This window comes from Bradyrhizobium sp. Bra64, from assembly GCF_024519875.1.
Classification (GTDB): domain Bacteria; phylum Pseudomonadota; class Alphaproteobacteria; order Rhizobiales; family Xanthobacteraceae; genus Bradyrhizobium; species Bradyrhizobium japonicum_G.
In genome coordinates this window covers 278997-336667 of the sequence record NZ_JALJRD010000005.1, presented here as the reverse complement: position 1 = coordinate 336667, position 57671 = coordinate 278997, and the positions used below count along the sequence as shown (strand labels likewise).

Below are 57671 nucleotides of genomic sequence, written 5' to 3'. Positions count from 1 at the left end.
TGCTGAGCTCGGTGTCCGAGCCCGGGCTCGAGAAGACTGCCGAAGCCGCCCCCGACGCGCTGCGAATCTATCAGCTCTATGTCCGCGGCGACGATGCCTTCGTCGCCGATGTCGTCAGCCGGACCGAGAAGAACGGCTATGCCGCCTTCTGCCTGACGGTCGACACCGCCCATTACAGCCGTCGCGAACGTGACATCGCCAAGCGTTACGTTCGGGAGAGCCGCCTGCGCGCCACCGGCGGCGACTACCAGAAGGGTCTGGAGTGGCGGACCGTGAAGATGATCAAGGACAAGTTCAAGATCCCGCTGATCCTGAAGGGCATCGCCACCGCCGAGGACGCGCAGATCGCGATCGATCACGGCGTCGAGTGGATCTACGTCTCCAACCATGGCGGCCGCCAGCTCGATCACGGCCGCGGCGCCATGCATTTGCTGCCCGAGATCGTCGACGCGGTGAAGGGCCGCGCCAAGATCATGGTCGATGGCGGCTTCGGCCGCGGCACCGACATCGTCAAGGCCATCGCCGCGGGCGCCGACCTCGTCGGCATCGGCCGGCTGCAATGCTGGGCGCTGGCGGCGGCCGGCGAAGCCGGCGTGGCGCGGATGCTGGAGCTGCTCGAGGACGAAGTGCTGCGCTGTCTCGGCCTGCTGGGTGCCACCTCGTTCGCCGGGGTCGACAAATCCTGCCTGCACCAGGCGGCCGCAACCAACGCGCCAAGCGTGTTCAGCGCGTTTCCGCTGTTCGATCACGAGCCATATCGATACTGAGTGAAAGGATGCAGGTGACACCGCTCTCTCCCGGCAGCGCGGATGCGCTTCTGTTCGATCTCGGCCGCGTGGTGCTCGATATCGATTTCTCCAGGGCGATCGCCTGCTGGGCGGGCCATGCCGGCTGCAAGCCCGACGCCATCGTCGCGCGCTATGTGCGGGATAGCGAAGCCTATCGGCTGCACGAGATGGGGAAGATCAGCGACGAGGATTATTTCGCCTCATTGCGCTCTTCGCTCGGGATCGGCATCTCGGATGCGCAGTTCCTGGAGGGCTGGAACGCGATCTTCGCCGGCGAGATGCCCGACATCGCCGAGCTGCTGCCGCGGGCGGCGAAGCGGATGCCGCTCTACGCCTTCTCCAACACCAACCGTCCCCATGTGGACTATTTCTCGAAGGAATATGCCGACGTGCTAGGCCATTTCCACGAGCTGTATTTGTCGTCCAGCATCGGTCTGCGCAAACCGGATGCCGAGGCCTTCGACCACGTCGTCTCCGCGATCGGCGTACCCGCCGGGCGCATCGTGTTCTTTGATGACCTCGCCGAGAATGTCGAGGGGGCGCGAGCCCGCGGCTTGACGGCGGTCCATGTGACCTCCCCCCGCGACGTTGGAAATGCCCTCACGGCGCTGGGAATCTGACCGTTTCGGGACCTATTTCGCCTGACGGCGAGGAACCAAAAGACTTTGTGCATTTTTGTACAGAGTTCCGGGAACGAATGCCCGTCTCGGGACTCATTAGTCCGTTGGGAATTCTACATCGGATTGATCGACGTGTTGGGCAAAACCTACCTCACCAAGCAGGCCTCCCTGCTGATGAAATTCGCCAGAACCACCTCGGATTCTGACCTCTCCGCAAAATTGATCAGCAAGGCCGCCGACCTGAAATCTCAGGCCGATCCGCTGCCCGACAAGGATCAAGGTCCAAAAGCTCCCGACGTCACACTGGACGGCAGTCCGGATGGACAGGCGAGGAGCTGACCGATGCTGGCCGTGGCGCTCGCCATGATCGTCCTTGCCATGGCCACGCTTCTGCCGATCTGTCTCGTTCTCTGGACCATGCCGCGACGGGCCTGATCTCGCCCTCAAGTGCAGTGTGAGCAGCGAGCTGAGTTACGCCCGCTCAGCTGTTTTGCCTCTGCGCCCGCGCTCGGCTAGAAGACTGGCGGAACATTCGCCCGAACGCGCCGAGCAGGAGTTTTCGCCGTGGCCCTGATGCCGGTTTCTGACGCGCTTGCCGCGGTGCTGGCGGGTGCGGATCCGCTGCCGGAGGAGACGGTTTCCCTCGACAACGCCTACCATCGCGTGCTCACGCGCGACGTCGTCGCGCGGCGCACGCAGCCGCCGCAGGCAATGTCGGCGATGGACGGATACGCGGTGCGCGCGGCCGATGCCGCAACGATCGGTTCGACCCTCGCCGTGATCGGCGAGGTCGCCGCGGGCCGGCCGTTCGCAGGATCGGTCGGCGCCGGCGAGGCCGTGCGGATCTTCACCGGCGGCGTCGTTCCCGATGGCGCGGATGCCGTGGTGATCCAGGAGGACACCGTCGCTGACGGCAAGCGCATCACGATCAAGGAAGCCGCGATCTCCGGCCGGCACATCCGCCCCGCGGGCGTCGATTTCCGCGAGGGCGACGTGCTCCTGCGCAAGGGCAGCCGGCTCACCGAGCGCGACCTCGCGCTCGCCGCCGGGATGAATCACCCCCACCTCGCCGTCAGCCGCCGTCCGAAGATCGCAATCCTCGCCACCGGCGACGAGCTGGTGATGCCGGGCACCACGCCCGGTCACGGCCAGATCGTCTATTCCAACGGCTATGCCCTGCATGCGCTGGCTCGCAGCGAGGGGGCCGAAACCATCGACCTCGGTATTGCCGCCGACACGCTGGAGGCCACCACCGCCGGCATCCGCCGCGCGCGCGCGAGCGGCGCAGACGTCCTCATCACTACCGGCGGCGCATCGGTCGGCGACCACGATCTGGTCCAGCAGGCGCTGAGGGACGAAGCCGTCGCGATGGCCTTCTGGAAGATCGCGATGCGGCCGGGCAAGCCGATGATGCATGGACGGCTCGGCGCGATGGCTGTGATCGGCCTGCCCGGCAATCCCGTGTCGTCCTATGTGTGCGCCTTCCTGTTCATGGTGCCGCTGATTCGCGCGTTGTCGGGCCGGGCCGCAATTCATCATCACCGCGAGCGCGCCGTGCTCGGCCGCGACGTCGGCGCCAACGACCAGCGCGAGGACTATCTGCGCGCACGTCTGGAGCAGCGCGACGACGGCACGCTCGTCGCCCTTCCCGTCAGCCATCAGGATTCTTCGTTGCTTGCGAATCTCGCTGCGGCACAGGCACTTCTCGTGCGCGCACCGTTCGCGCCGAAAGCCGAGGCGGGCTCGCCTTGCGAAGTGTTGCGGCTCCCCGTCTGAGCGTCCCGCCAATGCGCGTTCCGCGAACTTTGCTCTGTTCACGGTAAATTAAGCAGTTGCGGAACATGTATCGAACATATAGTGTCCGTTCATGATTTGTTTCGAGCATGTCGCGGCATATTGCTGAATTCAGCGTCTCGGAATCGAACGACATCAACCGGGGGACTTAGGTCGAGATGTTAACGCGCAAACAATACGAGCTTCTGCGGTTCATCAGTGAACGTCTGAAGGAAAGCGGCGTGCCGCCTTCTTTCGACGAGATGAAGGATGCGCTCGACTTGCGCTCGAAGTCGGGCATCCACCGCCTGATCACGGCGCTCGAGGAGCGCGGGTTCATCCGTCGCCTCCCCAACCGCGCCCGCGCGATCGAAGTCATCAAGCTGCCCGAGCTCCAGGCGGCCGCCGGCAGCCGCCGCGGCTTCACGCCGAGCGTCATCGAGGGCAACCTCGGCAAGGTCCGCGCGAGCTCAAGCCTGTCTGCCGACGAGGGCGAACGTCCCGTTGCCGTGCCGGTAATGGGCCGCATCGCGGCCGGCACGCCGATCGAGGCGTTGCAAACCCGCAGCCATACCATCAGCGTACCGCCTGACATGCTCGGCTCGGGCGAGCATTACGCGCTCGAAGTGCGCGGCGATTCCATGGTCGAGGCCGGCATCCTCGACGGCGACATGGCGCTGATCCAGCGCAACGAGAGTGCCGATACCGGCGACATCGTGGTGGCGCTGATCGACGACGAGGAAGCGACGCTCAAGCGCTTCCGCCGTCGCGGCGCCTCGATCGCGCTCGAGCCCGCCAACGCGGCCTATGAGGTGCGCATCCTGCCGCCCAACAGGGTGAAGATTCAGGGCAAGCTGATCGGCCTGTACCGGAAATACTGATACCGGAAAGTATCCGGCGCATCCGCGCTCGCATGAGCAACGATCGCCATCAACGATTGGAGCGGACGATTGTCCGCTCCCGCTGGGTAGTCTTTCTGGTTTCGCGCAGATTATCCGGCCCCTCCTCCGGCGCTTCATCCTCGGCACGCCGCATGAAGCAGCACCGCTTCGCGGCCTCAGCAGCTCGAGGAAACAGCCATGCGCCAGATCGTCTTGAGCACAGTCGCGGCGGCGCTGATCGCAGTATCAGCGTCGCAAGCCGCCGCACAACCGCCTCGCCCTGTCTGCAAAGGTGGCGGTTAGCGAACGAGCCCGCGCCGGCCGCAATGCAATTGCCTGCCGTCGCAACCGAGCTGGCATTATTCGGGATGGTCGGCCCCCTCAGGGCGCTGACACGCGCCTGCAGAATGCACGGGACGAGGCTTTGTTCCTATTGGATTCGGGAAAGTTAATGTGATCGTGGCCTGCGGATCCCAGCCGCAGATTTGCCTACAACCAAGCAGACCGTTGCGTGCTTGAACTCTGATAGAGGCCTGCGCCTCGATAAGAGACGCGGGTCGCTGTCTTCGCAAGAGGAGCACCCGATGTGTGACTACAGCCTGCATGCCGTCGCGTCGCGCCCCGCCGAAGTCGGCGAGACGATCGTCACGACAACCTTCCGCGGCACCTCCACGCGCGGCTTTGCGTCCGCAGCCGATCCGACAGTTGCCGTCTGCCTGCTGCCGGGAACGGAGCTCGCCTTTGCCGACAACGTCCGCTACGACAATCGCTGGATCTGGACGCGCACCATCAATTCCCGCGTCGGGAAGTTCGGCAAGATCGATCCGCACATTCCCGATCGCCATCATGACGCGATCGAATTCCCCGACGGTAAATACGTGCTGGTAACGCAGCTCGTTGAAGGCCAGCACGCAACCGTGCTGCAACTGCCGGTGACGCAGCAGCCGGCCGGCGAACGCGAGCACAAGCCGCAGATCACTGCCGACAGACAGCCGACGATTACCCGGCTGCCGATCGGCTGAACACGGCCGCTTCCGGCCGCAAGGTCGGAGGCCAGGATCGAATTGCCATCGCCGGCCGTGGCCGGCGAGACGGTATGGCTTGCGCCCCGCGAAATCCGATCGGATCGACCAAGCCGTTGCGCTTTTCCCGCCGCACGAAGTTTGAGCCGCCCTGCCTGAATTTTGAACGTCCGCCACACAGCCAAATGACCGATGCTGTCAAGGCTTGAGACGGCGGACATGCTCGATGAAAACCTTCATTCGCGTCGTTGAACTCTGGGTGCCGGACCGGACGCGCATGCGGCTGGAGTTCGGTGGCGGCCTCTACGGCGAAGGGCTGTCCGCGTTCAAGGCCATCAGCGAAGGCTTGCATTTCGGATATGACGAGGGCCTTCCCGGCAAGGCCTGGGCCTCCGGCCACCCCGTGATCCTCACCAAATTCGCCAACTCCTATTTCAAGCGTACCGATCAGGCCCTCGCAGCCGGCCTCACCTGTGGGGTGGCGGTGCCCGTGTTCGCCGGCGAATTCCTCCAGGCCGTCATGGTGCTGTTCTGCGGTGAAGAAGAGGCCCATGTCGGCGCGATCGAGCTCTGGCACAACGACCCTGTCGTCTCCCACGAGATGGGGCTCGTCGACGGCTACTACGGCACCGCCGACATGTTCGAATTCAACTCCCGCCACACCAAATTTCCGCGCGGTTTTGGCCTGCCCGGGCGGACCTGGAAGGCGGGGCTGCCGCTGATCATCAAGGACCTGCACGATGCGAAGAGCTTCCTGCGCTGGGAGGACGCGGCCAAGGTCAGGATCAATCTGGGCGTCGGCGTTCCCTATCGGACCGGCGTAGACCATACCTGGGTACTGACATTCCTCTCCGCGCAAGCCACGCCGATCGCGCGACGCTTCGAGATATGGGTTCCGAACGAGACCCGCTCGGCGCTGGTCTTTCGCGCCGGCGATTGCAGTGCGCAGACCGACCTCGCCGCGCTTTATGCAGGAAAATCCATCGCCAGGGGCGAAGGCAGCATCGGTGGCGCCTGGGCCACCGGCATGCCCGCGCTCAACGACGAGCTCGCGCATGACGGCTCGGCCGCCGGCTCTGAGGCCTGCGCATCCGGACTGAGCCGGATGGTGGCCTTGCCGGTCATCGGCAACAGCACGCTCGAAGCCGTGCTGGCCTGGTACCTCTAAAGCGCGATGAGATTGCGATGAATCATCATCGCGCTTTAGCGTTCTTGTTTGAGCATGACCTTTTCGGAAAACCGCTTCGCACTTTTCCGGATCATGCCCTGCCCGATCGGTTCAATCGTCGGCCTGCAAGTCGGTCTCCGCCGGCGTTACGTCGCGGTTGCGGGGCGCAGCCGTCTTCGGCGCAAGACTGCCGTCGAAATCACCTTCGCCGGCGCCGGCCGGCAACCAGGGGCGGCTCGCACCTCGCGCCCTCACCGCCTGAACCGCAAAGCCGTCCCCCCGCTGCGTCAGGGCCAGCGCGCCCTGGCTCGCGAGCCGCTGCCGATCGACCACCATCGCGGCGCAATCGGGCGGCACGGGACGCGCCGTCACCACAAGCGCGGCCCGGCTGCAATCGTCCGCCAACGCGTCGATGCGCAGTGCCAGCGCGACCAACCGCCCGTCGCCGAGCGGCGTCACGCAGCCGGACTCGTCGCAGGACACGCCGTCGGCCAGCGAGGCATGACCGCCATCGCGCGGATCGGCGTCGGCAGCCAGCCATTCCTTGAGCAGAAAGCCGTCCTTGCTGGCCCGGATCAGATGCAGTTGCCCGTCCCTGCCCCGCACCGCGACACTCGCACCGTCGCCGGCAATCAGGATGTCGGGCTGGCGCGCGGCCAGCCCCCAGGTAATCGCGGCCAGCAACACCAGCGCGCCGGACCAACGCAGCGGCGTGCGCAGCAGGCCCATCACGATGATCCCGAGGCTGGCCGCGATCAGCGGCGCGATGCCGAAGGCCGGGATGCGGCCGACCGCGCCCGGTAATGCGGCGACCCAGCGCGAGACCGCGATCATCCAGTCGATGCCGATTCCCATCAGCCACCAGCACACGCTGTCGAGCCCGAACGGCGCCGCAAGCAGGCCCAACAGCCCCGCCGGCATCACCAGCGCCGAGACGACCGGCATCGCGCCGAGATTGGCGAGCACGCCGAACGGCGTGACGCGGTGGAAGTGGAAGGCGGCATAGGGCGTGGTCGCGAGCCCCGCGATCAGCGAGGCCAGGAACAGCATCGCGATCTCGCGGCCGCCCCACATCGCAACGCGCGCGGTCGCCGAATGGTCGGGCGAGGCAAACAAGTTCGGCATGCCGATCTGCACCAGCGCCACCAGCCCGAGCGTTGCCGCGAACGACATCTGAAAACTCGGATGCACCAGCGCTTCCGGCGCGACCGCCAGCACGATCAGCGCGGCCACGGCCAGCGTGCGGAAGGTGATGGCGCGGCGATCGACCATCACCGCGATCAGCACCACCGCGGTCATGAAGAACGATCTTTGCGTGGCCACCTCCGCACCAGACAGCAGCAGGTAGAACGCGGCCGCAACCAGCGCCGCGGCCGCCGACCATTTCTTGATGGCGAAGCCGGCCGCCAGTCCCGGGATCAGAGCGAGCAGCGCACGGACCGCAAAGAAGACCACGCCGGCGACGACGGCCATGTGATAGCCGGAGATCGAGAGCACATGGCCCAGCCCCGAAATGAACATCGCATCGTTGACGGGGGTGGTGATCGCATCGCGCCGGCCCGTGAGCAGCGCGGTCGCGATCGCGCGATTGTCGCCGTCGAGCGTCGCACGAATGCGTGCGTCGATCGCATCGCGCAGGCCCTGCATCAAGGCCGCGTAGCGCAGCCGCAAACCACCGGCATCCGGCGGCACTGAAGCTGCGATCGCGCCCATCACGAAGCCGGAGGCGCCGATGCCCTGGAAGAACATGTCGCGGGAGAAATCGTAGCTGCCGGGGCGGAGCGGCGAAAGCGGCGGCAACAGCCGCGCCTTCAATTGCACGAAGCTGCCGACCTCGGGCGCGGTCCCCTTGCGGACCGACAGGCGCACGCGCTCGAGCTTGACGTCACTGCGCGGTACCTCCATCGCGGTGACCCGCAGAACGAAACGGTCGGTGCGCTCGCGGATGTCGCGGGCCTCGACGAAGCCCGACAACGACACCGAATAGAGCGGTTTTGCCAATACGGTGTGGGCGATGCGCGCCGTCTTCCAGGTCGCGGCGGCGAAGCCGGCCGCGACCGCCGCGATCATGATTGCGGCCGCAAACAGCCGGCTCCGCCGCAACAGGACCGCCGCGATCGTGAGCGCGACCGCCGTCGCAGCGACGACCCAGAGCACCGGCTCATGATCTGCGGCAAAGTACAGCGCGATACCGCCGCCGAAAGCGACAGGCACCCAAGGCAGCAGCCGGCCGGCGCCGGCCTCGGCCCGCGCCCAAATGCGCAAGGCCTCGACGATCGAGGGCCAGGCGCCAAAACCTGCGGGCACGAAGCCACCGGCAGGCGCGGCTCGGCCGACAGGCCAAGTCCCCGCGATCCCGCTTGCAGTCCCCTGGGACCGAACTGGCCGGCCCTGCTCCGCCATTCCCTGCACCTTGCGATACGCAACCGGCGCAGAGGCTACCGGAACGTGCAGGCAGCCGAAAAGCGGTACAGATCAGGAACGGAAGGGCTTCGCCCTATTTTTCCTGTTCCATCGTAACGGCGACGTCCGCCTTGGCCGACAGCCGCACCTTGTTGCCCTCGACACCGGCGACGAGGCCCTTGTCGATGAAGTGATGGTGGCCCTTGTGGCTGCCTTCGCCGCTGTCCTTCTTGGTCAGCTTGATGCGGTTGCCCTCGACCTTGTCGACGGTGCCGACATGGACGCCGTCGGCGCCGATGACTTCCATATGCTCTGCGATGTTCTGCATGGTGGGTTCCTCTTCTGGACCCACACAACGCGCGAGGTGCGCGTTCGTTGCCTTCGCCGGAATGACGATGCCGTGCGCGCTCCTCAGATCAACGCCGCCTGCGACGAGGCGTGATGATTGACGATCTTCCAGTCGCCGTCCTCGCGAATGATGACCCAGCTCATCTTGACGACGAGATCCGGGCGCTCGCCGCCGAGATCGAACGAGATGCTCGCGGCCATGTTGATCAGGTCAGGACCGGACTGCGCAACACGCACCTCGGAAAACACCGCGCACGGCCTGCGCCAGCGCGGTAGGCCGTTGAAATAGTCGGCGACGCCGTCCCGGCCCCGATAAAGTCGTGGGTTTGATCCGAAGAAGAACGCGTTTTTCGCATAAAGCGACGACAGCCCGGCCGCGTCGAGCGTTGCGAAGCCGGCGCACCATTTCGCGATGATGGCGGAAACGATGGCGTCGGCTTCGTTGCTCATGCGTGCTCAACCTTTGGCGACTTCTTTCGCGAACGTATCGCGCAGGCCGATGGTCCGCGAGAACACCGGCTTGCCCGGCGTCGAGTCCTTGTCGCGCACGAAATAGCCCTGGCGCTCGAACTGCATCGGCTCGGTTGAATTGCTCTCCGCGACCGAGACCTCGACTCGGGCATCAGCCAGGATCTCCAGCGACTGCGGATTGAGGTCGGCCGCGAAGTTCGAGGCGTCCGGGCTCGGATTGGCGAACAGCTGGTTGTAGATGCGGATCTCCGCAGGCACCGAATTTGCCGCCGGCAGCCAATGCATGGTCGCCTTGACCTTGCGGCCATCGGGTGCGTTGCCGCCCTTGGTCGCAGGATCATAGGTGCAGCGCAGCTCCACAACCTCGCCGCTATCGTTCTTGATCACGCCGGTGCACTTGATGAAGTAAGCATAGCGCAGCCGCACCTCGTTGCCCGGCGACAGGCGGAAGAACTTCTTCGGCGGGTTCTCCATGAAGTCGTCCTGCTCGATATAGAGCTCACGGCCGAACGTGATCTTGCGCGTGCCGGCGGAAGGATCGTCCGGGTGGTTGATCGCCTCGAGCTCTTCGGTCTGCCCTTCCGGATAGTTCTCGATCACCACTTTCAGCGGCCGCAGCACGCCCATGCGGCGCTGCGACGTCCGGTTCAGCTCCTCGCGGATGCAGAACTCCAGCATGCCGACGTCGACCACGCTGTTGGCCTTGGCCACGCCGATGCGCTTGACGAATTCGCGAAGGGCTGCCGGCGGCACGCCGCGGCGGCGCATCCCCGCCATGGTCGGCATGCGCGGATCGTCCCAGCCCGCGACATGGCCCTCGCGCACGAGCTGGGTCAGCACGCGCTTGGACAGCAGCGTGTAGGTCAGGTTCAGCCGTGCGAATTCGTACTGGTGCGGCTTGGACGGCACCGGCAGCTTCTCGATGAACCAGTCGTAGAGCGGACGATGATCCTCGAACTCCAGCGTGCAGATCGAATGCGTGATACCCTCGATCGCGTCCGACTGGCCGTGGGCATAATCGTAGCTCGGATAGATGCTCCATTTGGTGCCGGTGCGCGGATGGTGCGCATGCAGGATGCGGTACAGCACGGGATCGCGCAGATTGATGTTGCCCGCGCCCATGTCGATCTTGGCCCGCAGCACGCGTGCACCATTCGGGAATTCGCCGGCTTTCATGCGGCGGAACAGGTCGAGATTCTCGTCCACGCTGCGGTCGCGGAACGGCGAGTTCTTGCCGGGCTCGGTCAGCGTGCCGCGCGAGGTGCGGATCTCCTCCTGGGTCTGGTCGTCGACATAGGCGAGCCCGTCGCCGATCAGCTTCTCCGCCCATTCATACAGGCGGTCGAAATAGTCCGAGGCGAAGAACAGGTTCTTGCCCCAGTCGAAGCCGAGCCAGCGCACGTCGGCCTGGATGGAATCGATATATTCCTGCTCTTCCTTGACCGGGTTGGTGTCGTCGAAGCGCAGATGGCAGCGGCCTGGAAACTCCTGGGCGATGCCGAAATTGAGCGCGATCGACTTGGCGTGGCCGATATGCAGGTAGCCGTTCGGCTCCGGCGGGAACCGGGTCACGATCTCCTGGTATTTGGCCTGATCGAGATCGGCCTGGATGATGTCACGAATGAAATCGCGCCCAACCTCAGTCGCCACCGGTTCTGTCATTGCGAAAATCCTGTAGGGAAATCAGCGGTCCTTCTGCCAAATTCACTTGGCTGAGCCAAGGGCTTAAGCAAGGCCTCGGCGGTCCGCTACCGGGCTTTAGTTATGCTCCGGTCCTGTTATATACCACCGCCTCCAATGCATAGGCCCTGCCAAGAATGACCGATTCCGTCGTCACCCGCTTCGCTCCCTCCCCGACCGGCTTCCTCCATATCGGGGGCGCCCGCACGGCGCTGTTCAACTGGCTCTATGCGAAGAAGCACGGCGGCAAGATGCTGCTGCGGATCGAGGACACCGACCGGGAGCGCTCCACGGAGGCGGCGATCGGCGCCATCCTCGACGGCTTGAAATGGCTGGAGCTCGGCTGGGATGGCGACGTCATCTACCAGTTCAGCCGCGCGGCCCGTCACCGCGAGGTCGCCGAGCAGCTGCTCGCCGACGGCAAGGCCTATCGCTGCTACGCCACCGCCGAGGAGCTGACCGCGATGCGCGAGAAGGCGCGCGCGGAGGGCCGCACCCGCCTCTATGACGGCCTATGGCGCGACCGCGATCCGGCCACCGCACCTTCCGACGTCAAGCCCACCATCCGCCTGCGGGCGCCGCAGACCGGCGAGACCGTGATCGAGGACCAGGTCCAGGGCCGCGTGGTTTGGCAGAACGAGAATCTCGACGACCTCGTGCTGCTGCGCGGCGACGGCAACCCGACCTACATGCTCGCGGTGGTGGTCGACGACCACGACATGGGCGTCACCCACGTCATCCGCGGCGACGACCATCTGATCAACGCCGCACGCCAGAAGCAGATCTACGATGCGATGGGCTGGGCTCTGCCGAGCATGTCCCACATCCCGCTGATCCACGGCCCGGACGGCTCGAAGCTCTCCAAGCGGCACGGCGCGCTCGGCGTCGATGCCTACCGCGCCATGGGATACCTCCCGGCCGCGCTCCGCAACTATCTCGTCCGGCTCGGCTGGAGCCATGGCGACCAGGAGATTTTCTCGACCGAGGAGATGATCGCGGCGTTCGACCTCGCCAGCGTCGGCCGCGCCGCCGCGCGCTTCGATTTCGCCAAGCTGGAAAACCTCAACGGCCACTACATCCGCCACGCCGACGATCAATCACTCGTGAAGATGTTCGAGGACGTGCTCGACCACGTCGTGCCCAGCCGCGACGAGCTTAAGGCCAAGTTGAACGACACCACGCGCGCACAGCTCCTGAAGGCCATGCCGGCCCTGAAGGAGCGCGCCAAGACACTGATCGAGCTGATCGACAGCGCCTATTTCATCTTCGCCGACCGGCCGCTGGAGCTCGATCCGAAGGCGGCAGCGCTGCTGACGCCCGACAACCGCAAGCTGATCGGCCAGCTACATTCCGCGCTGGAGAAAGTCGCAACATGGAGCGGCGCCAGTACGGAAGCCGCGCTGCGCGCCTTTGCCGAGGAAAATAGTCTCAAGCTCGGCGCGGTCGCCCAACCCTTGCGGGCCGCGCTGACCGGACGGTCGACGTCGCCTGGTATTTTTGAGGTTTTGGACGTCCTCGGACGCCAGGAAAGCCTGGGTCGGCTTGGGGATCAGGCCAAGGACTAGGCCAAGGACCAGACTACGACGTAAGTCGACCATGCACGGCGCCATCTTGCAGCGCACACAGCAATAATATACCCATCTCCACGGTACTTCTGGAATATCCGGCCTGCCCCATCATCTCCTTTGGGGCCTTCCGGGTCCGGCCCGTTTCACCACACATCGGGGACCTCTGATGGACGCAAAAGCAAGCAATAAGACCGCCACGCTGACGGTCGGAAACAAGAATTACGATCTCCCGATCCACAGCGGCAGCGTCGGGCCTGATGTCGTCGATATCGGCAAGCTCTACGGCCAGTCCGGCCTGTTCACCTACGATCCCGGCTTCACGTCCACTGCGAGCTGCCAGTCCAAGATCACCTATATCGACGGCGACGCGGGCGTGCTGGAATACCGCGGCTACCCGATCGAGCAGCTCGCCGAGAACGGCGACTTCCTGGAGACCTGCTATCTCCTGCTCTACGGGGACCTGCCGACCGCCGCGCAGAAGAAGGATTTCGACGACCGCGTGATCCATCACACGATGGTGCACGAGCAGATGGCCCGCTTCTTCCAGGGCTTCCGCCGCGATGCTCATCCGATGGCGGTGATGGTGGCGTCCGTCGGCGCGCTCGCCGCGTTCTATCACGACTCGACCGACATCAACGATCCCAAGCAGCGCATGATCGCTTCCATGCGCATGATCGCCAAGATCCCGACGCTGGCGGCGATGGCCTACAAGTACACGGTCGGCCAGCCCTTCGTGTATCCGAAGAACTCGCTGTCCTTCGCCGAGAACTTCCTCAACATGTGCTTCGCCGTGCCGTGCGAGGACTACAAGATCAACCCGGTGCTCGCTGACGCGCTGGACAAGATCTTCATCCTGCACGCCGACCACGAGCAGAACGCCTCGACCTCGACGGTGCGTATCGCCGGCTCCTCCGGCGCCAACCCGTTCGCCTGCATCGCCGCCGGCATCGCCTGCCTGTGGGGCCCGGCGCATGGCGGCGCCAACGAAGCCGCGCTCGCGATGCTCGCCGAGATCGGCTCGGTCGACAAGATCCCCGAGTTCATCACCAAGGTGAAGGACAAGAACAGCGAAGTCCGCCTGATGGGCTTCGGCCACCGCGTCTACAAGAACTACGATCCGCGCGCCAAGATCATGCAGAAGATGTGTCACGCCGTGCTCAAGGAGACCGGCCATGGTGACGATCCGATGCTGAAGGTGGCGCTCGAGCTCGAGAAGATCGCGCTCAGCGACCAGTACTTCATCGACCGCAAGCTCTACCCGAACGTCGACTTCTATTCGGGCATCACGCTGAAGGCGATGGGCTTCCCGGTCTCGATGTTCACCGTGCTGTTCGCGGTCGCCCGCACGGTCGGCTGGATCAGCCAGTGGAGCGAGATGATCGAGGATCCGCAGCAGAAGATCGGCCGTCCGCGCCAGCTCTACACCGGCGTCACCCGCCGCGACTATGTGGCGATCAAGGATCGGAAGTAAGTCCTGGCCGATACGGCTTTCGAAGCGGCGCCATCACAGGATGGCGCCGTTTTGTTTTGTGCAGACGCCGTTGCAGGTCCGTCCGATGCTGCCGCGCACAACAACAAGTCGGCGCAATGCGTCGGCCGGCGCTTGACGTCGAAACGCTTCGCGCGCAAATTCTTACACTAAGTAAGAATGACGACAGGGATGGAAATGCCGGAGCAGCCGCGAAGTCGGCGGCAGACGCGTGCCGCCATTTTGACTCACCTGCTTCAGTCGGGCGGCTCGTTTCGTCCGCCGCTGGCCAGGGCCGTGCGCCTGTCCGAGGCGAGCCTGTCGCGCATCCTGTTCGACCTGAAGACCGAAGGCCTGATCGCGGAGGTGCGGCGCCCTGCCCCCTATGTCGGCGGCCCCACCGGCCTGGTGTCGCTCGGTTCTTCGGTGGCACTCGCAGCCGTTGAGCTGACCGGTCAATGGCTCAGCGTTGGCGTCGGCGGCCTGTCGGGCGAACTGCATTACACCGAGCGTGTGCCGCTGCCGGTGAAGCTGAATCTCGGGTCCGTCAGCCACGTCTTTCGCGAGGCGCTGGCCTTGCTGCGGGACTGGACACGCCAGCGGCGTGTCAGGCTCGCGCAGATCGGCGTCTCCGTTCCAGGCCTCGGCCGATTGAGCGAGTTTGGCAATCCGATCATCCCCTGTGATGTCGGACATATCAGCGACATGCTCGGCGAGATGTTTGCCGGCGTACCGGTCGCGTTCACCAACTCGGTCGTGGCGCACGCCACGTTTCATCGCTGCCGCACGGAAAACTATCCATTCAGCGGCGCACATCTGTTCGTCTTTGTCGGCCAGGGTGTTGCCGGCGCCTGGATGGATGATCCGGTCGAGGACGATGCCCTTCAGCCGGTCGAACTCGGCCACATGGTGTTCGCTGCCGACGGACCGCGTTGCCGCTGCGGCCATCGCGGCTGTGTCGAGGCCTATACGTCGCTTCCGGCCCTGGCCGAGCTGTTGGGCGTCACCGAAGCCGACTTGCTCCGGCTCGGCAACGAATGGGTGACCACGATCCCGCTTCTGCCACGCGTGCGTCAGGAGTTGCGCGAGCGCTTGTTCCGGCTTGGCCTTGCGATCGGCAATACGCTGAACGTGAAGCCTTGCCGCGGCGTTGCGATCAGCGGCTGGCCGTCGCTTCTCTCCGAGGACGATCGCAAGGCCGTGGTCGACGGGATTGATGCCTGTCTGCTGGGTGGACGGACATTGGCACAGGTGTCGCTCGCCTTCGTGCCGCCCTCGACCGGCAACGATCCGCAGGCTGCGCTCGCCTTCGCCGCCTTCTGCCTCGCCAGATGTGGCGGAATGCACGCGGCTTCTACGGAGGCCGCCTGACATGAACTAAACCGCGCCTTTGACGCGCCAACAGCTTTCACACCGGGAGGAACTTGACATGCCGATCACCACAACAAGGCGCCGTCTGCTCGCTGGATCTGCGGCCGCGCTCGCACTGCCGGCATTTGCCCGCGCACAAGGCGCACTCAAGCCGCGCCTGACCGCAATCTCGCAATGGTCCGCGGGCAGCGACGGAGCGGCGATCACGGCGCTTGGCAAGAAATTCGAGGAAAAAGGCGGGATCTGGCAGCACTCGCCCGTCCCCGGGTTCACCACCGAGATGATGAACAAGCTGCGCGCTCAGATCATGGCGGGCGATCCGCCGGCCTGTTCGCAGCTCAAAGGTCCCGAGATTGCAGCCTGGTCGAAGATTGCCCCGACCGTCGATCTCGACGCCGTCGTCGCTGCCGCCGGCTATGAAAAGGTCGTCGCGCCAGATCTTGCAAAATTGCACAAGCCGGGGGGCAAGTGGATTGCCCTGCCGCTGCAGATCTACAGCACCAACATGCTGTTTCTCTCCAAACGCGCGATGGACAAGGCCAAGGCCGACAAGATCCCCGTCACATGGGCTGAGTTCAACGACCTCGCCGAAAGGATGAAAGCAGGCGGTGTCCCCTATCCCATCGCAAACGGCGGCACCCGTCCCGACGACGGCCAAAAATTCGAGGCCGCTTTGGCGGGCATCAGTCCCGCTGCATACCGCGCTGCCATCATGAATCTCGACGCGAAGGCCCTGAAGGGACCCGAGATCAAGGCAGCGTTCGTACAGGTGCGCAAGATCGCCGACTGGATGGACCCCAACGTCGGCGCCCAGCACTTTTCGACCAACCTGAAGCGCTTCATCGACGGCGACATGGGCATGATGATCATGGGCGGGTGGGCGCAGGGCGTATTGCGCAATGCCGGTTTCAAGTTCGAGGACTTCATGATCGCGCCAGGCCCCAGCGACAATAGCAAGCCGGTGTTCCTCTTGAATGCCGATGCGTTCATATTCTGGCAGCGCAAGGAGCCCGACCTGCAAGCCGGCCAGACGCTGATGGCCCAACTCGTGATGGATCCGGCGATCCAGACGATGTATTCGCAGATTACGGGATCGATACCCGTTCGCACCGATGTCGATCTTTCCGGTGAAGGCTGGTCGGACGGTCAACGGCGGACCGCAGCTGCTCTGAAGGACGCTATCGCCAGCAATCAGGCCGTCCTCAGTCTTGCGCACAACATGGCGCAGGAAAACGGCATGACCGCGGCGTTGATCGACGTGATCACCGAGTACGTCAAGGACAAGACGATCAAGCCGGAGCAGGCGGCCACCCGCCTCGCCGAGGCCGTCGAGGGCGCGCGTTGACCAACGCCGTCTCGACGAAACCGGGCCGGCCGGCGGCTTCCGATCTGGTGCGCCGGCTGCCCGAATACCTGATGATCTGGGTGCCGCTGCTGCTGTGCGCCGTGCATCTCGTGTCGTTCTCGCTGTGGACGATCTGGATATCGTTCACGCCATCCACGCTGGTCCCGGTCTCGGGCTGGGTGGGTTTGCGCAACTACACCGCGGTCCTGGCATCGCGAAACTGGCAGATCGCCTTCGACAATCTGCTGCTGTTTGGCAGCGCTTTCGTGCTGCTGAGTGCGGTGACCGGGCTCGTCCTTGCGATCCTGCTCGATCAGCGCATTCGCGGCGAAAACGCGCTGCGATCCATCTTTCTCTACCCCCTTGCGGTGTCTTTCGTCGTCACCGGCACGGTCTGGAGCTGGCTGCTCAATCCCGGCATCGGAATCCAGAAGCTGGTTCACGACCTCGGCTGGACCTCCTTCAAGTTCGACTGGCTGATCGACCGCGACATGGCGATCTGGACCATTGTCATCGCTGCGATCTGGCAATCCTCCGGCTTCGCCATGGCGCTGTTCCTTGCCGGCCTTCGGTCCGTCGATGCCGACATTATCAAGGCCGCGCAGATCGACGGCGCGGGACCGATCCGAACCTACTGGCGCATCATTCTGCCGACGCTTTGGCCGATCACCATCACCGTCGTCGTTGTCCAGTTGCAGTTCGCGATTTCGGCTTTCGACCTCGTCCGTGCGCTCACCAATGGCGGGCCGGGAATCGCGACCCAGCTGCCGGCTCTCGTCGTCTACGACCTGATGTTCCAACGCAGCCTGCTCGGCCGGGGGGCGGCAGCGGCTGTGCTCATGTTGCTTATTCTGCTCGCGGTCCTGCTGCCGTATGCAGCGTGGCGCTATGTCCAGAAACGGCGGGCGACCCATGCGTGAGCTCGCGCCAGGCCGCGTTCTGATCTATCTCATCGTTTCGCTGATCGCTGCAACATGGCTCGCGCCATTGGCGGTTGTCGTGCTGAACTCGCTGCGCACCAACGAGGAGATCGCGCAGGGGTCGATGATCGGCTGGCCGCAACACTTGGCCTGGAGCAACTACGCCGCTGCCTGGAGCGGCTTCTGCGTCGCCGAGACCTGCGCCGGTATCCGGCCGTACATGCTGAACTCCGCGCTCGTCACGATCCCCGCGACGATTTTCTCGACACTGCTCGGTGCGGTCGCCGGTTACGCCGTGTCGCTCTGGCGCTTTCGCGGCGACAACTGGATCTACGGAATCGTGACCCTAGGCCTCTTCCTTCCCCAGCAAATGCGCCTGCTTCCCTGGACCATCGTGCTGCGCGATATCGGCCTGATCAACACGCTGACGGGCCTGGTTCTGATTCACACGATCCAGGGGCTCTCCTTCACCACGCTGTTCTGCCGAAACTACTATGTCGCCATTCCCCACGAATTGATCAGGGCCGCGCGCATCGATGGCGCCGGGTTCTTCCGTATTTTCTGGCGCATCATCCTGCCGCTCTCGCCTCCGATCCTGATCGTCACCGTGATCTGGCAGTTCACGCATATCTGGAACGAGTTTCTCTATGGCGTGACGTTCACGAACGGCCAGCAGCAGCCCGTCACGGCCGCTCTCATCGCGCTGTCTGCCGCCGTCGCGGACATCCCGCAGCATGGCGTGCAGAGCGCCGCGGTGATCATCGCAGCGCTCCCCACTCTGCTGATCTATCTCCTCGGTGGCAGGTACTTTGTTCGCGGCCTGACCGCTGGCGCAGTGAAATGATGGATTTGTCATGGCAGCATTGAGCATTCGCGCCCTGTCCAAGCGTTACGCCAATCTGGAGGTGCTGAAGGGCATCGATCTCGACATCGAGAGCGGCGAGTTCACCGTGCTGGTCGGACCGTCCGGCTGCGGCAAGTCCACGCTGCTCAACATCGTCGCCGGGCTCGATCATGCGAGCGACGGCACGATCGAGATCGGCGGGCGCGTGGTCAATGACGTTCCGCCCAAGGACCGCAACATCGCCATGGTGTTCCAGTCCTACGCGCTCTACCCGTCGATGACGGTGCGACAGAACATCACCTTCGGCATGGAATGCCGGCACGTAGCCAAGGCGGAGCAGGAGAAGGCGCTGGCGAACGTGGCCAAGCTGCTCCAGATCGAGCCCCTGCTCGGCCGCAAGCCGTCGCAACTCTCCGGCGGCCAGCGCCAGCGCGTGGCGATGGGGCGCGCGCTGGTGCGCGATCCCCTGCTCTTCCTGTTCGACGAGCCGCTCTCCAATCTCGACGCCAAGCTGCGGGTCGAGATGCGGATGGAGATCAAGCGGCTGCATCAGCGCATCGGCGCCACCATCATCTATGTCACCCACGACCAGATCGAGGCGATGACGATGGCAACCCGCATCGCCGTGATGCATCGGGGCGTGGTGCAGCAGTTTGCCGATCCGGATACGGTGTATCGTTATCCGGCCAATCTGTTCGTTGCCCGTTTCATGGGTTCGCCGCCGATGAACACGATGCCGGCACGGCTCGAGGCTGATGCCGGTGGGCCGGTGGTCGTGATCGGCGCGGGGCGGCCGGATGAGGTTCGGCTCCGCTTGCAAGGATACGACGCGGCGATCCCCTTTGTCGGCCGCGAGGTGGTGTTCGGGATCAGGCCGGAATGCATCGCGGAAGGCAGCCGCGTGTTTCCCGGCGATGCGCCCGTCGTCCTCAGCGCGCCGGTGGAGATGGTCGAGCCGACGGGTGCCGAAACGATCGTGCTGCTGCGGCTCGGCGGCGAGCCGGCGCTGGCGCGCATCACGCCGGATATCCGCCCCGCGCCTGGGGCAACCGCGTCCTTTGCGCTCGATACACGGCGCATTTGCCTGTTCGACCCCGAGACGGAGCGACTGATCGCATGACCCAGACGAGCTATTCCAGCCTTGCCGGCCGCGTGGTGTTGGTTACCGGTGGCGCCAGCGGCATCGGAGCCGCCTTCGTGCGGGCGTTCGCGGCCCAGGGCGCCCGGGTCGCCTTCCTCGACGTCGATGCGAGCGCCGGCGAGGCACTGGCGCGGGACGTGGCGGCCGGATCCGCCTCCGCGCCGTTGTTCGTGCCATGCGATCTCCTGGACATCGACGCCCTGCGCGCCGCGATGGGAAAGGTGCACGGATCGCTCGGCGATGCCGCAGTCCTGGTCAACAACGCTGCCAATGATCAACGCCAGGTGCTGGCCGAGGTGACGCCCGCCGAGTTCGACTGGATGGTCGGCGTCAACCTCAAGCACGTGTTCTTTGCGGCCCAGGCGGTCGTGCCACAGATGCAGGCGCGCGGCGGCGGCTCGATCATCAACATGTCGTCGATTGCCTGGATGCGTGGCGCGCCGGCACTGCCGGTCTACGCTGCGGCCAAGGCCGCGATCGTCGGCTTCACCAACTCGCTGGCGCGGCTGGTCGGTCCCGACCGCATCCGCGTCAACGCGATTGCGCCGGGCATGGTGATCACCGAACGTCAGCGCCGGCTGTGGTATCCGGACGAGCAGGTCATCGCCGAGATTCGTACGCGGCAGGCCATCCCCGATGCGGTGACGCCCGAGGACATCGCAAACATGGCGTTGTTCCTGGCATCCGACGAAAGCCGGCGCATCACGCGCCAGTGCTTCCAGGTCGATGGCGGACTTGGCTAGCTCGTCCGCCTGCCCTTGCGCATGGTCGCGAGCAAAATGTCGGCGGCGCGCACGCTCGGCGATTGATCGCCGGTGGACATGATGGCGTCGAGCCGCGCGAAGGCCTCGACCTGCCGGCGGCGCATGTCGCTGTCCGTGAGCAGATCCGTCAGCGCCGGCGCGAGCTTCTCCGGCGTGCAGTCCTCCTGCAAATACTCCGGAATCACTTCCTCGCCGATCACGAGGTTGGCAAGGATCACCGAGGAGACGCGGATCGCACGGCGCAGGATGAAGGCCTCGATGGCGCCGACGCGATAGGCCGTCACCATCGGAATGCCCGACAACGCGAGCTCCAGCGTGACAGTGCCGGATTTTGCCAGCGCCGCGCGCGCGATTCGGAAGGCGGCGCGTTTCTCGCTTTCGCCAACCACGATCTGCGGCTTGACCGGCCAGGCCGCGATGCCTTCGCGAATGGTGGCTTCGAGATGCGGCATGGTCGGCAGCATCAACTCAAAGGGGCGGCGTTCCGCCTGCAACCGGCCGATCGTGGCGCCGAACACCTCGAGATGGTGCCTGATCTCGCTGCGGCGGCTGCCGGGCAGCACCAGCAAAACCGGCGGCTCGCCGTCGCGGCGAGCCTGTTCCTGCGCGTTCGGACGCAGCGAGGGCAATTGCTCGATCAGGGGATGGCCGACATAGCTGCATGGCGGCCCGCCGAGCTTGCGGTATTCCTCCGGTTCGAACGGCAACAGGCCGAGAACATGATCCACATAGCCGAGCATGGTCCGCGCCCGTCCCGGCCGCCAGGCCCAGAGCTGCGGAGAAACATAATCGACGACCGGGATGGCGGGATTGCGCGCCCGCACGCGGCGGGCGACGCGATGGGTGAAATCCGGACTGTCGATGATGACCAGCGCGTCCGGCGCTGCCACCAGCACGGCCTCCGCGGTCTCGCGGATCAGCCGGAGAATTTTTGGCAGTTGCTGCACGACCGCGGCGAAGCCGACGATCGACAGCTCCTCGATCGGAAACAGCGATTCGAGTCCCTCGCGCGCCATGGTGCGGCCGCCGACGCCCTCGAACTGCACGCCGTCGCCGAGGCGCTGGCGCAGCACCTTCATCAACGCGCTACCGAGCCGGTCGCCGGATTCCTCCGTCGCGATCAGAAAGATCTTCCGCTTGGGATCGCGGCTCTGCATCACGCCGGCAGGCCGATGACGAAGAGATATTTGGCATCGGCGAGCGCGATCATCGCCTGCGGCTCGGCGGCGATGGTGTTGCCGGCAACGACGGCGATGCCGGCCAGCCCGGCGGCGGCCACACCCTCGAGGGTGCGCGGGCCGATGGTCGGCAGGTCGAAGCGCAAATCCTGCCCGCTCTTCGGAACCTTCACCAGCACGCCCCGCCCGGCGGCGGCGCGGATGCGGCCCTCCTCGCGCAGGCGTGCCACGCGCGCGAGCAGCGCATCGGTGCCCTCGATGTCCTCGACCGCCACCACATGGCCGTCGATCACGACGGCGGCCTGGCCGATGTCGAACGGACCGAGCGCGGTCAGCACCGCCCGTCCGCGCGCGATGTCGGTCTTGCCGGTGTCGCTCGGCCAGGCGCGGCTGATGCACCCCTCGGGCATCAACAGATCGGGCGCGACATCCTTGATGCCGACCATGCGAAAGCCGCCCTCCTCGAGGATACGCCCGACGCCGGACAACAAATGATCGTCGCCGCCGCGGAAGGCCCGGATGACGTTGCCGAGCAGCCGCAATGTCGTGAAGTCGAACCGGACTTCCGAGAGCGAGGGCCGTACCAAGGTGCCGATGAAGATCAGATCGCGGCAGCCTTCCTCGCGGAACAGGCGCATGGCGCGGCCGAGTTGGCCGACCGAGATCCAGCGATGGCGGAATTTCTCCACCCGCGCAGGATCGCAGGCCCCGCGCAGCGGAAACAGCACCGGCGTGATGCCGCGCGCGGCGAGCGACTCGGCGACCGCGAATGGCATCGCGCCGCCGCCGGCGACCACGCCGACCGGCGATGAAATGTCCGAAGCCGCCGATGTCATTCCCGCGGCCATCCCAGGATCACTTTGCGATGGCGGGAAGACAGAGCGGGCGCTTGCCCTTGCCGATGAAATCGAGGATTTCGGCGATCGCCGGATCTTCGCCGGAGAGCGGCCGCGCCGCCTCCAAGCGTTCGGCAAAGGTACCGGGACCGTGGAAGAGCTTCTGGTAGAACGCGCGCACGATCGCAAGCCGCTGCTTGGTGAACTTGCGCCGCTTCATGCCGATCAGGTTGAGGCCCTCGAGCGCAGCATACTGGCCGTTGACCAGGCCGAACGGAATGACGTCGTCGCGCACGCCGCACACGCCGCCGACCATGACCTGCGGACCGATACGGGTGAACTGGTGGACTGCGGACAGGCCGCCGATGAAGACGAAGTCACCGATCTCGCTGTGGCCGCCGAGCGTCGCCGAGGTCGCGAAGATCACGTCGTTGCCGACATGGCAGTCGTGGCCGACATGGCTGCAGTTCATGAAATAGCCGCGGTCGCCGACCGTGGTAATGCCGCCGCCGGCGACGGTGCCGGCGTTCATCGTCACGGATTCGCGGATGGTGCAGCCCGACCCGATCTTCAGCTTGGTCAGCTCGCCACGATAGCTGAGCGACTGCGGCGGCGTGCCGAGCGAGGCGAAAGGAAAGATGGTGCAATCGTCGCCGATCGTGGTCTGCGCCGTAATGTGCACGTGTCCAATCAGCTTGCAGTTCGCGCCGATCACGACATTCGGGCCGATGATGCAGAAGGGCCCGATCTCCGTGCCCTCGCCGATCACGGCGCCGTCCTCGATCCGTGCGGTGGGATCAATCTTACTCATCAAGCAATCTGACTCATCAAGAAGGTCTGATTATGTGTTGAAGTCGCTCACTTTTCTGGTGGTTAGCGCGACTATGCCCGATCTGTCCAGTGACGTATCGTATCGGCCTGTTTCAGATACCGGATGAGCCGGCCGTCGCAGTCCTTCAACGCCTTCATGTGGAGATTGAGGTCATCGTGGTCAGAGCCCTGGCAATCCTGCTCGCACAGCTTGCGACCGTACCGATCGTGTCCGAGACGGTCGAGACCGGTGAACGCGGCCTTGTCGATCTCGGGACATTCGAGTGCCGCGACATCAACCGCAGCACGGTGCTTCAGCGGGTCTGTTACGATCGCGCGCAGCAGGACCTCGTCGTCGCGGTCAACGGCGCCTATGACCGCTATTGCGGCGTGACGTCAGATACGGTCGAGCGTCTCCTTGGCGCACCGTCCATGGGCCAGTTCTTCAACCAGAACTTCAAGAGCAAGGTCGCAGGCCGCTGGTATGCGTGCGGGGCGCGCGAGCGCACCCACAGGAGCTGATCCCGCTCAATCGGTCAGCATGGCACCGACGTCGGCTTCCGCAACGACCTGCCCATTGACCTTGGCATCGCCGTGAAACCACCACATCGCCTTGCGGCGGCCGACCGAGCGCATGTGATATTCGATGGTATCGCCGGGCAGCACGGGTTTGCGGAACTTGCACTTGTCGATGGTGAGGAAGTACACCGCGCGCGGCTTCTCGGTGCCTTCGACCGACTTGATGCCGATCACGCCCGCGGTCTGCGCCATCGCCTCGATCATCATGACGCCGGGATAGACCGGCCGCTCGGGAAAGTGCCCCTGGAAGGCCGGCTCGTTGAAGGTGACGTTCTTGATGCCGATGCCGCTGTAATCGGCGCGGATGTTGATCACGCGGTCGATCAGCAGCATCGGAAAGCGGTGCGGCAGGGTCTGGAGGATTGCGTTGATGTCCACCAGCTCGAATCTGACAGGCGATTCCTCCGTCATTCCCGTCCCCCGTCCTTCGGATCGGCCTTGCTGTCGCGTACCAGGCGCTCCACCGCGATAATCTCCTTGAACCATTGTTTGGTCGGCTTGGCGAAAAAACCGCCCCAACGTCCGTTGGGCGGGATGTCGTCCTTGACGCCGCTCATCGCGGTCACCTGGGCCCCATCGCCGATCTTGAGGTGATTGTTGATGCCGACCTTCGCTCCGAGTGCCACGTTGTCGCCAAGGGTCAGGCTGCCCGCGAGCCCGATCTGGGCCGCCAGCAGGCAGTGCCTGCCGATCGTGACATTGTGACCGATCTGGACCTGATTGTCGATTTTCGTCCCCTCGCCAATCACGGTGTCGCGCAAGCTGCCGCGGTCGATCGTGGTCCCGGCGCCGACCTCGACATCGTTCTGGATCAGCACCCGCCCGGTCTGCGGCACCTTCAGATGGCCCTCGGGGCCGAAGAAGATGAAGCCGTAGCCGTCCTGGCCGATCGAGCATCCGGGATGGATCAGCACGTTGTTGCCGATCAGGGCGCATTGGATGGCGGTACGCGCGCCGACATTGCAGTCCCGGCCTATCTTGACGCCGGGCCCGATCACGGCCCCCGCACCCACGACGGTGCCGCTACCGATCTCCACGTCCGGACCGATCACGGCCAGGGGATCGACGATCACGCCGTCCTCGAGCCGCGCCGTCGGGTCGATGATCGCCGATGGCGCGATGCCGTCGTTGCCGACCCAGGATTGCGGCCTCAGCGCCTCGCCATGCCACTCGCGGGCGATCCGGACGAAGGCGCGGAACGGCTGCGTCACCCGCAGCACGGCCACATGCGCGGGCACCTGGGCCTCGAAACGCGGGCTGACCAGGCAGGCGCCGGCCTTGGTCGTCTTGAGCTCATCGGCGTATTTGAGGTTGTCGAAGAACGCCAGATGCATCGGGCCCGCTTCGTCGAGCGAAGCAAGGCCCGTGATGATTTGGCCGCCCCTGGCGGGGTCGACCAGCTCGGCCTTGGTCAGCGTGGCAATGTCTGCCAACGCCGAGGCAGGCGGTTTTGTGAAGAAGGTCGGCTGCGCCATTCCACCCCGTCGCGGTCCGGCTTCGGCATGAAGCGGTCAAGCCGCATCATGCCTCATCTCATGGATCGGCACGACCCCTTCGGAAACCGGCTCCATCGATCCGGATCGTGCCCTGCTTCTCGAATTAGAAGCTGGTGCCGCCGCCGAACCGGAACTCCTGCGTGCGGTCGTATTTGCCCTTGGTGAGCGGCACGGCGTAGTCGAAGCGCAGCGGACCGAATGGCGACTGCCAGATCAGGCCGACACCCACCGACGAACGGATCACCTTGCTGTCGTCATACACGAGACCGGTACAGGTTCCGGTGGAGGACGGATTGACGGTCGACGGGATACAGCCAGGCGCGTTGGCTTCGTTGGTCACCGACCAGCTCGTCGGTCCCTTGTAGTCATACAGGCCGCCGGCATCGGCATAGACCGCACCCTTCAGGCCCACTTCCTTCGGCAGGAACCAGAACGGCATCTGCAATTCGAGCGAAGCGCCCCAGTATTTGGTGCCGCCGAGCGCGTCCTGCGTGCCGAAGGGATTGAGGTCCCGCGGACCGATGCCGTTGGGGGAAAAGCCGCGGACGAGGTTCGGGCCCATCTGGAAGTGGTCGAGCATCCGCAGATCGTCGCCCATCTTGGTCAGGATACCGCCCTGGAGATGGACGAGGCCAACGATGTCCGACACCAGCGGGGTGTAATACTTTCCGTCCGCCGCGGTCTTCAGGTAGGACACGTCGCCGCCAACCCCGGCGAAGTCCTGCCGGAAGTCGATGAGCAGGCCGTCGGTCGGGTTCTTGTTGTTGTCCAGCGTGTTGTAGGTCAGCGTGTAGCCCAGCGCCGAGGTCAGCGTCTTGCCGTTGGCAAGCTCCTTACGCACCGGCAGCGAGGCTTCGCCGTCGCTGTAGCAGCCCAGGCCGTTGGTCGAGCCAGCGAGGGCAATACCGGACGCTGCGGAGAAAGCCGGGCTGGGGTTGAAGGCCGGATTCGGAGTCACGCCATCAGGCAAGAATTGATTGTTGTTACAGTTCGCCAGGTAGGACGGCAGCGTGATTTCCTGCTGATAGACCGAATAGCGCAGCTGCAGCGACAGATCTTCACGCAGGGAGAAGCCGAGGCGCGGCGAGAAGCCGAGCGTCTTGGTGCCGTAGGAGATGTAGCTGTTGGACAGCTGCTCGCGCTGATAGAGGTCGAGGCCCAGCGCGACGCGGTAGTCGAGCAGGTACGGCTCGACGAACGACAGCGAGTAACCGCGCGCATACTGGCCGTAAGTCACCGACGCCTTGGCGAACAGGCCGCGGCCGAGCAGGTTGCGCTCGGAAATCGAGACTTCGGCCAGCGCACCGTCGGTCGTGGAGTAGCCGCCCGAGACCGAGAAGTCGCCGGTCGATTTCTCTTCCATGTCGACGAGCAGGATCACGCGGTCGCTCGACGAGCCGGGCTCCGTCGTGATCTTGACGCTCTTGAAGTAGTCGAGGTTCTTCAGGCGCCGCTCGGCACGGTCGACCAGGGCGCGGTTGTAGGCATCGCCCTCGGAGATGTCGAATTCGCGACGGATGACGTAGTCGCGCGTGCGGGTGTTGCCGCGAAGGTTGATGCGCTCGATATAGGTGCGCGGGCCCTCGTCGACGTTGAACACGACCGACACGGTGTGCGCCTCGAAGTTGCGGTCGCCGCCGGGACGAACCACGGCGAAGGCATAACCGCGGCGCGAGGCCTCGACCTGCATCTCCTCGACCGACTTCTCGACCGACTCCACGTTGTAGAGCGAGCCGACATTGACGCGCGAATAGCCCCGCAGCGAGCTGGGATCGAAGTTCGGAATGCTGGAACGGAAATCGACGCTGCCGACGCGGTACTGGGAGCCTTCCTCGATCTTGAAGGTGACGTTGAAGCCCTTTTTATCCGGATCGTATTCGGTGAGCGCGGCCACGACCTGGACGTCGGCAAAGCCGTTCTTGAGATAGAAGCGGCGGAGCAGGTCGCGGTCGGCTTCGACGCGGTCGGGATCATAGACGTCGCCGCTGCCGAGGAAGCTCAGCAGGTTCGTTTCGCGCGTCTTGATGACGTCGCGCAGGCGATAGGACGAGAACGCGACGTTGCCGACGAACTCGATCGACTTGACGCCGGTCTTGGCGCCCTCCTGGACCGTGAAGATGAGGTCGACGCGGTTGTTCGGCTGCTCGATGATCTCAGGCGTGACGTGAACGTCGTAGCGGCCGGAGCGGCGATAGATTTCGGCGATTCGCAGCGTGTCGGACTGCACCATGGCGCGGGAGAACGTGCCGCGCGCCTTGGACTGCACTTCAGCGGTGAGCTGCTCGTCCTTGATCTTCTTGTTGCCCTCGAAGGCAATGCGCCCGATCACCGGGTTCTCCACCACGGAGACGATGATCTGGCCGCCGGAGCCGCGGTTGATCCTCACGTCCTGGAACAGGCCGGTCTCGATCAATGCCTTGAGGCCGTCGTCGATGGCGCCCTGGTCCAGACGACCGCCCGGACCCGGCTTGAAATAGGAGCGGATCGTCTCCACCTCGACACGGCGATTTCCTTCGACGGAAATCGACTGCACGGTCTGCGCAAGCGCAGACGACGACACAAAAGCAGCCCCAACCGGGACAACCACCGGCGCGCCGAACATGATCAGGGTTGCGAGCAAGCCCCCCCGGAGTCGCAGTCCAAACTTCATTGCGCGATGCGCCCTTATCATTCCGTACCAGACCCAACCCCAAAGCCGGTCTGGAGATTCCCCAAGTTCAGGCCGCTTGTAGCCAATTTCCCCGACGCCGCAAACGGTCGAGCGCGCCGTAATTTCAATTTCATTCCAAGACGTTGCCCAAGAGCAACGCAATGAGTAACGCCACAAAAAAGCCCCTATCAGGAGGCCGCCATCCGAAGGATGTCATTGTAGGTCGCAAACACCATCAGCATCAGCACCAGACCGAGCCCGATTCGGAAACCCACCTCCTGAGTTCGCTCGGACAGCGGACGGCCGCGGACAACCTCCGCCGCATAGAACATAAGGTGGCCACCATCGAGCAGCGGGATCGGGAACAGGTTCAGCAGGCCGATCGACACCGACAGCACCGCGCAGAGGTTGATGACGAACTGGAACCCGGCGCTGGCCGCCTGCCCCGACATCTTCGCAATGCCGAGCACGCCGCTGACCTCGTTGGGGTTGCCGTTTCCGACAAACAGCGAGCCCAGGAATTTGAAGGTGCTGGTGATGATGAACCAGACCTGCTCGACCCCGATCTTGAGCGCTTCGCCGACGCCGACCGGCGCGGTCGAGGCCTCACCGGCCTGGGACTTGTGCTCGACGCCAAGCACGCCGAGACGGTGGCTGTTGCCGAACGGATCCTTGCGCTCGAGCAGCGCCGGCGTCGCGGTCAGCGATACGATGGCGCCGTCCCGCTTGACCTGGAAAGCAAGTGCCGAACCGGCATTCATCGCAACGATTCGCTGCATGTCGGCGAAGCTCTCGATCGGCTTGCCGTCGATCTGGACGACGACGTCCCCGATCTTGAAACCGGCCGCGGCAGCTGCGCCGTCGGCGACGACGCCGTCCACCCGCGCGATCGTGCTCGGCTTGCCGTAATACAGCGCCATGCCGGCGAAGATCAGCGCGCCCAGGATGAAATTGGCGATCGGTCCGGCGGCGACGATGGCGGCACGCGGGGCGACCTTCTTGTGATGGAAGCTGCCGGCGCGCTCCTCGGCCGTCATGGCCGCGAGCGCCTCGGATGACGGCGTCGAGGCCTCGCTCTCGTCCCCGAAAAACTTGACGTAGCCGCCGAGCGGGACCGCCGAAATCTTCCAGCGGGTGCCATAGCGGTCGTTGAAACCGACCAACTCAGGTCCGAAACCGAGCGAAAAAGTTAACACGCGAACGCCCGCCCAGCGCGCGACCAGGAAATGGCCGAGTTCATGAAAGAACACGACGATGGTCAGGACAAACAGGAAGGGAACAGCGTAGCCGAGGAGCCCATGGCTCAACGTATTGAAACTATGGACAAAAAAGTCAATCATCGAATTCCCTCATCCAGCGCCGCAAGGCCCTGGCCCCGAACCATCTAGGATGCCTTTAAGGCAATTTGAGGCAATAGGGCGGCAGCTCTATTTCGCGCAACATGGTCAACAGAAATTGCATCGTCGGCAGAGGCCAGCGGCGCCTGATTCCCGCCGCGGACCCAGTCGTTTAGCGTCGCCTCGACCAGCCGGGCGATCGCGCCGAACCGGATCTTGCCGGCGATGAAGGCGGCGACCGCGACCTCGTTGGCGGCGTTGTAGACGGTGGTCGCCCCCTTCCCGGTCCGGAGCGAATCGAAGGCCAGACGCAGGCCCGGGAAACGCTCGAAATCCGGCGCCTCGAAGGTGAGCTGACCGATTTTGGCCAGATCCAGCTTGGCCGCCGGGCCCTTGATGCGGTCGGGCCAGCCGAGACAATGCGCGATCGGCGTGCGCATGTCGGGTGCGCCGAGCTGGGCCACGACCGAGCGATCGGAAAACTCGACCATGCCGTGGATGATCGACTGCGGATGAACCAGCACGTCGATCTCGTCGGGCGAGAGCGCGAACAGGTAGGAGGCCTCGATCACCTCCAGCCCCTTGTTCATCATCGAGGCGGAATCGATCGTAATCTTCTGGCCCATGCTCCAGTTCGGATGCTTCAGGGCCTGCTCGAGCGTGGCCTGCTCGATGTCGGCGGACTTCCAGGTCCGGAACGGGCCGCCCGAGGCCGTGATGATGACGCGGACGAGCTCGTCGCGATTGCCCGAGCCGAGCGCCTGGAACAGCGCGTTGTGCTCGGAATCGGCCGGCAAAATGCACGCGCCTGCTTTCGCCGCACGCTGCATGAAGAAATCGCCCGCGCAGACAAGGCATTCCTTGTTGGCGAGCGCGACATGCGCGCCGCGATCGACCGCCGCCAGCGCCGGCTTCAGTCCGGCAGCGCCGCTCACGGCCGCCATCACCCAATCGGCCGGACGCGCGCCGGCCTCGATCACCGCGCTTTCGCCGGCGCCGCATTCGGTGCTGGTGCCTGCGAGCGCGGCCTTGAGCTCGGCGAGCTTCGAGGTGTCGGCGATCGCGACGAAGCGCGCGGAAAATTCCTTGGCGAGCTTTGCCAGCGCCTCGACATTGCTGTTCGCCGTCAGCGCCTCGACGCGGTAGCGCTCGGGAGAGGCGCGCAGCAGATCCATCGTGCTGTCGCCGATCGAGCCGGTGGCGCCGAGGACCGTGACGCTGCGGACGGCAGGCGCCGCAGCCTTGTTGTTACGCAATGGGACCGCGCTCATATCCTCACCAAATCATAAGACCGCTTCCGGCGCTATGCACACCATGGCGGAGGAAGCCGATAATCCATGCCACCAGGATGGCGGCGACAAAACCGTCCAGACGGTCCAGTAACCCGCCGTGACCGGGGATTAAGTGACTGGAATCCTTGACATCGAAGCGCCGCTTCACCGCGGATTCGAACAGATCGCCGGCCTGCGATACCACCGACAGGACGGCGCTGACGAGCAGCAGTGGAACCGCCTTCCCGATCCCGCAGGCGGCAAACCCCGCTGCGACCGCAAGGCTCCCGGCAAAGCCGCCGAACGCTCCGGACCAGGTCTTCTTCGGACTGACGCGCGGCCATAGCTTCGGCCCGCCAATGCTGCGCCCGGCGAAATAGCCGCCGATATCGGTCGCCCACACCACCAGCAGCACGAACATCAGCGCGGAGAAGCCGTTGACGAGATCCTTCCGCACCAGAATCGTGGCCAGCAGCGCCGCCGATGCGTAGGCAAATCCGGTCGCCGCCCAGATGAACTTTCCGCGCGCTATCAGCGTCACGATCGCGCCGCCGACAAATCCGGTGATGATTGCGGTCTTGAGTGCGCCGAAGGCGACGCAGGCCCCCATCATGGCGATCACGATCGTCCCTGCCCCCGTCAGCGCGGCCGAGCCTGCGCCCACAACCATCAGCCATTCCGCGAACAGCCCGATCGACACCAGGGTGACGAGCAGCGCCCACAGCCAGCCGCCGGCATAGGCCAGCGCAATGGTGAGCGGCGCCAGCACCAGTGCTGCGAGGACCCGCATCACGAGATTACTCGGGGCAGGCTTCGCGCCGGCCGGTGCGGCGTCGGGTTCGCTCACGAGGCGGTTTTCGCGACGAGACCGCCGAAACGACGTTCGCGCCTGGCGAATTCGGCGATCGCGCCTTCCAGCGCCGCCTTGTCGAAATCGGGCCAGTGGATCGGTACGAAGACGAGTTCGCTATAGGCGGCCTGCCACATCAGGAAATTGGACAGGCGCTGCTCGCCGCTGGTGCGGATGATGAGATCGGGATCGGGAATGTCGGGCGCGTCGAGATGTGCGCCGAGCGTCTCGGCGTCGATCGTGTCAGGATCGCGCTTGCCGTCCGCGACTTCCCGCGCGAGCTTCTGCGCCGCTTTCGCGATCTCGTGCCGCGAGCCGTAGTTGAAGGCGACGACGAGCGTGAGGCGCGTGTTGTCGCGCGTCAGCTCCTCGGCCTCGTTGAGGAGCGCGCAGATGTCGCCCTCGAGCCCTTCACGTTCGCCGATGATGCGGACCTTGACGCCGTCGCGATGCAGGCTCGCAAGATCGTTGCGGATGAAACGGCGGAGCAGACCGAAGAGATCGCCGATCTCGCTCGCCGGGCGCGACCAGTTCTCGGAGCTGAAGGAGAAGATGGTGAGATAGCGGATGCCGAGCTCGTGCGAGGCGCGAACTACGCGGCGCAGGGCCTCGACGCCGCGGCGATGACCTTCGGCTCGCGGCAAGCCGCGCGCAGCCGCCCAACGCCCGTTGCCATCCATGATGATGGCGACATGCGCAGGCGCCTCGGACCGATCGGGTCCCTCCGTTGCGGGCGCGGCGGCGTTGGACATGAGGCGGCCTTAGACGGTGAGGATTTCTTTTTCCTTGGCGGCCAGCAACTGGTCGATCTCGGAGATCGTGCCGTCGGTCGCCTTCTGCACCTCGTCGGCGTGGCGCTTCTGGTCGTCCTCGGACATCTCGTGATTCTTCTCGAGCTTCTTGAGAACGTCGAGACCGTCGCGGCGGACGTGGCGCGCGGCGACCTTGGCGGCCTCGGCGTATTTGTGTGCGACCTTCACCAGCTCCTTGCGCCGTTCCTCGTTGAGCTCGGGGATGCGCAGGCGCAGCACCTGGCCTTCGGTCGCGGGCGACAGGCCAAGATTGGAATCGACGATCGCCTTCTCCACCGCCTTGACCATCGACTTGTCCCAGACCTGCACCGAGATCAGCCGCGGTTCCGGCACGCTGACGGTGGCGAGCTGGTTCAGCGGCATGTGGCTGCCATAGGCCTCGACCTGCACCGGATCGAGCATCGAGGCGGCGGCGCGGCCGGTGCGCAGGCCGCCGAGCTCGTGCTTGAGCGACTGGATGGCGCCCTGCATGCGGCGCTTCACTTCGTTGAGGTCGAAAGTACCCGTGGCCATCACGCTTCTCCTTCAAAATCCCGGCGACCTCTCCGCGCCCTCCCTTGGGGCGCGCCAGATGAGCCGTCAGCCGGCGACGATGGTTCCGTGGCCGCCGCCACGCAATACCGCGCCGATCGAGCCCGGCTCCGCGATCGAGAACACGATGATAGGCAGCGACGTCTCGCGGGCAAGCGCGAAGGCGGTCGCGTCCATCACCTTGTAGCCGCCCTCGATCGCCTGTGAATGCGTCAGACGGTCGAACCGCGTCGCCGTCGGATCCTTCTTCGGGTCGGCCGAGTAGACGCCATCGACATTGGTCGCCTTCAGCACCGCCTCGGCGCCGATCTCGGCGGCGCGCAGCACCGCGGTCGTGTCGGTGGTGAAGAACGGATTGCCGGTTCCGCCGCCGAGCAGCACGATCCGGCCTTCGGCGAGATATTTGTGCGCCGCGGTGCGGGTGAACAGCTCGGAAATCTCAGGCATGACGAAGGCCGACAGCGTGCGCGCCGGCGTGCCCTTGCGCTCGATCGTCGCCTCCAGCGCCAGGCAGTTCATCATGGTGGCGAGCATGCCCATGGTGTCGCCGGTCGTCCGGGAGACGCCACGCGAAGACACCTCGACGCCGCGCACGATATTGCCGCCGCCGATCACCACCGCAACTTCGGTGCCCAGCTGGCGGGCGGCGATCAGATCGTCCGCGACCCGGTCGACTGTCGGCTGGTCGATGCCAAAACCCTGCGGTCCTGCGAGATATTCGCCGGACAGCTTGATCACGACGCGACGATAGACCGGATCAGTCATGAGCACTTTCCTTGTCCGGGCGCCGCTTCCGGCAGCACGCCGGAAGGAACGTTCCGGCGCTTACTTCTTGCCGCTGGCCGCCGCGACCTCGGCTGCGAAGTCGCTTTCCTGCTTCTCGATTCCCTCGCCGAGAGCATAGCGCACAAAGCCCGCGATCTTCACGGTGCCGCCGACCTTGCCTTCGGCTTCCTTCACCGCCTGCGCCACCGACTTGCCGGTGTCGTGGATGAAGGCTTGCTCGAGCAGGCAGACTTCCTTGTAGTAGGTCTTGAGGCCCGACTCGACGATCTTCTCGATCACGTTCTCGGGCTTGCCCTGCTGGCGATATTTGTCGGCGAGCACGTCCTTCTCGCGCTTGACGACCGCCTGATCGAGGCCGGACGGATCGAGCGCAAGCGGATTGGTGGCCGCGATATGCATCGCGATCTGGCGGCCGAGCGCTGCGAGCTCGTCGGCCTTGCCGGGCGATTCCAGCGCAACGATCACGCCCATCTTGCCGGCGCCGTCGATGACGGCACCATGGACGTAGTGCGACACCACGCCCTGGCTCACTTCGAGCAAAGCGGCGCGGCGCAGCGTCATGTTCTCGCCGATGGTGGCGATCGCGTCATTGATCGCGGTCTCGATCGTGACGTCGCCGACCTTGGCCGCCTTGATCTTCTCGACATCGGCGCCGACGTCGAACGCGACCTGGGCGATCATCTTGACGAGGCCCTGGAACTGGCCGTTGCGCGCGACGAAGTCGGTCTCGGAGTTGACCTCGACCACGACGCCCTTGTTGCCCTTGGTGAGCGCGCCGATCAGGCCTTCGGCGGCGACGCGGCCCGACTTCTTGGCGGCCTTCGACAGGCCCTTCTTGCGCAGCCAGTCCTGCGCGGCTTCCATGTTGCCGTCGTTCTCGGTCAGCGCGGCCTTGCAGTCCATCATGCCCGCGCCGGTCGACTCGCGCAGGTCCTTGACCATCGCAGCTGTGATCGTTGCCATCGTTGAATATCCTTTTTGCCTGCCGGTTCGCCGCGGCGCGGCCCGATCGCCTCGCCGCGGTCCATCTCAGGAATTCGCGTCAACTGAAATGGCGGCCGGATCTCATCCGGCCAACCCGTCGCTCTTTTCGACTATTCCGCTTCCGCGGTCAGCGCCTTGGCCTTGGCCACCCAGGCATCCGCCCGGCTCGGCAGACCGACTTCTTCGCCGATCTTGTGCGCGGTGTCGTGATCGAGTTCGGCGAGCTGCCAGAAGTGGAAGATGCCGAGGTCGTTGAACTTCTTCTCGATCGCACCCGACACGCCCGGGAGCTTCTTGAGATCGTCGGAAGTGCCGCGCGGACCGGCAAGGCCCTGGAAGCCGCTGGTGGCCGGCAGCTCTTCTGCGACCGGTCGAACCGAAGCGCCGACGTCGATGCCGGAATCGCCCTGGGCGCGCGAAATGCCATCGATCGCTGCGCGCGCGATCAGATCGCAGTAGAGCGCGATCGCGCGGCCGGCGTCGTCATTGCCCGGCACCACATAGGTGATGCCCTTCGGGTCCGAATTGGTGTCGACGATCGCTGCGACCGGGATGTTGAGCCGCTGGGCTTCCTGGATCGCGATGTCTTCCTTGTTGGTGTCGATCACGAAGATCAGGTCGGGCAGACCGCCCATGTCCTTGATGCCGCCGAGCGAGCGGTCGAGCTTGTCGCGCTCGCGCTGAAGCGTCAGGCGCTCCTTCTTGGTGTAGGAGGAGGCATCGCCGCCGGCGAGCACGTCGTCGAGATGACGCAGGCGCTTGATCGAGCCCGAGATCGTCTTCCAGTTGGTCAGCGTGCCGCCGAGCCAGCGCGAATTGACGAAGTACTGCGCGCAGCGCTTGGCCGCGTCGGCGACGCCGTCCTGCGCCTGGCGCTTGGTGCCGACGAACAGGATGCGGCCGCCCTTGGCGACGGTGTCGCTGACCGCCTGCAAGGCGTTATGCAGCAACGGCACGGTCTGCGCGAGATCGACGATGTGGATGTTGTTGCGGGCGCCGAAAATGAAAGGTGCCATTTTCGGATTCCAGCGGTGAGACTGGTGACCAAAGTGCACGCCGGCTTCGAGGAGCTGGCGCATAGTGAAATCGGGCAGTGCCATCGTTCTAATTCTCCGGTTGGTTCCTCCGGAAGCGTGTGAGCAAAACGGAGCGTTGTCGCCCCGGCTGCCACCGGACGGCCTTATGAGCCATGCTTCCGTGTGAGATGGCGCGCTGTATAGCGCGATTTGGGCCAGAAGCAAGGAAATAAGGGCCTTTCGAGGGCGGTTTTCGTCCCCCGATGGCCCCTTCCGTCAAGGACACGCTGCGCCCTAACGCATGATCCGGAAAAGCGCCAAGCGGTTTTCCGGAAAGATCATGCTCAAACAACAGCCTAAAGCGCGGTCGCGCCGGTCCCGATCCCGTCGCCCTTCAGCACTTGGGCTGGTTCGGCGGGCACTTCTTGGCCGCCGGCGGCGGGGCTGCGGGACGCGGCGGCGGTGCTGCCGGGCGCGGCGGTGGCGGCGGCGCGACGGTCACCCGGGGTGGCGGCGGTGGCGCAGGCCGGGCCACCGGCGGTGGTGGTGGCGCAGGTCGCGCCATGGGCGGTGGTGGCGCGGGGCGCGCCATGGGCGGCGGCGCCGGCCGAGCGGCCGCCACGGGCGGAGCCACCCGGGCCGGCGGCGATGCGATGCGCGGCGGAGGCGGCGGGGCTGGACGCGCCGCGGGCGGCGGAGGCGTTGGTCTCGCCACGGCCTGAGGGCGCGGTGGTGCCGAGGGCCTGGCAGCCTGTGCCGGAGCGGTCGACGGCCGATTCTGTGGCCTGACCGGCTCCCGCGCGGCCGAGGGCGGCGGCGCGACCGGTCGTCCGGCCGCGCCGGGAGGCGTGCCAGCCGGCGCATGGGTTGCGGACTTGCCACGATCCCCCGGCCCGGTTCCGGGTGCCGTCTGGGCCACCGGCGGCTTCGGAGGTTGGCCGGGCACGCCGGCCGGGTTTGCCGTGGTGGGCGCGGCCGTCGCCGGCGCGGCGGCGGTGGGCGCAACGGGACGAGCCGGCAGCGGCGCACCGGGAGCGGCAGTCGTCGGCGCCCCCGGACGCGTCGGCGGCGTCACGCCGGGCGCAGTCGCCGTCGGTGGCACGGGTCTGCCGCCCGGCAAAGGCCCTGCCCCCGCTGGCGGCACGGGCGGACCACCCTGGGCCCCGGGGACCGGCAGCGTGTTGGCCTGTGGCAGCCTGGCCGGTGGCACAGCGGATGGCGCTGCAATCGGCGCGACATTGGCCGGCGTCGCCGGAGGCGTCCCTGGCCTCGCTGCCGGCTGCATCGTCGCGCTCGGCGGCATCGGCGCCTTGCCCTGCTGAATCAGGGCGGCGCGCTGCGTGACCGCCTGCGGCAAGGCTGCACCGGCCGGATTGGCGCGGCCGGCAACTGCAGGCGCGAGATTGGCCGGACCTGCCCCTGCCCCCACGCCCGCGGCAGGTGCCGGCGGCCGGTTGATCACGGTGTTGATGACCGTGGTGTTGTGGATGTTGGCATAAATGATGTTGTTCGGCGGCGGCGCGACATAGACCGGCGGCCTGACGAACACCGGGATCGGCACGAACATCGGCTGCGGCAGCACGAACAGGCCGATCACAGGCAGCGGCGGCTCCAGCACGACGAAATCCGGCGGCGGCGGCGGCAGATAGTAGACCGGCGGCGGTGGTGGCGGCGCGAAGCCAAAATCGGGATCGCTGAAATACAGCACGGGACGGTCGACATAGACGACCTCCTCCGGCGGCGGGGGCGGCACGTCGTAGTCGATCATCGCGAAGGCCGGCGGCGGCTCGAGCGGCGCGGTGAGGATCGCGAGGCGCCGGCGCGCATCGCCTGCATGCGGGCCGCGCGGATAGCGGCGCAGATACGACCAATAGGCTTCCGGCGTGTCGGTGCGATAGGTCCGCCGCCAGGTGATCGCCTCGCGGCGCGCCGCAACGATCGCCATCACGCGCCTGGACATCGGATCATTCGGATAGGCCGCGAGAAATTCCTCATAGGCCGGCAGCGTGTCACGCGTGAGCGCGGCGGCGTAGGCGTCCTGCACACCGAGATCCCGGATCGGCTTGTTGCGGATCGCAGCGACCTGGTCGGCCGAGGCCTCCGGCGGCGGCGCGTCGGGCCCGCGATCGAAGAATGAGAATTGCGCGCTGATTTTCTGCTCGTTCCAGGGCACCTGCGCGCCCTTGGAGGCCTCGTTGACGCGCAGGCGGACGCGATCGAACACCTCAGGCAGCGGCAGGCCGCCGGTGCGGATCATCTCGGCCAGCGACTGCGCATAGATGCCGTAGGGCCCCGGCTCCTCTGGCGCCACGGTGCCGGGCGCGGCATTGAAGGCGATCAGCATGTTCGGATCCGGTTCGACCAGCGCAAGCCCGCTCGCGATCTGCTGGCCGCCCTCGATGAAGGGCTGCGCACGCGCTGCGTCGAGCACGACGATGTTCGCCTTGAGCGGAACCGCCGCGAGCTGGCGCGCGTAGTCGCCGATGCGCAAGGCCTCGGTCGGAATGTCGGTGTCGCGGGTGATGTTGGAATCGACCGGGATGAAATAGTTCTCGCCGGCAAGCTGCACGCCGTAACCGGCCAGATAGACCATCGCGACGGTGCCGGGGCCCGAGGCCTGCGCCTTCTGGATGAAGTCGCGAAAACTCTTTCGCAGCGTGTCGCCGTCGAGATCGCGGGCGCCGACGACGTCGAAGCCCGCCGCTTGCAGCGTCTGCGCGATCAGGCCGGCATCGTTCGCGGTCGTCGCCAGCGGCGACTTGGCATAGGCGCCATTGCCGACCACGAGCGCGATGCGCTTTTCCTGCTGCTGCGCGCGCGCCGGATCCCGCGCTGCCCCGGCAAGGACCACGATCGGCAGGAAAAGGCAGATGAAGACTCTGAGCGTCCCACGCATGGCTTGCTTGCCCGCCTTTGTTGTTGAGGTGCCACCACGCATCAAGCGCGCGGCCGGCTGAACGGCACTTGAACGAAAGGCTCTGATAATGAAAGTTTTGAAAACGAAAGGCTTGATAACGAAAGGCTTGGATTGAGGCGGCGGCATGGCGCCCGGCGCCTCCGCCAACCCTTGCGCCAAACCCTTGCGCAAGACTCCTGCGCAAGGCTCCTGCGCAAAGGCTCCTGGGTCAGGCTTGCGTAAGCGTCGCGCCGACGAACAGCGCGGCGACGGCTCGTCAGCCCTGCGCGATCAGATCGACCGTTCCCGTCGCAAGCCGGTAGATGCCGCCGACGACCTTCAGCTTGCCCTGCTCGACAGCCGCATTGAGGATCGGCGCGGCCGACTTCAGCTTGGCGACGTTGTCGATCACGTTCTGCCGGATCGCCGCGTCGAGGACGTTCCCGCTTTGCTGCATCGCGGCCTTGGCGGCCGGCGCGATCGCATCGACCAGCGAAGGGATGTGTCCCGGCGGCGGCTTGTTGTCCTTGATCGCCTTGAGCGTCGCATCGACCGCGCCGCAACTGTCATGGCCGAGGACCAGAATCAGCGGCGCGCCCAGCACCGCGACCGCGTATTCCATGCTGGCAATGGTCTCGGTGCCGGCGAAATTTCCGGCGACGCGGCAGACGAACAGATCGCCGCGGCCGGTGTCGAAGGCATATTCGGGCGCGATCCGCGAATCGGCACAGCTCAGCACGGCGGCAAACGGGTTTTGCCCGCCGGCCAGCGCCTCGCGCTCGTGCTTGAAATCGTGCCGCCGCGACACGCCGATGACGTAGCGGCCATTGCCTTCCATCAGGCGCTTCAGTGATGCCTCGGGAGACAGCACGTTCTGCGGCTTTGGCGGCGTCTTGGTCTCCTTGGCGAAGGCTTTGCCGGCGAAGGCAAGTCCGAACGCGGCAGCGCCAAACAGCATCGCGGACCGCCGCGACGGCCCGGTATTTCCATGCAGAGATTGAGAGCACTTGTCGCACATGTCGCGCTTCCTCCCGGCGAGGTGGACGATGGTACCGCCGCGATCATAGCCGCTATGACATGACGAAACCACAAACGTCGGTGCGGGCGGCGCCCCAACTCTTGGGTGTCGTCAGAACGACGCGTTCACCGGTCTTGCGTGCGCCTATTCCGCCAGCCGCAGTTCGGCGATTGTAGTCCTTGCGGCCGGTTCGTCCAAAGGCGGGAAATCCATCGGCCTCTGGTTCTTGCAACCGGCTGCAATTTCGTGCGTGCTGCTACAGCTGCTGCACGTCCACCACGCCCGCGACCGCCTTGATCGCACCGGCGATCTGCGGCGAGACCTTGAAGCGGCCGGGCAGCTTCATCTCGACCTCGGTCTCGAGGTCGAGCATCATCACCAGCGAGACCTCGCCGTCGCCGTTGGAGCGCGGGGCAATCCCCGGGCTGCCGACCTTTGGCGCGGCTCCGTTCGAAGCCGCCATCTCGGGGCCGGCCAGACGCTTGGCGATCGAGTCCAGCGGCTTGGTGTCGCGCACGAAGATGCGCAGGCCCTTCTGCGTCTTGGCGGCAGCGTCGTCCAGCGGCTCGGCATGCAGCACGCGGGCGCGGACGTCCTCGCCCTGGAGCTCGGCACCGAGCTGGAGCAGCACGGCGGCGCCCGGCTCCAGCACGTCGCGATATTGCGCGAGACCTTCGGAGAACAGCACCGCCTCGAAGTGACCCGTGGGATCGGAAAGTCCCATGATGCCCATCTTGTTGCCGGTCTTGGTCCGCCGCTCCATCCGCGACACCACGGTGGCGGCGACCTTGCCCGCGGTGGCGCCGGTCTTCACCGCGCGCGAGAACTCGGCCCAGGACTGCACGCGCAGCCGCTTCAGCACGGTGGCGTAATCGTCGAGCGGATGGCCGGACAGGAAGAAGCCGATCGCATCATATTCGCGGCGAAGCCGTTCGGCGGGCAGCCAGGGCTCGACCTGCGGCAGCATGATGGTCGGCGCATCGGCCGCGCTGCCGAACATGTCGTTCTGGCCAATGGTTGCAGCTTCATTCGCCCGCTGGCATGCGGCGAGGATCGAGTCGGCGCCGGCAAAGACCCGCGCCCGGTTCGGCTCCAGCGTGTCGAAAGCGCCCGCGGCGGCGAGGCTTTCGATGATGCGCTTGTTGATCGCGCGCGGCGACACCCGCGCGGCAAAGTCGGCGAGCGAGGTGAACAGGCCGTTCCGGGTCCGCTCCGCGATGATCTGGTCGATCGCCTGGATGCCGACGCCCTTGAGTGCGGCAAGCGCGTAATAGATGGTCTTCTCGCCGACCTCGAAGGTCGCACCGGACCGGTTGATGTTCGGCGGCTCGACCTTGATCCCGAGGCGCTGCGCCTCGGACCGGAATTCGGAGAGCTTGTCCGTGTTGTTCAGATCGAGCGTCATCGACGCGGCGATGAACTCCACCGGATAATGCGCCTTCATGTAGGCGGTGTGGTAGGATACCAGCGCGTAGGCCGCCGCATGGCTCTTGTTGAAGCCGTAATCGGCGAACTTGGCGAGCAGCTCGAAGATGGTCTCGGCCTGCCCTTTCGGCACGCCGTTCTTCACCGCGCCAGCGACGAAGATGTCGCGCTGCTTGTCCATCTCGGCGCGGATCTTCTTGCCCATGGCGCGGCGCAGCAGGTCGGCATCGCCTAGCGAATAGCCCGACATCACCTGCGCGATCTGCATCACCTGTTCCTGGTAGATGATGACGCCGAACGTCTCCTTCAGGATCGGCTCCAGCACGGGATGGAGATATTCCGGCTCCTCGTCGCCGTGCTTGCGCGCGCAATAGGTCGGGATGTTCGCCATCGGGCCCGGGCGATAGAGCGCGACCAGCGCGATGATGTCCTCGAAGCGGTCGGGCCGCATGTCGACCAGCGCGCGCCGCATGCCCTGGCTTTCCACCTGGAACACGCCGACCACCTCGCCGCGCGCCAGCATCTGGTAGCTTTCGGCATCGTCGATCGGCAGCGTGGCCAGATCGATGTCGATGTTGCGGGGCTTGAGCAGCTTGCAGGCGACGTCGAGCACGGTCAGCGTCTTCAGGCCGAGGAAGTCGAACTTGACGAGGCCGGCCGGCTCGACCCATTTCATGTTGAACTGGGTCACCGGCATGTCCGACTTCGGATCGCGGTACATCGGCACGAGCTCGCTCAACGGGCGATCGCCGATCACGATGCCGGCCGCGTGGGTCGAGGCATGGCGCGTCAGGCCTTCGAGGCGTTGGGCGATGTCGAAGGCACGCGCCACCACCGGGTCTTCGTCGCGGAACGCCTGCAGCTTCGGCTCGCTCTCGATCGCCGCGGCCAGCGTCACGGGCGCTGCCGGATTTTGCGGCACCAGTTTCGTGAGCTTGTCGACCTGGCCGTAGGGCATCTGCAGCACGCGGCCGACGTCGCGCAGCACGCCGCGTGCCTGCAGCGTACCGAAGGTGATGATCTGCGCGACCTGGTCGCGTCCGTAGCGCTGCTGCACGTACTGGATCACCTCGCCGCGGCGGTCCTGGCAGAAATCGATGTCGAAGTCCGGCATCGAGACGCGTTCCGGATTGAGGAAGCGCTCGAACAGCAGGCCGAACTTGATCGGGTCGAGGTCGGTGATGGTGAGCGCCCATGCCACCAGGGAGCCTGCGCCCGAGCCGCGGCCCGGCCCGACCGGAATGCCCTGCCCCTTCGCCCATTTGATGAAGTCGGACACGATCAGGAAGTAGCCCGCGTATTTCATGCGCATGATGACGTCGAGCTCGAACGCCAGGCGCTTGTTGTAGTCCTCGTCCGTCGTGCCTTGCGACAGGCCGTGGACGCGCAGGCGGTTGGCGAGCCCCTCCTCCGCCTGGCGCTTCAATTCGGCCGCTTCCACCGCGGCAGCATCGGAGCTTGCGGCGGCGCCGACCGTGAAGAACGGCAGGATCGGCTTGCGCGTCATCGGACGGAACGAGCAGCGCTCGGCGATCTCGACCGTGGAGGCCAGCGCCTCCGGAATGTCGGCGAACAGCACCGCCATTTCCGCACGGGTCTTGAAGCGGTGATCGGGCGTGAGCTGAACACGATCGGTCTCGGCGATCAGCCGACCGCCGGCGATGCAGAGCAGCGCATCATGCGCCTCGTAATCGTCGGTCGCGGCGAAATAAGGCTCGTTGGTCGCAACCAGCGGCAGGCCCTTGGCGTAGGCGATGTCGATCAGCCCGCTCTCGACGCGCCGCTCCTTGTCGAGGCCGTGGCGCTGCAATTCGACGTAGAGGCGGTCGCCGAACAGGCCGGCCAGGCGCTCGCAGCGCGTGGCCGCAAGCTCGGCATAACCGCCGGCAAGCGCCAGCGAGACCGGCCCGTCCGGTCCGCCCGTCAGCGCGATCAGGCCTTCGGTCTCGCCCTCGAGCCAGTCGAACTTGATATGGGGGGCATGGGTGTCGGGCGTCTCCAGGAACGCCCGTGAGTTGAGCCGCATCAGGCTGCCATAGCCGCGCTCCTGTGCGGCCAGCAGCACGATGCGCGACGGCAGCAGCGCGTTGCGCGCATTGGGATCCTGGTCGGCGAAATCGATCGCCAGCTCGCAGCCGACGATCGGCTGGATGCCGGAGCCCGCCATCTTGTCGGAGAACTCCAGCGCTCCGAACATGTTGTCGGTGTCGGTCAGCGCCAGCGCCGGCTGATGGTCCTTCTTGGCAAGCTCGGCGAGCTTGGCGATCTTGATCGAGCCCTTGAGCAGCGAATAGGCCGAGTGAACGTGAAGGTGGACAAATCCGGCGCTCGGCATGGTCGCGTGACGGCCTCTTGCAGGTGGATGGAGCGGTCGCCGGCCCCAGGGGATCACAAGAGGATGATCACAAGAGGATCATGGGAACATCCTGCACCCGCCCGGCCGACTCGCTTCACAATGGTGGGGTGTCGCGCGACCAGAGTCCACGCCGGAGCGGCGGATCGGCCGCGTCGTCCTGCTTTTCCCCAACCAGGCCCGCACCTAGAGCTGCGGAATCACCTGGGCCCAGATCGCGATCATCCCGACGAACAGTGCAATCGACGCCAGTGCGGCGGCTTCTTCCACGAAAATCCTGAACATGGCCTACTCCCTCGCTGGAACGTATCAAGAACATTGTTCTCATTTCGTTCTCGGAAGTCAAGCACTCTCGACCACATCAAAATGCGATGGTTAACTCGCTGAATTTACGCAACAAAAAAGCCCCGGCACGAGGCCGGGGCTTTCCGCAACCGCTCGAAATGAGCGATCTGTATCAGTACCGGCCGATGATCGGGCCGCCGAACTTGTAGTTCAGGCGGACGAGGCCCATGTCGACGTCCTGCGCGGTATGGATCGCCAGAGCACCGAAGCCGCCGGTCAGGGTCTGATCCTTGCCACCCAGGAAGATGTGGTTGTATTCGGCGCCAACCGACCAGTTCGGCGCGAAGCCGTACTCGAGGCCTGCGCCAACCGTGCCGCCCCAACGGGTGTCGTTGGCCGATGCAAGCGACACGCCGGCGAGAGAGGCGTCGTACTTGGTGCTGACCACAGCCGCACCGCCCTTGACGTAGAGCAGCACGTTGTTCCAGGCGTAACCGACCTGACCGGTGATCAGACCGAACGCATCGATCTTGGTGTTGTTGGTGAAGCCGGAGATCGCGCCGACGTGGCTGCCGGAGAAGTCAGCCCAGTTGCCCTGGCCTTCCAAGCCGAACACGAACTGTCCGGACTGCCAGCGATAGCCGACCTGACCACCGACCGTGCCGCCGGTCGCATCGTGCGAACCGTCGCGGCCGAACCCGACCAGATCCCAGGTCGCGTGCGACGAACCGCCGCCGCCGTTGATACCGATGTAGAAGCCGCTCCAGTCGTAGATGGTGGCGACCATCGCAGGCGCCTTGGTGTAAGGCCGCGCCGCGAGATCAGCAGCCAGCGCCGGCGCAGCCGCGCCGAGCGCGACAAGGCTTACAGCGGCAAGCAACAAATTCTTTTTCATTTGAATCCCGTTCCAGTTTCGTCGTTAGGCCCCCGGGCCGTGGCGTCGTCATAACAGCGCTCGACGGAATTGCTGTAACCTCGACGCAACAGTTCGAGCCAAAGGCCCCTGCTCGGTTAACGGATGTTTATCAGCGCGCGCAGGAAACCCTTTGAAACAAGTGTTTTCATGAGTTCCATTGTTCATTGCACGGCGTATATTGCATCTGCGCGCAAGGCACCGACGCACGCACGATTGCGTGATTGACGAATGAGATGCGTGACGAATCGCGCTTCCCATTGTCGCCACATTTGCGCTCGCGCTGAGCGCAAGCACTTGGGCGCAAGCACTTGGGCGCAAGCACTTGGGCGCAAGCGCTTGGCCGCAAGCAGTTGGGCGCATGCGCTCGGTCCGCATCATGCGTTCTGTCTCACCGCAGATGAATGACCGGGGCTGCGCAATTGCTCGTGCGACAGTCAAGCGCGCCGATCAGGGCACCCCCAACGCTCGCGGCCAAGCATGCCTACCAGGTCATGGATGCGATCACCGCAATGGACAGCGCGGCGGTGACCAGGATCAGGGATTGATAAATCCAGAGCCGACGGCGGGTCATTGACGCGCCTCCCTCGAACACCAGAGACGCTCGGCGGCAACGGTGCCTGTTGAGGCAAATCAATGAATGCTGCGCTATAGCCTGAAGAGGGCAAAGGCGATCAACGCCACCGGCAGCAAGCCGAGCACAATCACCAGAATGCGAAAACGCAACTCGTTTCCCATGGGGAAAAGGTTAACTGCACCAGGCCCCTGTGTGATGTGCAGTTTGTGCCAGTTCGGACCTATTGCGCCGGCCGCGGACCGGAAGGGCTCAGCCACTCGTTCATGTGAGCGGCTGTCTCGGCTTGATCGGCCTTCCTCAGAAGTTCGTCGCGGCGAATGCTGGGTGGCATGCCTTCGGCTTGCTTGCGCAAATTCCTCGCCTCCTTGTTCAGGCGATCTCCGAGCGTCGATGATGGCTTGATGCGAATTCGCACGTGCTGCTCCTGGATGGGCGGGAGCGCAACCGGCGTTCTCATCACCGGCAACTGCCAAGGACCGGGCGGTGACGATCTCCAACGCGCCAGAACCGGAACGGTTGCCCGCCTCGAGGCGAATTAGGTCACCGCCATCTGCGATCGCAAGCAGGCCAGCCAGCCGTCGACTCGAGTGGCCGCGGAGCCAGCCGCGCTCGACAGGCCTCGCCGATCATCGTCCAACATCGGGGTTCGTCCGTCACTACGCGTGCCTCCATCGCCCAAATCGGGAGGCTGATATGCGGCCTGCCCTGCGTTGGGCCTCCGGTGTTGACGTAGACTGGGACCGGTTTAAGTACGACAGACAAATCTTGCAGGGGTGGCGACGTTCGCTGGGCTGGTTCCCGTTGACGCCACCAATGCAGGACACATGACCTCGCCCCAAGCGACAGCGCCCCGCGCGCATCCGACCGCGGCTTCAGCTTCCCCCCGTCTCGCCATCGTCCTGTTCTCGCTCGCGATGGGCGGCTTTGCGATCGGAACCACCGAATTCGCGTCGATGAGCCTGCTGCCGTTTTTCGCCGCAGACCTCGGAGTCGACGAGCCGGCCGCGGGCCACGCGATCAGCGCCTACGCGCTCGGCGTCGTGCTGGGCGCGCCACTGATCGCCGTGCTCGGTGCGCGCTTCGCGCGGCGCACGCAGCTCTTGGTCCTGATGGCCGTGTTCGCGCTCGGCAATGCGCTCACCGCGCTGGCGCCGGGCTTCGGCTGGATGATCGCGGCGCGTTTCCTCTCGGGATTGCCGCACGGCGCCTATTTCGGCATCGCAGCCCTGGTCGCCGCCTCGCTCGTTCCTCAACATCGTCGTTCGCAGGCAATCGGCCAGGTGATGCTCGGCCTGACCGGCGCCACCATCATCGGCGTGCCGCTCGCCAATCTGATCGGCCAGGCCATCGGCTGGCGCGCGAGCTTCGGCCTCGTGGCGCTGCTGGCGCTGCTCACGATGGTGCTTTGCGCCCTGTTCGCCCCCCGCGACCAGGCCGGCAGGTCCGATCCGCTGCGAGAGCTCGGTGCGCTGAGAAGTGGCCGCGTCTGGATCACGCTGGCGATCGGCGCCATCGGCTTCGGTGGCATGTTCGCCGTCTACACTTATCTGGCGACGACGCTGATCGAGGTCACCAAGGTCAGCCCCGCGGTGATTCCGTTCTTCCTGGCCGTGTTCGGCATCGGAGCCACGCTCGGCAACCTGTTCGTGCCGCGCTTTGCGGACCGCGCGCTGATGCCGACGGCCGGCGTCATCCTGCTGTTCTCGGCGGTCGCGCTGCTGCTGTTTCCGCTTGCCGCCGGCAATCCCTGGCTGCTTGCGGCAGACATCTTCGCGATCGGTGCCAGCGTCTCGCTCGGCGCCATCCTGCAGACGCGGCTGATGGACGTCGCGGGTGATGCGCAGGCGCTCGCCGCCGCGCTGAACCATTCGGCCTTCAACACCGCCAATGCGCTCGGCCCTTTCCTCGGCGGCCTTGCCATTCGCGAGGGGCTGGGCTGGACCTCCACCGGTCCCGTCGGCGCCGCGCTGGCGGTTCTTGGTTTGCTGATCTGGATGGTGGCCTGGCGCGATGCCGGGTCCGCTCCGGTCGCGGTCACCTCGGGGCGCAAGGTCGCTCCGCCGGAGAACACTCCGGCAAGAGCCGCGCCGCCACTGGCACCGGGTCGTCGAAGCCGTTCGGATGCGGCCAGAGATCCGGTGGCGTGAGGTCGCCGGACCGGGCGTGAGACGTCTCGGACTCCGACCTCGGTGGCCTCAACCGGCCATGGTCACGATCAAAGGTCCCTGACGGGTGGCGATCACGGTGTGCTCGTACTGCACGGTCGGCGCCTCCGGGCTGCTGTAGAGCGTCCACGGATCATCGCCGTCCTGAGCCCATTCGGCGCCCAGCGACAGGAAGGGCTCGACGGTGAACACGAGTCCTTCGCTCATGACGCGGCGTTCGGAGGAGTCCGGCCATGTCGCGATCTCCGTCGGCTCCTCATGCAGCGACAGGCCGACGCCGTGGCTGGCGAGATTCCTGACCAGGCTGTAACCGTTCTTCCGCGCAAAGCTCCCGATAGCCTGACCGATGCCGGCAATCGGTTTGCCGGCGCCGACCTGCCGCAGCCCCGTCCACATCGCGCGCCTGCCATCCCTGCAAAGACGCTCGATCGCGCGGGTTGCGGGCGGAACGGCGAACGAGGCTCCCGTATCCGCAAAGAGCCCGTTCTTCTCGGCGGAAACGTCGATGTTCACGAGGTCGCCTCGCGCGATCCGTCGCTCGCCGGGGATGCCGTGAGCGATTTCCTCATTGACGCTGATGCAGGTCGCTCCGGGAAAATCATAGGCCAGTTCCGGCGCCGAACGCGCACCGGCAGCGTCCAGAAGTGTTCGCCCGATCCGGTCGAGCTCGGAGGTGGTCATGCCCGGCTCGAGCGCCTTCCCCATCGCCTCCAGGGTATTGGCGACGATGCGTCCGATCTCTTTCAGGCGGGTGAGGTCGTTGTCGTCCGAGATTGTCATATCACGGGTCTAGCGCTTGCGACCCTGGCTTGCAAACCGCAGAGGCCGTTCCAAAGGAGCCAGCTGCACTCGACCTGAAACCCGCCCGAGAAGAGGCGTTCAACTCTCGTCGAGAAGATTGCGAACCTTGGCCGCGAGGTCTTCGATCGCGAAGGGCTTGGACAGCAAATGCTTGCCGGCATCGAGCATGCCATTGTGAACGATGGCATTGCGCGTGTAGCCGGTGGTGAACAGCACCTTCAGCTCCGGGTGTCGTTTCGACAGCGCGGCCGCGAGTTCGGCGCCGGTCATGTCGGGCATGACGACATCCGTAAACAGCAGATCCGGAACAGAGCCATTTTCGATGGTCCTGAGTGCCTCTCTGGCGCTCGCGGCTTCGAGGACGTTATAGCCGAGCTCGCGCAGGCTTTCACATGAGATGCTGCGGACACGCTCGTCGTCTTCCACGACGAGGATCGTCTCGTTCTGCATGCTCGCACCGGGATGTGCCGCCACCTGCGACGCGCTCGAGGTGACGTCATCGCCGGCGAACCGCGGAAGATAGATCTTCACGGTCGTTCCGACATCGACCTCCGAGTAGATTTTGACGTGGCCGCCCGACTGCCGCACAAAACCATAGACCTGGCTGAGGCCGAGGCCGGTGCCCTTGCCCACTTCCTTGGTCGTGAAGAAGGGATCGAAGACCTTCCCAACCACGTCGTCCGGAATCCCGATACCGTTATCGGTCACGGCAACGAGCACGTACTGCCCGGGTATCAATGCATACTCGCGAGAATACTTCTGATCTATCGAGGCGTTGCTGGTTTCGATGGTCAACCTGCCGCCTTTCGGCATGGCATCCCGCGCATTGACCGCGAGATTGAGGATCGCGCTTTCCAGCTGGGCCGGGTCTGCCTTGACGCGCCAGAGACCGGCCGCCAGGACCATTTCGAGGCGGACAAGCTCGCCAAGCGATCGGTCGAGCAGCTCGCTCATCCCGCCGACCATCTTGTTGATGTCCACGACTTCCGGCGCGAGCGGTTGTTGACGCGAAAACGCCAGCAGCCGCTGCGTCAAGGTGGCTGCACGGTTCGCCCCGTCGATCGCGCCATCGATGAAGCGGCCGATGTCGACCTCTCCCTTGCCCAGCCGCCGCTTGGCGAGATTCAAGCTGCCGATGATGACCGCCAGCATGTTGTTGAAGTCGTGGGCGATGCCTCCGGTCAACTGCCCGACGGCTTCCATCTTCTGGGATTGCCGCAATTGCTCTTCGGCCTTCATGCGTTCGGCAATCTCGTCGGCGACGCGTTGCTCCAGTTCGGCATTGAGCGCCTGAAGCCTGGTCAGGAGCTGCGCATTGTCGATCGCCGTCGCGGCATGGCCGGCGATGCCGAGCAGTGCGGACTCGTGCTCGGCCTGGAATCTGCCCGTCTCGGCATGACCGAAGAACAGCCCGCCGAGGACTTCACCGGTTCGCGAGATCACGGGGACCGCCAGGTAGGATCGGACCGGAAGATGGCCCTCCGGCATGCCTTTGCGCGGCGCGTTCTTGCCGTAGCGAGGGTCCTGCAGGATGTCGTCGGACCTCATCACCCCCGTGCCCTTGAACGTCGGCTCAAACACCGCGGTGTTGCGCGGCATCGGAAAGTTCTCAAAAGCGGACCGTGGCACGCCGGACAGCGAATAGAGCATGTAGCTGCCGCCATCCGCTGCCAGGACGTTGTAGAAAAAGGCTCCGAACTGGGCACCGGTCAGCTCGACGCCGGCATCCGTCACGATCTGCACGATCTTCTCGAGGTCGCGTTCGCGGGAGACCGAGGCCCCGGTGTCGTTCAGCAGCCTGAGATGACGCTCCGTCTTTTTTTGCGCAGTGATATCCAGCACCGTCCCGATGAACCGAACGGCCTGCCCATCGGAAAAGAGGGCTTGACCGGTCGCGGCAACCCAACGCTCGACACCATCCTCAAGACCGATGGTTCGGTATTCGATGTTGTAACTCGTCGGAGAATGAGGCGTCAGGGCTGCGGATACGGCCTCGTGGGCGCGCTGCCTGTCGTCCGGATGAATACCTTTCAGGAATGAACCTTCATAGCTGACTTCGGCGTCCGGCGGTAAACCGAACACCTCTTTGCAGCGGGTATCCCATCGAAGAACGTCGTTGACCGGGTCGTAGTCCCAGGTGCCAATTCCCGCCGCCTTGTTCGCGAGAACCAGCCGTTCGGCAGCCTCCCGTGCTGCCTGTTCCGATCGAACGCGCTCGATGTGGGCCCACGATCGCTCGGTCACCTCTGAGAGCAGGGCGAGTTCGCGCGGCGTCCACTGATGCGGGCCACGGTGATGAATCGCCATCAAGGCGGTGAGTTGCCCTTCCTTGACCAAGGGCATGCAAATCGTCGAACCGATCCCGATGCTCTGGAAAGTGGCGGCTTCGTCGGGGGCAATCTCCCTCAGATTGTCATTGATGATGAGCGGCCTGCCGGCGCCCAGCTCTCGCACTGCCTTCCTGCCGAAGTCGGCCAGACTGTAGTGACCGAGGGTATGCATCGCACCGGGCGCGGCCCAATCCCCGCGTATCGTGAAGCCGTCTTCGTCCGGGTCCATGTCGGCATAGGCGCAGTTCGATACGCCGAGATGCTCACCGACCATTCTGGTCGTGACCGCCATGACGCCGTCGGCGTCGCGGGTCCTGGCGGTCTCCTTGTTGAGCGCGTCCAGGAAGCGCAGCCGGGCTTCGTTCTCCCGCACAGCCGTCTCCGCACGGCGACGTTCGACGGCGGTGCGTGTGCGCTCGGCAACTTCGCGGATGAGCTCCAGCTCTTCGGAGCTCCATTCGCGCGCTGTGGCATTGTTGAGGTAGAGCAGCGCCACGACCCCGTCGGGCTCGGAGATGGGCATGTTGACGAGCGCTCGGGCGGAGATCGCCTCGAGAGCTTGCGCACGATCGCCGACGCGAGGGTCTTCTTCCGCATCGGCGCAGACGACGGTGTCACCCCGCTTCAGGTCCTCGATGTAGCTGCCATAGTCGCGGAAGCGCAGCACGCCTGCCAGGCTCAGGATGCCCGGTGCGTTCCAGTCGCGGACGATGGTGATGGTTTCGGCCGACGTGTCGACGGTGCCGTAGCCTGCCCTGCTGACGTTCAGGCTGCGGCCCAGCAATTCTGCTGCCGCATAGGCGAGATCGTCGGGATTGCTGATCTCTCGGATGTAGTCGCCGAGTGTGGCCAAGACGGAATTGCGATCGGCCGAGTGCGCCCCGGTCGCTGTCGTCATTGGTCTTCCCCTGCCACTTCCCTACTCCACGGCGAGCCAATCGGATCGATCGTCCCGCGGCTGTTCGTTTCGACCAGAGATGAGCCCGCCTGACCTCCGAGTGATGCAGGCAGGTCGCGCAAATTGTCTGCCCGATAACCGCATGATGGCATTTAGGTTCCCGTGCTCCCGGTCGACTGATGGCACGCCGGGTCTGAGCAAGGCCGGATATGGCAATTGCTGCCGCGGCTTCTCAGCCCGCGCCGCTGACCGGCGTATAAATCACGAGCTTCAGCGCCGGATCGTCGTTGGCCTGAAAGCTCGTGTGCTCGAACCGGAGCACGCCCCTGGTCGGATGGTTCATGGTCTTGAGGCCGGAGGCGGTGTTGCGGATCTCGTGCGCCTCCCACCATTTGACGAATTCCGGGCTGCCCTGGCGCAGCCGCGTGAGCAACTCGGTGAAGGCAGGATCCCCGGCCCAGACGTCGTGGGTGGCGCGAAACATCGCGACCATGCTCTTGGCGACATCGGTCCAGCCGGCGCCGTAGAATTTTCGCGTCTGCTTGTTGGTCAGCACGAGCAGCAGCGTGTTGCGATCCTGCTCGGGCAACTGCCCGAACCCGAAGACGTCTTCGGCGGCATCGTTCCAGGCCAGCACGTCCCAGCGCCGCCCGGTGACATAGGCCGGTTGCTTCAGGCTCTCGATCATCCGCCGAATTGGCGGCGGCACGATCTCGCGCGTGAAGGCGCGCTTGTCCCCGTCGCGCGCCAACGCCTTGAGATGCGCATGCTCGGTCTTCGTCAGGCGCAGCGCACGCGCCAGCGCATCGACGGTGGTCACCGAGGGGCTGACGGTGCGGCCCTGCTCGAGCCGGATGTACCAGTCGACGCCGATGCCGGCGAGCTGCGCGACCTCTTCGCGGCGCAGGCCCGCGGTGCGCCGCCGCCGGCCCGCCGGAAGCCCGACCGTCTTCGGCGACAGCTTTTCGCGGCGGGACCTGAGGAAGTCGCCGAATTCGACGCGGCGGGGGTCGGCCATGACGAGCGTCCTCGATGGAGGGTCCGGACAATACTAGGATAATACCAGGCCTTCCTGTCCTTTCCAAGGTGGCGCATAGCCGTATCACCCGAACATGAGGTGACCACGATGAAAGCCGCCGTACTCAAATCCTTTGGATCTCCGCTCGTCATCGAGAATGCTCCCGATCCGGTGCTCGGGACCGGCGAGGTGGTCGTCGACGTCGTCGCCACGCGCGTGCTGTCCTACATGAACGAGGTCTTCAGCGGGGTGCGCAACTATGCGCTCGACCTGCCGATCATCCCGGGGCCTGGCGGCATCGGCCGGGTGCGCGCGGTCGGCCCGGACGCGACCAAGCTTGCAGTGGGCGACTGGGTCTTCTGCGATCCGACGGTGCGTTCGCGCGATGACGCCGCAGCGCCCGACATTGCCCTGCAAGGACTCACCGCGGCCGGGGCCGGCGGCATGCGCCTGCAAAAGCATTTTCGCCACGGCTCCTTTGTCGAGCAGATGCGGGTGCCGACGGAGAACGTCAAACGCCTCGGCGCGATCACGCCCGAGCAGGCCACGCAATGGTGCGCGCTTGGCACGCTGCTGGTGCCCTATGGCGGTTTCCTCGCCGCCAGCCTTCAGCCCGGCGAGACCGTGCTGGTGAGCGGGGCCACCGGCAATTTCGGCAGCGCGGCCGTCTCCGTCGCGCTCGCGATGGGCGCGGCCTGCGTGGTCGCGCCCGGCCGCAACGAGACGATCCTGGCCGACCTCGTCAGGCGCTTCGGGAGCCGGGTGAAGCCGGTCAAGCTCACCGGCAACGAGGACGACGACCGCGAGCGCATGCAGCGTGCGGCGCCCGGGCCGATCGACTGCGTGTTCGACATCATGCCGCCCTCAGTCAGCACGACCGTCGTGCGCGCGGCGATCATGACGGTGCGCGCTTACGGCCGCGTCGTGCTGATGGGCGGCGTCGGCATGGCGGGCGGCGCGGGCCTCGAGCTGCCCTACCCCTGGATCATGCGCAACTGCATCAGCATCCACGGCGTCTGGATGTATCCGCCGGATGCCACCGCCCGCCTGATCGGGCTGGTGCGATCAGGGCTGTTGCGGCTGGAGGAATACGAGACCACGGCCTTCGACCTCGACCATGCCAATCAGGCGGTGGAACATGCAGCGGCCAATGGCGGGCCGTTCAAATTAACGGTGATCAGGCCGAACGGCTGACCGGAAAGCCGGCCGGCCGGGCGCGACGACGATCGACCAGTTCTCCTCGCGCCCGAATCCGATGTTCAGAACGCCACGCGCAGGCCAGCCCTTCCGCTGACGACGTTGGAACGATCCGACAGCGCGAGATATTCGGCGGCAGAATACAGCGTGACGCTGCGGCTGCGCCATTCGAGGCCGGCACCGCCGAAGCCGCCCCACACGCTCGCTTGCCCTGGCGTAGCGAACGGGATCGCCTGCCCGAGCAGGCTCGCACTGATGGTGGAGCCGCCGACGCGCTGGGTGCCGAGCAGGCCGGCGGTGAGACTGGCCGAGAGAACGTCGCCCGGCGTGAAGCTGACGGAACGCGTCAGCTTGGCCTCGCCTCGCTCCTCCAGCGTGCTCACGGTCTGGCTTCCTAGCGTCAGAGGAGCGGTGGTGCCGGCCTCGGTGTAGCCGTCAAAGGCACCGTAGAGATAGCGCAACCGAAATGACGGCGTCAGGGTGTAGGCGGCGTCGGCGAGTTGGCCGAGCCCAATGCGCTGGCCGATCGTCGCCTCGGGGCTGACATACCAGCCGTTGTAGCTGGCCGTTGCGGTCTCCAGACCGCCGGCGACGAGATTGTTGTTGACGGTGCGCGCGCTCGCGTTGCGTGAGCCGCCGGCCTGCACGGCGCCGTGCAGGAAGGTTTGCCCGATGTCGTAGCGGGCATAGGCGCCGCCGAAGAAGAGATCGGAATCGAGCGCACCCTGGTTCAGATCGATGCTGGTGCGCGTCTTGCCACCGCCGAGAAACGCACCCACGCGCAGGTCCGGGCGCGTTTGCCAGTCACCGCCGAGCATGCCGCCATAGAACAGGTTGGCGGTACGGAGCAGCACGCCATCCTGCTGCTGGATGCGCTGGCCGGCGAAGCCGCGGGTCCACACGGTGGTGCCGTCGGCGTAGCGCATCGCCGGCGCCTTGAACACGGCAGCTTCGCCGGCATAGGCCGACGTAAGCCCCGGGATCGCGGCAAAGGCATCGTCGAAACGAGAGGCGCCGTCCGGACCCGCAAAGGCGAGCGGCGCCGCGCCGCCGCCTGGGCTCCCCGAAAACACCGGCAAGGCATCGGCCACGCCCCGGGTGAAGTCGGTCAGCGTTCGCCAGTTCGATGCGAACGGCGTGAGGTCGACCGCGGCCGCCTGATTTCCGGACACGGCGAACGGCGTCGTGCCGGTCACGGTGGCGCCTGCCAGGGTGTCAAAGGTGAGATTGTGATTGCCACCGCGAAAGTTGACTGTGTCACCGCCACCGCCGAGGTTGATCGCGCCGATGATGCGGGAGCCTGGCAGCACGGTCAGGCTGTCGGGGCTGCCGCCGAACTGCAGAGCGGCTGTGTTGCCGAAAATGGTGCCGGAGTTCGTCACCTGCGCGGTATTGAAGATGCGGATGCCGTAGCCCGAAAAGCCGGTGGCTGTAATTGTGCCTGAATTGGTCACCGTGCCCGAACTGGCGAGCACGCCGTAGGCGCTGCCTCCTAACGAAAATGCCGATACCAGGCCCGAGTTCACCACGTTCGCCGCAGCGGTCGCCGAGATGCCTGCCGCGGAGGTGCCTCCGCTTCCGAAGATGGTGCCGGAATTCGTGATGTTGGCATTGCGACCGGCGACAATGGCATTGCCGAACATTCCACCCGTCGCGGAGATCGTGCCGGAGTTCGTCACGTTGCCGTCGCGCAGCGTCTCAATGCCGTTGGCACTGCTCGTGCCGACGCCGGATATGGATCCGCTGTTCGTGACATTAGCATCCACGTTGGCCACGATGCCGACGACCGAGACCCCCGTTCCGACGATGCTGCCGGAACTCGTGTTGGCAACCGTCACAGTGCCCAGGTCGGACAGCCCGGCGGCCCCTGCCGAGAGGAAGAGCGAGTTGGTGCAGGTCTGGTCGGTGCCTGTTGTCTGGCACGGCTGGGCCGACGCCGCATCCAGCGGTATCAAGATCAAGCCGAGCAACAAGCCGCCGCAGACCCCGCGCAATATGTTCATTCCCACATCGATTCCTGGAAATGGGGTCGATCGTACATCACGAGCAACGTTCCCGGGGTGGCGGAATCGCAACATTCGGTTGAAAAAGGGCCAACGTGCCGCACCCGCCGGGCGAGTGCGCGGCTGCGCGGATTCATTCGAATTATCAACGGCGTTGCGGGGGACCCCGCGCGTCGTTGCGGCGAACCCGGCTACTGTGCATGGGGTTGTTTTCGCGTTTGTTAGTCGAGCTCGACCACTTGGCCGTTCGACAGCGACACGCGCCGGTCCATGCGGCCGGCCAGCTCCATGTTGTGGGTCGCGATCAGCATCGACACCTTGGTCGCCTTGACGAGCTGCATCAGGGCCTGGAAGACGTGGTCCGCCGTATGCGGATCGAGATTGCCGGTCGGCTCGTCCGCAAACAGCACCCGCGGCGCGTTGGCCACCGCGCGCGCGATCGCAACGCGCTGCTGCTCGCCGCCCGACAGCTCCGCGGGACGGTGCGTGACGCGCTCGCCGAGGCCGAGATAGCCCAAAATCTCTTTCGCGCGCTTAACGCTCTCGGACTTCTTCAGGCCGCGGATCATCTGCGGCAGCATGACGTTCTCCAGCGCCGAGAACTCCGGCAGCAGCCGGTGCGACTGGTAGACGAAGCCGATATCGGTGCGGCGAAGCTCGGTGCGCTCGATGTCGGGCAGTTGCGAGGTCGGCGCGCCGTTGACATAGACCTCGCCGGAATCGGGCGCTTCGAGCAGCCCCGCGATGTGCAGCAGCGTCGACTTGCCCGAGCCAGACGGCGCCACCAGCGCGACGGATTGACCCGCCCACAGCGCGAGCTTGGCGCCGTCGAGGATCGTCAGCGGCACCTCGCCCTGCAGGTACTGCCGCTTTATCTCGTGGAGATAAATGACCGGTACATCTTCCGCCCCCTGCTGCTCCATCAGCCCCTCACTCGTACCGCAGCGCTTCGACGGGATCGAGGCGCGCGGCACGCCAGGACGGATACAGCGTCGCAAGGAACGACAGCGTCAACGCCATGACGACGACGGCCGTGGTCTCGCCGACGTCGATTTCGGCGGGCAGCTTCGACAGGAAATAGAGTTCCGGGGAGAACAGCTCGGTGCTGGTCAGCCAGGACAGGAATTGCCTGATCGACTCGATGTTGAGGCAGATCACCAGGCCGACGAAGAAGCCGACCAGCGTGCCGACCACGCCAATGGACGCTCCCGTGATCAGGAAGATGCGCATGATCGAACCTTGCGAGGCTCCCATCGTGCGCAGGATGGCGATGTCGCTGCCCTTGTCCTTCACCAGCATGATCAGGCCGGAGACGATGTTGAGCGCCGCGACCAGCACGATCATGGTCAGGATCAGGAACATGACATTGCGTTCGACCTGGAGCGCGTTGAAGAAGGTCGAATTGCGCTGGCGCCAGTCGACCAGGAACACCGGCCGGCCGGCCGCCTCCGTCACGGCCTGGCGGAAAGCGACGATCTGATCCGGATTGGTGGTGAAGACCTCGATCGAGGTGACGTCGTTGCTGCGGTTGAAATAGGCCTGCGCCTCCGCGAGCGGCATGAACACGAAGCCGAGATCATACTCGGACATGCCGATCTCGAAGACCGCAACGATCTTGTACGGCTTGATGCGCGGTGTCGTGCCCATCGGCGTGACTGCGCCCTTCGGTGCCACCAGCGTGATGCTGTCGCCGGCGTGCAGCGAGAGCTGGTCGGCGAGGCGCCGGCCGATCGCGACGCCCTGCCCGTCGTCAAAGCCCTCGAGCGAGCCCTGCTTGATGTTCTTGGCGATCGAGGTGAGGTTGTTGAGGTCCTCGGAGCGGATGCCGCGCACCAGCACGCCCGAGGCGTTCCACGGCGAGGACGCCAGCGCCTGGCCGTCCACCACGGGCGCAGCGAGCCGGATGCCCTTGACCTGGCTGAGACGGTCGGCGACGTCCTTCCAGTCGGTCAGCGGCGATTCCAGCGGCTGGACCAGGATGTGGCCGTTCAGCCCCAGGATCTTGTCGAGCAGTTCCTTGCGGAAGCCGTTCATGACGGCCATGACGATGATCAGCGTCGCCACGCCCAGCATGATGCCGA

46 protein-coding genes (2 of these 46 cut by a window edge) are annotated in these 57671 nt (G+C 65.3%); 18 read left to right on the top strand and 28 right to left on the bottom strand.

All coding sequences use genetic code 11. The features are described from left to right. From NR187_RS18535 to NR187_RS18505, 7 genes are all read left to right on the top strand, one after another. Nucleotides 1-767, top strand: partial view of an alpha-hydroxy acid oxidase gene (locus tag NR187_RS18535; RefSeq protein WP_256807242.1) — the 3' portion only. The gene continues 367 nt to the left of window position 1, outside the view; 767 of the gene's 1134 nt are visible here — the last part of the coding sequence; its start codon lies beyond the left edge, outside the window; its stop codon occupies nt 765-767. 8 nt (nt 768-775) lie between these two features. Further along, nucleotides 776-1408 (top strand): HAD-IA family hydrolase, encoded by a 633-nt coding sequence (locus tag NR187_RS18530; protein ID WP_256807241.1) that lies wholly within the window; start codon nt 776-778, stop codon nt 1406-1408. Nucleotides 1409-1540: 132 nt separating this feature from the next. Beyond that, nucleotides 1541-1747: a hypothetical protein gene (locus NR187_RS18525; RefSeq protein WP_256807265.1), complete on the top strand. Its 207-nt coding sequence runs from the start codon at nt 1541-1543 to the stop codon at nt 1745-1747. Nucleotides 1748-1972: 225 nt separating this feature from the next. Next, nucleotides 1973-3184: a gephyrin-like molybdotransferase Glp gene (glp, locus tag NR187_RS18520; protein ID WP_256807240.1), complete on the top strand. Its 1212-nt coding sequence runs from the start codon at nt 1973-1975 to the stop codon at nt 3182-3184. Between the two features lie 176 nt (nt 3185-3360). Then, nucleotides 3361-4062, top strand: a complete 702-nt coding sequence (gene lexA / locus NR187_RS18515; protein ID WP_027518170.1) for a transcriptional repressor LexA — start codon at nt 3361-3363, stop codon at nt 4060-4062. Between the two features lie 584 nt (nt 4063-4646). Then, nucleotides 4647-5084, top strand: coding sequence for a hypothetical protein (locus NR187_RS18510; protein WP_211387161.1), 438 nt, complete (start codon nt 4647-4649; stop codon nt 5082-5084). A gap of 226 nt (nt 5085-5310) precedes the next feature. Further along, the gene (locus tag NR187_RS18505) at nt 5311-6252 is read left to right on the top strand and encodes a GAF domain-containing protein (RefSeq protein WP_256807239.1); all 942 of its coding nucleotides are present in this window, start codon (nt 5311-5313) and stop codon (nt 6250-6252) included. A 111-nt stretch (nt 6253-6363) separates the two neighbouring features. On the opposite strand, the gene NR187_RS18500 is transcribed toward NR187_RS18505, so the two are convergent. The 4 genes from NR187_RS18500 to NR187_RS18485 form a co-directional block, all read right to left on the bottom strand. After that, entirely contained in the window at nt 6364-8655 is a 2292-nt protein-coding gene (locus NR187_RS18500) for a ComEC/Rec2 family competence protein (protein ID WP_256807238.1), read from the bottom strand. A gap of 94 nt (nt 8656-8749) precedes the next feature. Beyond that, complete coding sequence (locus NR187_RS18495; RefSeq protein WP_211387167.1) at nt 8750-8983, bottom strand: DUF2171 domain-containing protein; 234 nt, start codon at nt 8981-8983, stop codon at nt 8750-8752. Between the two features lie 83 nt (nt 8984-9066). Beyond that, complete coding sequence (locus NR187_RS18490; protein WP_211387168.1) at nt 9067-9453, bottom strand: nuclear transport factor 2 family protein; 387 nt, start codon at nt 9451-9453, stop codon at nt 9067-9069. Between the two features lie 6 nt (nt 9454-9459). Next, complete coding sequence (locus NR187_RS18485) at nt 9460-11136, bottom strand: glutamine--tRNA ligase/YqeY domain fusion protein (protein ID WP_211387169.1); 1677 nt, start codon at nt 11134-11136, stop codon at nt 9460-9462. Nucleotides 11137-11291: 155 nt separating this feature from the next. Here NR187_RS18485 and gltX point away from each other — a divergent pair, with 155 nt between their 5' ends. From gltX to NR187_RS18445, 8 genes are all read left to right on the top strand, one after another. Further along, nucleotides 11292-12719: a glutamate--tRNA ligase gene (gene gltX, locus NR187_RS18480; RefSeq protein WP_211387170.1), complete on the top strand. Its 1428-nt coding sequence runs from the start codon at nt 11292-11294 to the stop codon at nt 12717-12719. A 169-nt stretch (nt 12720-12888) separates the two neighbouring features. Continuing rightward, nucleotides 12889-14193, top strand: a complete 1305-nt coding sequence (gltA, locus tag NR187_RS18475) for a citrate synthase (protein WP_211387171.1) — start codon at nt 12889-12891, stop codon at nt 14191-14193. 189 nt (nt 14194-14382) lie between these two features. Further along, nucleotides 14383-15561, top strand: a complete 1179-nt coding sequence (locus NR187_RS18470; RefSeq protein ID WP_256807264.1) for an ROK family transcriptional regulator — start codon at nt 14383-14385, stop codon at nt 15559-15561. A gap of 58 nt (nt 15562-15619) precedes the next feature. Beyond that, nucleotides 15620-16906, top strand: a complete 1287-nt coding sequence (locus NR187_RS18465) for an ABC transporter substrate-binding protein (protein WP_256807237.1) — start codon at nt 15620-15622, stop codon at nt 16904-16906. Next, complete coding sequence (locus tag NR187_RS18460) at nt 16903-17826, top strand: carbohydrate ABC transporter permease (RefSeq protein WP_211387173.1); 924 nt, start codon at nt 16903-16905, stop codon at nt 17824-17826. The genes NR187_RS18465 and NR187_RS18460 overlap by 4 nt, the downstream gene beginning before the upstream one ends. Beyond that, on the top strand, nt 17780-18670 hold the full coding sequence (locus NR187_RS18455) for a carbohydrate ABC transporter permease (protein WP_372703167.1): 891 nt from the start codon (nt 17780-17782) through the stop codon (nt 18668-18670). Before NR187_RS18460 ends, NR187_RS18455 begins: the two co-directional genes overlap by 47 nt. Nucleotides 18671-18680: 10 nt before the next feature. Continuing rightward, on the top strand, nt 18681-19790 hold the full coding sequence (locus NR187_RS18450; protein ID WP_256807236.1) for an ABC transporter ATP-binding protein: 1110 nt from the start codon (nt 18681-18683) through the stop codon (nt 19788-19790). After that, complete coding sequence (locus NR187_RS18445; RefSeq protein WP_256807235.1) at nt 19787-20554, top strand: SDR family NAD(P)-dependent oxidoreductase; 768 nt, start codon at nt 19787-19789, stop codon at nt 20552-20554. The genes NR187_RS18450 and NR187_RS18445 overlap by 4 nt, the downstream gene beginning before the upstream one ends. On the opposite strand, the gene lpxB is transcribed toward NR187_RS18445, so the two are convergent. From lpxB to lpxA, 3 genes are read right to left on the bottom strand one after another with little or no spacing between them, the layout of a single operon-like run. Further along, nucleotides 20551-21735 carry a lipid-A-disaccharide synthase gene (gene lpxB, locus NR187_RS18440; protein WP_256807234.1) on the bottom strand — a complete coding sequence of 395 codons (1185 nt, stop codon included), beginning with the start codon at nt 21733-21735 and terminating at the stop codon, nt 20551-20553. The genes NR187_RS18445 and lpxB overlap by 4 nt on opposite strands. Further along, complete coding sequence (locus NR187_RS18435; protein ID WP_211387178.1) at nt 21732-22589, bottom strand: LpxI family protein; 858 nt, start codon at nt 22587-22589, stop codon at nt 21732-21734. The genes lpxB and NR187_RS18435 overlap by 4 nt, the downstream gene beginning before the upstream one ends. 19 nt (nt 22590-22608) lie before the next feature. Next, the gene (lpxA, locus tag NR187_RS18430) at nt 22609-23400 is read right to left on the bottom strand and encodes an acyl-ACP--UDP-N-acetylglucosamine O-acyltransferase (protein ID WP_256807233.1); all 792 of its coding nucleotides are present in this window, start codon (nt 23398-23400) and stop codon (nt 22609-22611) included. 176 nt (nt 23401-23576) lie between these two features. Between lpxA and NR187_RS18425 the strand changes: the two genes are divergently transcribed. Beyond that, complete coding sequence (locus NR187_RS18425; protein ID WP_211387180.1) at nt 23577-23921, top strand: KTSC domain-containing protein; 345 nt, start codon at nt 23577-23579, stop codon at nt 23919-23921. Between the two features lie 6 nt (nt 23922-23927). On the opposite strand, the gene fabZ is transcribed toward NR187_RS18425, so the two are convergent. The 15 genes from fabZ to NR187_RS18350 all read right to left on the bottom strand — a co-directional run bounded on the left by fabZ (nt 23928) and on the right by NR187_RS18350 (nt 44583). Continuing rightward, nucleotides 23928-24389, bottom strand: coding sequence for a 3-hydroxyacyl-ACP dehydratase FabZ (gene fabZ / locus NR187_RS18420; RefSeq protein ID WP_211387181.1), 462 nt, complete (start codon nt 24387-24389; stop codon nt 23928-23930). Then, nucleotides 24386-25453 (bottom strand): UDP-3-O-(3-hydroxymyristoyl)glucosamine N-acyltransferase, encoded by a 1068-nt coding sequence (gene lpxD, locus NR187_RS18415; RefSeq protein ID WP_211387182.1) that lies wholly within the window; start codon nt 25451-25453, stop codon nt 24386-24388. The genes fabZ and lpxD overlap by 4 nt, the downstream gene beginning before the upstream one ends. Before the next feature lie 124 nt (nt 25454-25577). Continuing rightward, the gene (bamA, locus tag NR187_RS18410) at nt 25578-28124 is read right to left on the bottom strand and encodes an outer membrane protein assembly factor BamA (RefSeq protein ID WP_256807232.1); all 2547 of its coding nucleotides are present in this window, start codon (nt 28122-28124) and stop codon (nt 25578-25580) included. Between the two features lie 188 nt (nt 28125-28312). Continuing rightward, the gene (gene rseP / locus NR187_RS18405) at nt 28313-29464 is read right to left on the bottom strand and encodes an RIP metalloprotease RseP (protein WP_256807231.1); all 1152 of its coding nucleotides are present in this window, start codon (nt 29462-29464) and stop codon (nt 28313-28315) included. A gap of 44 nt (nt 29465-29508) precedes the next feature. Beyond that, a complete protein-coding gene (gene dxr / locus NR187_RS18400) occupies nt 29509-30732 on the bottom strand; it encodes a 1-deoxy-D-xylulose-5-phosphate reductoisomerase (RefSeq protein WP_256807230.1) in 1224 nt (407 codons plus the stop codon). A gap of 4 nt (nt 30733-30736) precedes the next feature. After that, nucleotides 30737-31579, bottom strand: a complete 843-nt coding sequence (locus NR187_RS18395) for a phosphatidate cytidylyltransferase (protein WP_211386076.1) — start codon at nt 31577-31579, stop codon at nt 30737-30739. Further along, on the bottom strand, nt 31576-32334 hold the full coding sequence (locus NR187_RS18390; protein WP_256807229.1) for an isoprenyl transferase: 759 nt from the start codon (nt 32332-32334) through the stop codon (nt 31576-31578). Before NR187_RS18390 ends, NR187_RS18395 begins: the two co-directional genes overlap by 4 nt. Nucleotides 32335-32343: 9 nt before the next feature. Next, nucleotides 32344-32907 carry a ribosome recycling factor gene (gene frr / locus NR187_RS18385; RefSeq protein WP_211386074.1) on the bottom strand — a complete coding sequence of 188 codons (564 nt, stop codon included), beginning with the start codon at nt 32905-32907 and terminating at the stop codon, nt 32344-32346. Nucleotides 32908-32973: 66 nt separating this feature from the next. Further along, nucleotides 32974-33690, bottom strand: coding sequence for a UMP kinase (gene pyrH / locus NR187_RS18380; protein ID WP_211386073.1), 717 nt, complete (start codon nt 33688-33690; stop codon nt 32974-32976). Nucleotides 33691-33750: 60 nt separating this feature from the next. Continuing rightward, nucleotides 33751-34674, bottom strand: coding sequence for a translation elongation factor Ts (gene tsf, locus NR187_RS18375; protein ID WP_211386072.1), 924 nt, complete (start codon nt 34672-34674; stop codon nt 33751-33753). 131 nt (nt 34675-34805) lie between these two features. Continuing rightward, nucleotides 34806-35795, bottom strand: a complete 990-nt coding sequence (locus NR187_RS18370; RefSeq protein WP_007603625.1) for a 30S ribosomal protein S2 — start codon at nt 35793-35795, stop codon at nt 34806-34808. Nucleotides 35796-36105: 310 nt separating this feature from the next. Then, on the bottom strand, nt 36106-38607 hold the full coding sequence (locus tag NR187_RS18365; RefSeq protein ID WP_256807228.1) for a caspase family protein: 2502 nt from the start codon (nt 38605-38607) through the stop codon (nt 36106-36108). 277 nt (nt 38608-38884) lie between these two features. Then, nucleotides 38885-39625 (bottom strand): carbonic anhydrase, encoded by a 741-nt coding sequence (locus tag NR187_RS18360; RefSeq protein WP_211386070.1) that lies wholly within the window; start codon nt 39623-39625, stop codon nt 38885-38887. A gap of 256 nt (nt 39626-39881) precedes the next feature. Continuing rightward, nucleotides 39882-43385 (bottom strand): DNA polymerase III subunit alpha, encoded by a 3504-nt coding sequence (dnaE, locus tag NR187_RS18355; protein WP_256807227.1) that lies wholly within the window; start codon nt 43383-43385, stop codon nt 39882-39884. Between the two features lie 475 nt (nt 43386-43860). Then, a complete protein-coding gene (locus tag NR187_RS18350) occupies nt 43861-44583 on the bottom strand; it encodes an outer membrane protein (protein WP_256807226.1) in 723 nt (240 codons plus the stop codon). A 1419-nt stretch (nt 44584-46002) separates the two neighbouring features. Between NR187_RS18350 and NR187_RS18340 the strand changes: the two genes are divergently transcribed. After that, nucleotides 46003-47325 carry an MFS transporter gene (locus NR187_RS18340; RefSeq protein WP_256807224.1) on the top strand — a complete coding sequence of 441 codons (1323 nt, stop codon included), beginning with the start codon at nt 46003-46005 and terminating at the stop codon, nt 47323-47325. Between the two features lie 48 nt (nt 47326-47373). Here NR187_RS18340 and map read toward each other — a convergent pair whose 3' ends face one another. The 3 genes from map to NR187_RS18325 form a co-directional block, all read right to left on the bottom strand. Continuing rightward, nucleotides 47374-48123 carry a type I methionyl aminopeptidase gene (gene map, locus NR187_RS18335; RefSeq protein ID WP_256807223.1) on the bottom strand — a complete coding sequence of 250 codons (750 nt, stop codon included), beginning with the start codon at nt 48121-48123 and terminating at the stop codon, nt 47374-47376. Between the two features lie 99 nt (nt 48124-48222). Then, on the bottom strand, nt 48223-51372 hold the full coding sequence (locus tag NR187_RS18330) for a GAF domain-containing protein (RefSeq protein ID WP_256807222.1): 3150 nt from the start codon (nt 51370-51372) through the stop codon (nt 48223-48225). Nucleotides 51373-51604: 232 nt separating this feature from the next. Then, entirely contained in the window at nt 51605-52390 is a 786-nt protein-coding gene (locus NR187_RS18325; RefSeq protein ID WP_211386065.1) for a helix-turn-helix transcriptional regulator, read from the bottom strand. Nucleotides 52391-52498: 108 nt separating this feature from the next. Between NR187_RS18325 and NR187_RS18320 the strand changes: the two genes are divergently transcribed. Further along, nucleotides 52499-53584 carry a zinc-binding alcohol dehydrogenase family protein gene (locus NR187_RS18320; protein WP_256807221.1) on the top strand — a complete coding sequence of 362 codons (1086 nt, stop codon included), beginning with the start codon at nt 52499-52501 and terminating at the stop codon, nt 53582-53584. Between the two features lie 65 nt (nt 53585-53649). On the opposite strand, the gene NR187_RS18315 is transcribed toward NR187_RS18320, so the two are convergent. The 3 genes from NR187_RS18315 to NR187_RS18305 all read right to left on the bottom strand — a co-directional run. Next, nucleotides 53650-55590, bottom strand: coding sequence for an autotransporter domain-containing protein (locus NR187_RS18315; RefSeq protein WP_256807220.1), 1941 nt, complete (start codon nt 55588-55590; stop codon nt 53650-53652). Nucleotides 55591-55811: 221 nt separating this feature from the next. Further along, entirely contained in the window at nt 55812-56513 is a 702-nt protein-coding gene (locus tag NR187_RS18310; protein WP_256807219.1) for an ABC transporter ATP-binding protein, read from the bottom strand. A gap of 7 nt (nt 56514-56520) precedes the next feature. Beyond that, a protein-coding gene (locus NR187_RS18305; RefSeq protein WP_211386061.1) for a lipoprotein-releasing ABC transporter permease subunit crosses the window boundary here: on the bottom strand, nt 56521-57671 show its 3' portion. Its footprint extends 130 nt past the window's final position; 1151 of the gene's 1281 nt are visible here — the last part of the coding sequence; the start codon falls outside the window, past its right edge — the gene reads right to left on this strand; the stop codon is at nt 56521-56523.

Coding starts and splice junctions, on each gene's coding strand:
- NR187_RS18530 (WP_256807241.1), top strand. CDS start 776: ATGCAGGTGACACCGCTCTCTCCCGGCAGCGCGGATGCGCTTCTGTTC.
- lexA (WP_027518170.1), top strand. CDS start 3,361: ATGTTAACGCGCAAACAATACGAGCTTCTGCGGTTCATCAGTGAACGT.
- NR187_RS18510 (WP_211387161.1), top strand. CDS start 4,647: ATGTGTGACTACAGCCTGCATGCCGTCGCGTCGCGCCCCGCCGAAGTC.
- NR187_RS18505 (WP_256807239.1), top strand. CDS start 5,311: ATGAAAACCTTCATTCGCGTCGTTGAACTCTGGGTGCCGGACCGGACG.
- NR187_RS18500 (WP_256807238.1), bottom strand. CDS start 8,655: ATGGCGGAGCAGGGCCGGCCAGTTCGGTCCCAGGGGACTGCAAGCGGG.
- NR187_RS18495 (WP_211387167.1), bottom strand. CDS start 8,983: ATGCAGAACATCGCAGAGCATATGGAAGTCATCGGCGCCGACGGCGTC.
- NR187_RS18490 (WP_211387168.1), bottom strand. CDS start 9,453: ATGAGCAACGAAGCCGACGCCATCGTTTCCGCCATCATCGCGAAATGG.
- NR187_RS18485 (WP_211387169.1), bottom strand. CDS start 11,136: ATGACAGAACCGGTGGCGACTGAGGTTGGGCGCGATTTCATTCGTGAC.
- gltX (WP_211387170.1), top strand. CDS start 11,292: ATGACCGATTCCGTCGTCACCCGCTTCGCTCCCTCCCCGACCGGCTTC.
- gltA (WP_211387171.1), top strand. CDS start 12,889: ATGGACGCAAAAGCAAGCAATAAGACCGCCACGCTGACGGTCGGAAAC.
- NR187_RS18470 (WP_256807264.1), top strand. CDS start 14,383: ATGGAAATGCCGGAGCAGCCGCGAAGTCGGCGGCAGACGCGTGCCGCC.
- NR187_RS18465 (WP_256807237.1), top strand. CDS start 15,620: ATGCCGATCACCACAACAAGGCGCCGTCTGCTCGCTGGATCTGCGGCC.
- NR187_RS18455 (WP_372703167.1), top strand. CDS start 17,780: ATGCAGCGTGGCGCTATGTCCAGAAACGGCGGGCGACCCATGCGTGAG.
- NR187_RS18450 (WP_256807236.1), top strand. CDS start 18,681: ATGGCAGCATTGAGCATTCGCGCCCTGTCCAAGCGTTACGCCAATCTG.
- NR187_RS18445 (WP_256807235.1), top strand. CDS start 19,787: ATGACCCAGACGAGCTATTCCAGCCTTGCCGGCCGCGTGGTGTTGGTT.
- NR187_RS18435 (WP_211387178.1), bottom strand. CDS start 22,589: ATGACATCGGCGGCTTCGGACATTTCATCGCCGGTCGGCGTGGTCGCC.
- lpxA (WP_256807233.1), bottom strand. CDS start 23,400: ATGAGTAAGATTGATCCCACCGCACGGATCGAGGACGGCGCCGTGATC.
- fabZ (WP_211387181.1), bottom strand. CDS start 24,389: ATGACGGAGGAATCGCCTGTCAGATTCGAGCTGGTGGACATCAACGCA.
- lpxD (WP_211387182.1), bottom strand. CDS start 25,453: ATGGCGCAGCCGACCTTCTTCACAAAACCGCCTGCCTCGGCGTTGGCA.
- bamA (WP_256807232.1), bottom strand. CDS start 28,124: ATGAAGTTTGGACTGCGACTCCGGGGGGGCTTGCTCGCAACCCTGATC.
- rseP (WP_256807231.1), bottom strand. CDS start 29,464: ATGATTGACTTTTTTGTCCATAGTTTCAATACGTTGAGCCATGGGCTC.
- dxr (WP_256807230.1), bottom strand. CDS start 30,732: ATGAGCGCGGTCCCATTGCGTAACAACAAGGCTGCGGCGCCTGCCGTC.
- NR187_RS18390 (WP_256807229.1), bottom strand. CDS start 32,334: ATGTCCAACGCCGCCGCGCCCGCAACGGAGGGACCCGATCGGTCCGAG.
- frr (WP_211386074.1), bottom strand. CDS start 32,907: ATGGCCACGGGTACTTTCGACCTCAACGAAGTGAAGCGCCGCATGCAG.
- pyrH (WP_211386073.1), bottom strand. CDS start 33,690: ATGACTGATCCGGTCTATCGTCGCGTCGTGATCAAGCTGTCCGGCGAA.
- tsf (WP_211386072.1), bottom strand. CDS start 34,674: ATGGCAACGATCACAGCTGCGATGGTCAAGGACCTGCGCGAGTCGACC.
- NR187_RS18370 (WP_007603625.1), bottom strand. CDS start 35,795: ATGGCACTGCCCGATTTCACTATGCGCCAGCTCCTCGAAGCCGGCGTG.
- NR187_RS18365 (WP_256807228.1), bottom strand. CDS start 38,607: ATGCGTGGGACGCTCAGAGTCTTCATCTGCCTTTTCCTGCCGATCGTG.
- NR187_RS18360 (WP_211386070.1), bottom strand. CDS start 39,625: ATGTGCGACAAGTGCTCTCAATCTCTGCATGGAAATACCGGGCCGTCG.
- dnaE (WP_256807227.1), bottom strand. CDS start 43,385: ATGCCGAGCGCCGGATTTGTCCACCTTCACGTTCACTCGGCCTATTCG.
- NR187_RS18350 (WP_256807226.1), bottom strand. CDS start 44,583: ATGAAAAAGAATTTGTTGCTTGCCGCTGTAAGCCTTGTCGCGCTCGGC.
- NR187_RS18340 (WP_256807224.1), top strand. CDS start 46,003: ATGACCTCGCCCCAAGCGACAGCGCCCCGCGCGCATCCGACCGCGGCT.
- map (WP_256807223.1), bottom strand. CDS start 48,123: ATGACAATCTCGGACGACAACGACCTCACCCGCCTGAAAGAGATCGGA.
- NR187_RS18330 (WP_256807222.1), bottom strand. CDS start 51,372: ATGACGACAGCGACCGGGGCGCACTCGGCCGATCGCAATTCCGTCTTG.
- NR187_RS18325 (WP_211386065.1), bottom strand. CDS start 52,390: ATGGCCGACCCCCGCCGCGTCGAATTCGGCGACTTCCTCAGGTCCCGC.
- NR187_RS18320 (WP_256807221.1), top strand. CDS start 52,499: ATGAAAGCCGCCGTACTCAAATCCTTTGGATCTCCGCTCGTCATCGAG.
- NR187_RS18315 (WP_256807220.1), bottom strand. CDS start 55,590: ATGAACATATTGCGCGGGGTCTGCGGCGGCTTGTTGCTCGGCTTGATC.
- NR187_RS18310 (WP_256807219.1), bottom strand. CDS start 56,513: ATGGAGCAGCAGGGGGCGGAAGATGTACCGGTCATTTATCTCCACGAG.